The following is a 57,671-nucleotide window of genomic DNA, read 5'->3' as shown; positions in this document are numbered from 1 at the left end:
CGTTGAATTCTTCATAGAATCCTCTAATGTTTTCAACCACCGCACCACTCTGATCGTGTTCAAGCATGCTTTGGAGGATGTGAACATCCAAGGTGGTGCTCACCCACGTGTTTGTGACAGGTTCGACTGGACTTGAACTCTCAGAAGGTTCATTTTGTTCGTTGTTTTCATGTGGGGCTTGGCAAGATGTTGTCCAAAGCGCAGCAAGTCCCAGAAAGACTGCGACACCTTTTGGCGGAGTCTTCTTTGTCATCGTAACCATCCTGGTTCTAACTTCGTGCAAGATTTTGTGTCGGATGTCCTGGCCGTCAACGCGAATGCTCTTTTTCAGCGTTCTATCCGAACCAAGGAGAGTCGGGGCTACGATGGTTTATCTGCGGCCCGTACGCCTTCGTAGAGACTGTCAATGTTCCCACTGTCATACCTTAGCTGAGGCTCCAGGTCATCGTAGATGTCGTTGAATTCCCCAGAGAATTCATCGGAAAATTCAGTTCCCGAGAATCCGCCCGGCGCCCAGTCGACTTCACTTACTTTAAGGTATTCATCTATGGCTTCTCTGATTTCGGCCGTTGTTGGAATATTTTCTTCATCCGCGCTGGGCTGCCCTCCAATGTCGAAGTAGAACCCAGTTCCGCGCTGGTCAATTAGTCCAGCGCGTTCCAAGACATTTCGCGGACTGGCTCCATTTACCGAACGATCGTCCTCGATATCTGGGAATTCGCCACCCTCTCGTTCCATGATCTCCTCGAGGAGGCGCATGCTCGTATAGAGCTTGATCTCGGTTTTCGTTGTCTCAGATGATCCATGGGTTACGATATTCCTATAGTCGTCGTATGCGCTGGCAATGATCTCGGGTGTCAAGCTCTGGGACACGCTTTGTAGCGCAAGCCCAACATTTGGAACCAAGCTCAAGGCGTTGCTTCCCGCGTTAGCAACTGCTGTAGCGATCTTTTGCTGGCGTGCCAGCTCTTCTTCAGAATCAAGGTTTCTATTGACTGCCTCATTGTGAAGTGCGGCATCAACAAGAGATTGGAGAATTCCTGCATCCGTGCCTGTCAGTGCAGCCTGGCCGTCTCGCAAAAAGAGTTCAGTCTGGGCCGCCAAATAACCATCTGTTGCGATGTGAGCACGAGTGGCTGTATCTTCGTTTCCCATGATGTATTCAAGATAGATAAGGCGTTCTGAGGGGGACATTTTAAGAGTGCCATTATTATCGTTCCAAGGGCTTCCTGGCCCCCTCTCCCAGTCAAAATCTGCTTCCCCTTCTTCAAAGCCCTCCTCGCTGGCGAAGCTGCTGATATAGATCTCGAAAAGATCGGTGAGACCATCAGCTAGCTCGCCATTGACTGCAGTGAAGGACGCATTCGGAACCTTCGTTCCGTCTTCAAGCTCGATGTCGATGCCGGTGTCTGAAAGGGTGTCGTGCGCCTCCTTTGAAGTGAGCGCCTCCATGAGTCCATCCATGGCCTCAGCCGCCTTGAGTTGCTCAGCTTCATCGTCGCTCCACGCTGTATCCTCAATCCATGAGATTAGACTCCGGGCTGCTGAGCCATCATCGTCATCGCTCCATTCATGGGAGAAGAGCGCTGCGATGAGGGCTCCCTCATCAGTGTGGATGCCTCCATAGGAGAACTCAATCGGGTGTCGATATTCTTCTCCGTCTGGATACTCTCCAGTGAGGATTGTGTAGTTGGCATCCGTGTTCTGCGTGGCGATCTCCAGCATCGTGCGCAGGGTTTCTTCGTCGGTTCCCCCGGTGCCCCAACTCTCGACAGCGCCCGCGACGGTGCCGATCATGATGGCTGACAGTTCCGTGCCGCCCTGGATCGGATGACCGGTTTCTTCTTGGGTCATTTGATTGGCACCTTCGAAGAGCTCTGTGAGCGCTTCGAAGTCCCCGGCCCAGTCACCCGAGTACCCGCCGGGCGACGCCATAGGACTGTGGACTTTCGGTCCCTCGGCCGCGATTTGGACTTCTCTAGGCAAGTTGTCATAGCTGCCGCCCATTCGTTCATCGGAGGCGGCCAGAAGAGAACTACCGATGATGGCTTCCAACTGTTCCCGCTGTTCTTCTGACAGGTGTTTACTGTCTCGGATAGCCTCGATTGAGTTGAAAAACTCCCCTTGCTCTATCTGGCCACCCCAACCATTCGAATGGCCCCAGCCGCTTGACTCCACAGCATCCGCGTCATCCAGGTGATCGTTTAGGCCATTCAGAATTTCTAGCTCACGTGCGGTGAGTTGGCCCCCGTTTTCCTGCTTACGTGCGATGTAGGCCATGAAGACGTTCATCAGCGCCAGGCTCTCATCGAGTTGCTCCAGAGCTGATTCATCACCTTCCGCAGCAAGCTGGATGGTTCTGCCAATATCAGAGCCGTCCATGCCAGGGGTGACAGCGAAATACTGCTCATCCCCCGTGATGACGTACATGAGTCCGCCAGGGACACTGCCGATGTGCCCCGCTTCTGTGAGGGTCCGGATGTGCTCGGGAGTGGGGCCGTCCGCGAGCATGTCGGACACCTCGGCTGCCTTGCCCTCCAGTGTTCCCCATGCGTCGTCGGCGTACCCCTGATACTCATCGACCAAGTCCTCCTTATCGGCCGTAGTCTCCGCTGCCGATACTTTGGACGCAAGTTCCCCCTCGAGTTCCTCGATCCTGTTGTTGTAGGCCTGAACTGCAACGGAGTACCTTTTAATCACGCCCACTGCATGGATGCAGGCCGCCAGAGCACTACCCCAGGCGTCTTCGTTCTCCTCCGCCGTGCTTCTGATGTTTTCTGATATCAGCTCGGAGAACTCTGTCGCGGTCGTATTGGCTACGGCGTTGTAGCTGGCTGAACGGCCACAGATGTTCGAGTACATCTCGTTGAACCTGTCGATTTGGTTCTGAAGCACCGACACGCTGACATCGCACTCCTTGGGCGAGATCTGGTAGCTGCCATCGGTCATGAGCATGTCCTTCTACGGTGGGAATAGGGGGAGAGGAGCTAAAGCTGATGCTCGTTGATCGCGCGCGTGAGGATCGGCGCACTCGACGTCGCACGATATTCTCCAGAGGCCTCAGCGTCGGTTCGCGCGCCTTCTGACGCTCCTGCCTGAATGTTGGTGGCGAGGGTGCGAGCGTGCTCCTGGACATCCTGCATGTGTATTTCTTGCGTGGATCCGAAGGAGTCCCACTCCGTCACCCCTGGCGAAAGGCGCATGACCGCCGAGGCAGCTGAGACGGCGTCAGCCCAGTCCTCTGCGAGGTCACGGAGCCGGGATGCCGCGGTGAGGGATGCGTCCCCGCCCGCATAAGCCAGGGAGGGGTTCATACCTACTGCCATGATCTCTCCTGTGTCCTTCTCTGCCAACAGCCATGGGATGCCAGCAAGCTTGGGCGTCGTCGACGCTGCGAAGGGCTGCTGGGTTCACGCACACCGGAAGGGAAACGGTGTGCGATGTGCTGAATGCCGGATGTCGGCGACACTATAGCTGTCTGTAGGCGAGGTGAGACGACCTCTAAGCCAGGAGAAGCGGGACGGCTCTGGCCAGATCTGGACATCGCTCATCACGCTTCATCGTGGATGAAGTCGTGCAAGGTGCCACTGGTTCACGCAATCAGACGTTGGATACGTTGTCTGACCTGTTGAGAGTTGGGATTTGCTGCTCTATGAGCTAGGTCAACCGCTCAGGGTTCAGCATGCACAGACGCCGGAGGGCGTCGGACCGTCCCTGGTCCGACGCCCTCCCGTGCGTCTGGGGCCCTGACCCCGGTGCCCTACTCGTCGTCCTCGTCGTCGTCGCGGCGGCGCTTCTTCTTGCCGTCGCGGCCCGGGCGCAGCAGCGCCTCGGCCAGGGCGAGCACCGTCTCCTCCAGGGAGGCGAGGCGCTTGGTCATGTCGTCGTGCGAGTTCTCGACCGCCTCGGTGACGGTCTCCTCGAACTCGTGCCGGTCCGGGCGCTGCTTCAGCTCCCGCAGGACCGGTTCGACGGCGGAGGTGACGTGCGCGTCGATCTCGTCGAGCTTGCTCGTGTGGTCCAGCTGCGGCCGGTCGACGAGCTCGGTCAGGCGGCGGTGCAGCTCGCTGACCTCCATCGACTGCGGCAGCTGGTTGAGCCGCTGGTTGAGCGCCTCCAGCCGGTCGTCGATGGCCTCCATCCGGCCGTCGACACCCTCGAAGTGCCCGCTCACGCCTTCGAACTGGCCCTCGACGCCGTTCATCCGGCCGTTCAGGCCGTCGATCCGTCCGTCGATGCCGTCGATCTTGCCCTCGATGCCCTCGAAGCTCCCCTCGAAGTGCCCCTCGAAGGTGTCGAACCGGTCGGTGAGGCGGCCGAGCTCGTGGTCGACCTTGCCGGTGATCTGCGACAGGTGGTTGTCCACCTTGCCCGTGAGGATCTCGTGCTGGCGCTCCAGCCGCTCGTCGAGCGCGGTGCGGTGCTCGCGGGTCTGTTCGGTGAGCGTTTCGGCGAGGGTCTGGTGGCGCTCGGCGGTCTCGGCGGCCGCCCGGGTGGTCGACTCCTCGACGAACGTCCGCAGCTCGGCCAGGTCGGCGGCGACCTTCTCGGCGTCCTCGGCGACCTGGGCCCTGAGGGCGTCCGTGCGCTCGTGGACGGACTCGCGCAGTTGCTCGGCGGCGGCCTCGTCCCGCTCGCGGTCCTCGGTGCGGCCGAGGTCGATCTGCTCGCTGAGCTCGGTCAGGCGCTGGCGCAGGTGCGCACGGAGGTCGGTGAGGGAGGACTCGTGGTTCTCCCGCAGCTTGGCGACCGCCCCGGTCACGTCCGCGACGGCGGCGTTGGCCTCGGCGTGGTTCTCCTCGGCCTGCGTGCTCAGGTAGCCGACGCTCTCGGAGAACTTGGCGGTCAGCGCGTCGTGCCGCTCCTGGGCGGCGGTCGCGAGGGCGCTCAGGTCGTCGGCGAGGGCGGAGGTGCGCTCGCCCAGCTCGCCGGTGTTCTCCTGGAGCTTCGACAGCAGCGCCTCGTGCTTCTCCGCGGCCGACGAGCGCAGCTCCTCGGTGGACTCCGACACCTTGGCGGCGACGGTCTCGCCCAGGGCCTCGCGGGCTTCGGTGAGGGCCGTGGAGATCGCCTCGCGGCTGGCGGCCACGGCCTCGGACAGCTCCGTGCGGCTCTCGCCCAGCGCCGAGGAGAGGGCCTCGTGCCGCTCGGCGAGGGAGGCCTCGACGGCGTCGGTCTTCTCGGTGAGCGCGGCCAGCGCGGTGTCCAGGGCGTCCAGGCGGGCCTCGAACCTCTCGGTGAGGCCGGTGAGCTTCTCGCCGAGCTCGTCCACCTTCTCCGCCGTGCGGTTGCCCGTCTCGCCCATCCGCTGGAGGCGGGTGAGCGCGGTGTCCAGGTGTCCGGCGATGCGCTGGGTGTCGGCGCGCAGGGACGGCATGTCCGCCAGCGGCTTGACCTGCTGCCCGACCAGCTCGATGTGCTCGGCGAGGGTCTCGGCCCACTCCGGCGGGCGCTCCAGGAAGCCGTCGATCCGACCGTTGACCGCGGTGACCGACTCGGCGAGGGCGGTGAGCTCCTGATCACGCAGTTCGCGCAGCAGCCACTCCATGCCCTCCAGGCGCTGGCGCATCTCCTCGGTCACCGCGCCCTGGGACTTCTGCTCGGAGACGTGCTCCTGTGCGGCCTGGGAGAGCAGGTCACGCATCCGGTCGGAGATCCCGGCCTGACCTCCCCCGTTGAGGAAGTTGTGATTGGTCTGTTCCACCGAGGTGCTCCTTTGGGTTCTGGCGCTCCCGTCCGGGCCCGGAGGAAGGGACGGTGGTTCCGGGCGGTCGGGTTCTCGATGGTCCCCGGGGGCGATGCGCCCCGCGGCGAAACCGCCTTAACGTGACTCAAGCGTGACTGAGCGTATGCGGTCGAGGCATGCCGTCAGGGCTGCTCGAACCGCGCGCGGATCAGTCAACCAAGGCCTTCCGGGGATGTCCATGAGAAGGGAAAGCATTCAGCGGTCGTCAGTGTAACGACCCGAACCCCCGTCGCCCCAGGGATCGGCCAAAGATCCGCGTGCGGGAGGTAACGATCTGGTGCGCGCGCTGTGGCCGGAGTGCGACGCGGTGTCCGGCGAGGCCCCGGCTCAGGCGTGTGCGGGCTCCGGGATCTCCCGGCACAGGAGGCTGTACGGGCGGTCTCCGATCCTGGTCAGGACGACGGTGACCGCCTCGGAGCCCGAGGCGCGCAGGTCCCTGCGCAACTTCTCGGTGTCCACCGCGGACCCGCGTTTCTTGATCGTTACCGTTCCCGCGTCCCGCGCGCGCAGCGCGGAGCGCAGCTTCTTGAGGGAGAACGGCATGACGTCCGTGATCTCCAGGACCCGCCAGAGCGGCGAGGGTTCGGACCGCTCGGAGGTGAAGTAGGCGATCCGCTCGTCGAGCAGGGCGCCGTCCACGCGCGCGGCCGCCTCGGCGACGAGGTGGGAGCGCACCACGGCGGCGTCCGGGTCGTACAGGTAGCGCCGCGCGGGGGCGACGGGTGCGGGGCCCAGGCCCGGGACCTCGTCCAGGTGCGCGATCGCGCCCTCCGTGGCCAGCAGCCCGGGCCGCTCGTGCAGCACGGTCGCCCGGCGCCGGGGCCCGTCTGCGAGCTCGCCGAACCACAGCGCCGTCTCCTTGAGTTCGCCGTCCACCGAGATCCATTCGGCGGCGGCGTCGTCGGGCAGCACCTCGTGCGGGATGCCGGGCGCGGCCTTGAGGCAGGCGGCGGACGAGCCCCGGGCGAGGCCGGTCGCCACGTCCCACGGCGGGGAGTAGGCCGCCGGGTCGAACACCCGGCCCCGACCGCTGCGCCGCGCGGGGTCGCAGAACAGCAGCGGGTAGGCGCCGGGTGCGACCTCGGTCACGTCCCCCTCGCGCACCCGGGCCCGGTCCGCCAGATCGAGGGCGTCGATGTTGGCGCGCGCCACGGCCACGGTCAGCGGGTCGGCGTCCACGCCCTCGACCGACACCCCCCGTTCGGCCAGCGCGAGCAGGTCCGCGCCGATCCCGCAGCACAGGTCGCCCGCGGGGCGCCCGTCCGCGACGGCGGCGGTGCGGGCGGCGCGGTAGTCGGCCACCACGCGCCGGGTCGACTGCTCCAGACCGTCGGGCGTGAAGTACATCTCCTGGGCCAGGCCGCCGAACTTGGCCTTGCCGCGCTCGCGCAGATCCACCTGGGTGAGAATCGCGTTGACCAGGTCCGATACGGGAAGATCGGGGGCGAGCGCGGCCACCCGGGGGTCGTCGCGCAGGTGCGAGGCGGCGGACAGCCGGTCCGCCTTCGGGTCCACGCCCGCAAGCACCTCCTGGCCCGCGTCGGTGAGCAGAGCCGCGAAGGCGGGCACGCGCATGGGTCCTCCATCGTTCGACGGTGTGGGCGGCGCGGATCCGGGTACGCTCCCGGCGCCCCCGACGCGCCCGCTCCGGGCAGGTGGCGGCCCTGACCAGCGGTCCACGCCACATTTCCATTCTGGCACTCGCACGGGTAGAGTGCTAACCGCGACGAGGCCGGTCTGGCACCCGCGACGACAGGCCGCCGCGGTCGCCCCTTTTTCGTAGCCGGTCCGCGCTCGCGCGCGGGCCGAAGTACAGGACACCGAAACCTTGAAGGGGAGGTCACACCGTGTCGACCGCCACCAAGACCGTGCTGAAGCCGCTTGAGGACCGCGTCGTGGTCAAGACCCTGGAGGCCGAGCAGACCACCGCCTCCGGTCTGGTCATCCCGGACACCGCCAAGGAGAAGCCCCAGGAGGGCGAGATCCTCGCCGTGGGCCCGGGCCGTCTCGACGACAACGGCAAGCGCGTCCCGCTGGACGTGAAGGTCGGCGACGTCGTTCTCTACAGCAAGTACGGCGGCACCGAGGTCAAGTACGACGGTGACGAGTACCTGGTCCTCTCCGCCCGCGACCTCCTCGCGGTCGTCGAGAAGTAGGTCTCGACCGGGGCCCGCCCAGGGCCCCGGGCAGGCAGTTCTCCGCATCCCGCACCGGTCGGCGTTTCGCCGGGCGGGCGGGATGTTCGTTTGTGACCACAAGAGGAAGCACTCAGCATGCCGAAGATCCTGGAGTTCGAGGACGACGCCCGCCGCGCCCTCGAGCGGGGCGTCGACCGCCTCGCCAACGCCGTCAAGGTGACGCTGGGCCCGCGCGGCCGCAACGTCGTCATCGACAAGAAGTTCGGCGCTCCCACCATCACCAACGACGGTGTCACCGTCGCCCGTGAGGTCGAGCTGGACGACCCCTACGAGAACCTGGGCGCCCAGCTCGTCAAGGAGGTCGCCACCAAGACCAACGACGCCGCCGGCGACGGCACCACGACCGCCACGGTCCTGGCCCAGGCGCTGGTCCGCGAGGGCCTGCGCAGCGTGGCCGCCGGTTCCTCCCCGATGTCCCTGAAGAAGGGCATCGACGCCGCCGCCGCGAAGGTGTCGGAGATCCTGCTCGACCGCGCCCGCCCGGTCGAGGAGCGCGGCGACATCGCCTACGTCGCCACCAACTCCGCCCAGGACGCGCAGATCGGCGACCTCATCGCCGAGGCGTTCGACAAGGTCGGCAAGGACGGCGTCATCACGGTGGAGGAGGCCCCGACCTTCGGTCTGGACCTCGACTTCACCGAGGGCCTCCAGTTCGACAAGGGCTACGTCTCGCCCTACTTCGTCACCGACGTCGACCGCCAGGAGGCGGTCCTGGAGGACGCGCGGATCCTCATCCACCAGGGCAAGATCAGCAACCTCAACGAGCTGCTGCCCCTGCTGGAGAAGGTCGTCCAGGACAAGAAGCCGCTGCTCATCATCGCCGAGGACATCGAGGGCGACGCCCTGGGCGCCCTGGTGCTCAACAAGATGCGCGGCATGCTCAGCGTCGCCGCCGTCAAGGCCCCCGGCTTCGGCGAGCGCCGCAAGGCCATGCTCCAGGACATCGCCGTCCTGACCGGCGGCCAGGTCATCGCCGAGGAGGTCGGCCTGACCCTGGACAACGCCGACCTGGACGTCCTGGGCTCCGCCCGCCGCGTCACCGTCACCAAGGACGCCACCACCCTCGTGGACGGCGCCGGTGAGCACAGCGAGGTCGAGGACCGCGTCCGCCAGATCCGCAAGGAGATCGAGGCGAGCGACTCCGACTGGGACCGCGAGAAGCTCCAGGAGCGCCTGGCCAAGCTCGCGGGCGGCGTCTCGGTCCTGCGCGTCGGCGCGGCCACCGAGGTCGAGCTCAAGGAGAAGAAGCACCGCCTGGAGGACGCCATCTCGGCGACCCGCGCGGCCATCGAGGAGGGCATCGTCGCCGGCGGCGGCGCCTCCCTGGTGCACGCCTCCGCGGCCCTGGACGACCTGGGCCTGAGCGGTGACGAGGCCACCGGTGTGGCGATCGTCCGCCGCGCCCTGGTCGAGCCCGCCCGGTGGATCGCGGAGAACGCGGGCGCCGAGGGCTACGTGGTGACCCACCGCGTCTCGGAGATGGAGGTCGGCCACGGCTTCAACGCCGCGACCGGCGTCTACGGCGACCTGACCGCCGAGGGCATCATCGACCCGGTCAAGGTCACCCGCTCCGCCGTCCAGAACGCCGCGTCCATCGCGGGCATGCTCCTGACCACCGAGGCGCTGGTCGTGGACAAGCCCGAGGAGGACGAGGACGCGGACGGCCACGGCCACGGGCACGCCCACTAGGAGCGGTGATCCCCGGGGGCGTCGGTCCCCGGAGGGCTCCTTCGGGGGCGGGGCGCGTCGTCGCTCCGCCCCCGTCCACTACCACGGTATTCCCGCTTCTCTCGCCGAATTGTGTGGCGTTTTCGGGCGTTTTTCCCAAAACGTGACCATTCTGTAGTTGTCGATTGGAGCGGTTGGGTCCCGGGTTGGGGGCATCATTCGTAACGTGACGGATGCAGGCGCCCGGGGGGGCGTGACCGCGCGGCGACCGGGAACGCACCGGGATGGAACACACCTGGACGCGGACCCCGCGACGCGAGACACGGGTTTGAACCATCTGGGGTCACTCGCGGTCCAGGGGGACGACGGGGCCATGGATTCGCTGCTGCGCGAGGTGCGGCCCATGGTGGTCCGGTACTGTCGTGCCCGCCTGGCACGGGTCTCCGGGCTGGCCCACTACTCCGACGACGTGGCGCAGGAGGTGTGCATCGCCCTGCTCACGGCGATCCCCCGCTACCAGGACCGGGGACGCCCCTTCGCGTCCCTCGTGTTCGGCATCGCGGCGCACAAGGTCGCCGACACCCTGCGGGGCGCGGGACGGGTGGACGTGGTGCCCACCGACACCGTCCCGGAACCGGCCGACGACGGGCCGGGACCCGAGGAGGCCGCGGTCCGCGTGATCGAGGCCCAGCGGGCGCGGGAGCTGCTGGACGAGCTCCCGGAGAGACAACGGAAATTGCTGGTCATGAGGGTGATCGCCGGCCTGACGGCGGATGAGACGGGACATGTACTTGGGATGTCGGCGGGAGCGGTACGGGTTGCCCAGCACCGAGCTATTGCTCGGCTTCGGCAGGTGGCCCTGGCGAACAGACTCCTCCCGTGAGCACGGCCGCCGACCGCGCTCACGCCCGGTCTGCCCGAACCGCCCGAGACCGCCGCACGGATACTGCCTCCACCCCGCGCCCAGGCGACGGCGCCCGCACTGAGTGAGTCCGGACGCCCGGAGGAACACACGAGCGCCGGGCGGATCTGGAGCGCGGCTTTCGTGGCATTCTCCGGCCCGTCTCAAACGGTGAGACTGGTCACTTTCGGGCCGTGGTGACGGGGCAAACGCTCCTTTCCTCATGAGGCGGCCGAGGCCACGGCCTAGGATGAGGTGACACGCGGGGGCGAATCCGCGCAGGTGTGCCGGGACAGCGGAGGTTGTGTCATGAGTGACGAGTACAGCGACTACGGGGACAAACTGCTGCCCCCCGGACTCACCTACGACGACGTGCTCCTCGTCCCGGCCTACTCCGACCTCCAGCCCGGCGACGTGGACACCACCACCCGGCTCTCGCGCAACATCGAGCTGAGCATCCCGCTGCTGTCGGCGGCGATGGACACCGTCACCGAGGCGCGCATGGCCGTGGCCATGGCCCGCCAGGGCGGCGCGGGCGTCCTGCACCGCAACCTCTCCGCCGAGGACCAGGCCAGCCAGGTCGACCTGGTCAAGCGCTCCGAGGCGGGCATGGTGACCGACCCGGTCACGTGTCGCCCCGACGACACCCTCGCCGAGGTCGAGCGCCTGTGCGCCCACTACCGCATCTCCGGCGTCCCGGTCACGGACCCCGACGGCTCCCTCGTCGGCATCGTCACCAACCGGGACATGCGCTTCGAGAACGACCGCGCCCGCCTGGTCCGCGACGTCATGACCACGGGCGAGCTGGTCACCGCCCCCGTCGGGGTCTCCCGCGAGCAGGCCTTCGAGCTGCTCCGCAAGCACAAGGTCGAGAAGCTGCCGATCGTCGACGGCCAGAACCGCCTGCGCGGCCTGATCACCGTCAAGGACTTCATCAAGAGCGAGCAGTTCCCCGACGCCACCAAGGACGCCGACGGCCGCCTCGTCGTCGGCGGCGCCGTCGGCGTCGGCGCCGAGGCCGAGAAGCGGGCCAAGCTGCTGGTGGAGGCCGGGGTCGACTTCATCGTCGTCGACACGGCCCACGGCCACTCCGCCGGTCTGGCCGAGATGGTCGCCAAGCTCAAGGCCAACTCGCGCGCCGACGTCGTGGCGGGCAACGTCGCCACCCGCGCCGGGGCCCAGCTGCTCGTGGACGCGGGCGCCGACGCGGTCAAGGTCGGGGTCGGCCCGGGCTCCATCTGCACCACCCGCGTGGTGGCCGGTGTGGGCGCGCCGCAGCTCACCGCCGTCCTGGAGGCCGCCAAGGCGTGCGGCCCGGCGAACGTGCCGCTCATCGCCGACGGCGGGCTCCAGTACTCCGGCGAGATCGCCAAGGCGATCGTGGCCGGGGCCAGCACGGTCATGCTCGGCAGCCTCCTCGCCGGTGTCGCGGAGAGCCCGGGCGAACTGATCTTCATCAACGGCAAGCAGTTCAAGGCCTACCGGGGCATGGGCTCACTGGGCGCCATGCGCGGCCGGTCCTTCTCCAAGGACCGCTACGCGCAGGCGGAGGTCGCCGCCGAGGACAAGCTCATCCCCGAGGGCATCGAGGGCCAGGTGCCGTTCCGCGGCCCGCTCCAGGCGGTCGCCCACCAGCTCGTCGGCGGGCTGCACCAGTCGATGTGGTACGCGGGCACCCGCACCGTCGCCGAGCTGCGCGAGCGCGGCCAGCTCATGCGCATCACCAGCGCCGGTCTGCGGGAGAGCCACCCGCACGACATCACGATGACCGTCGAGGCGCCGAACTACAACGTGCGCTGACCGGATCCGGCTCCCCGCGCCCGGCGACACCCCCGGTGTCGCCGGGCGCGCGTGTTCGGGGCGCCCGGAGGCCGTCCGAGCCCACGACGCGGGGCGGACCCGGTGCGCTCCGGGGCGGGAGCGCACCGGATCCGGCCCTCTACCCGACCGCGATGAGGGTCCACACCTCGCTCGCCCGCGTTCCCGGTTCAGCCAGGATCAACGGGGCGCCGTTGCCCGTGGCGGAGTCGACCACCGCGAGGTTCATCTTGGGGTCGTAGTTCACGAAGCGGAGGTTCTGCCCGTCCTTGTCCAGGCGCCAGCCCTGGTGGGGGTGGCTCCGGCACGGCAGCTGCACGACGCGGGCTCCGTCCCCGGCGGGCGTGGAGACGGTCAGGCACTGCCCGCTGTTCACGTTCTCCAGGTGGTAGTGGTACCCGCCCATGTAGACGAAGGTCCACGCCTGGTCGTCGATGTCCAGGCAGTCCCACTGGATGACCGCCGCTCCCTTCTCCAGACTCGACCCGCCGACCCCCGCGCACCTGCCGCTGTTGACGTTGACGAGGCGGTACACGTTGGCCTCGGCGCTCGTGGCCGCGCGGTCGGCGGCCCGGCCACCGGACGCCTCCGCGTGCGCGCCGACCCCGCCGAGTCCCGCGTTGGCCATCAACACGGCGCCGAACACCGCCGCCGCGCGTCCCAGGATTCGCTTACCCCGCATGGAACTCCCTTTCGTCGACCCGAGGTCGAGACGATGAGTGATCAGTGAGAAACCTAGCGTGTTCAACGGCGTCGGGCGGGCACTTCAGGGGAGGGGGAGGCGGGGAGTGGGGAGCGGGAGGGCGACCCGCGGGCGAGTAGACTCTCCGCGGCAGTAAACGCGCCGGTCGAGCGTCCGGCGCAGCACTTTCGAGGGGGATCAAGCGTTGGCTCAGGTGGAGATCGGGCTGGGGAAGAACGGGCGCCGAGCCTACGAGCTCGACGAGATCGGGATCGTGCCCGCCCGACGCACGCGCGACCCCGAGGAGGTGTCCATCGCGTGGCAGATCGACGCCTACCGGTTCGAGACGCCGCTGATGGTCAGCCCCATGGACAGCGTCGCCTCCCCCAAGACGGTCGTGGCCATCGGCCGGCTGGGCGGGCTCGGCGTGCTCGACCTGGAGGGGCTGTGGACCCGCTACGAGGACCCGGAGCCGCTCCTGGCGGAGATCCGTGAACTCGACGACGTCGCCGCCACCCAGCGGCTCCAGGAGATCTACGCCGCGCCGATCCAGGAGGAGCTGATCGGCCGCCGGATCGAGGAGATCCGCGACGCGGGCGTCGTCACCGCCGCGCGGCTGTCCCCGCAGCGCACCGCCCAGTACCACAAGGCGGTCGTGGACGCCGGGGTGGACCTCTTCGTGATCCGCGGCACCACGGTCTCCGCCGAGCACGTGTCCGGCCGGGCCGAGCCGCTCAACCTCAAGCAGTTCATCTACGACCTCGACGTGCCGGTCGTGGTCGGCGGCTGCGCCACCTACACGGCCGCCCTGCACCTGATGCGGACCGGCGCGGCCGGTGTCCTGGTCGGGTTCGGCGGCGGTTCCGGGCACACCACGCGCTCCGTGCTGGGTGTGGCGGTCCCGATGGCCAGCGCCGTCGGCGACGTGGCCGCCGCCCGCCGCGACTACCTCGACGAGTCCGGCGGCCGCTACGTGCACGTCATCGCGGACGGCGGCATGACCGGCAGCGGTGACATCGCCAAGGCCCTGGCCTGCGGCGCGGACGCGGTCATGGTCGGCTCCCCGCTGGCGCGCGCGGCCGAGGCGCCCGGCGGCGGCTACCACTGGGGCAGCGAGGCGCACCACGGCGAGCTGCCGCGCGGCGAGCGGCTCCAGGTCGGCACGATCGGCGACCTGAAGTCGATCCTGCACGGCCCGGCCTCCACGAGCGACGGCTCCATGAACCTCATGGGGGCGCTGCGCCGGACGATGGCCACGGCGGGTTACACCGATCTCAAGGAGTTCCAGCGGGTCGAGGTCGTGGTCAACCCCCACCGCTGACCGCACGCGTCGGCTCCTCGCGGGGCGCTCCGCCATCGGGCGGGGCGCCCTTCCGCGTCGGATCCCCCCGTGACGGGACGGAGGCCGTGTGCGACCATGGTCCGGATTTGGGCGTCACATGACCCGACGACGACCGGACGTCGCCTCGACACTGGAGGACCGAATGGCTGACCACGAGCGCCGTGGTTCCGGGCGAAGCGGCCCGCTCGCGGCCGTCTGCGCGACCCTCGCCGGGTGCCTGCTGCTCACGGGCGGGGTCGTGTACGCGGTCGACCGGATCTCGTCGAACCTGGGCGGGTGGGACGCCTCCGCGCCGGTGGGGGAGATCACCGACGGGAGCATCGAGACGCCGCCCGCCGCCGACCTGACCGGTCCGCCGACCCCCGCGGACGTCGCCGCCGAGGACCGCGCGCGGGAGGCGGGAGCCGGGACCGAGGCCGAGAGCGGCGCCGACGAGCGGCAGAACCCGGGCGCGGGCGTCGCCCGCCCCACCGCGGAGTGGCTCGACGAGGTGTCGGAGGCGACGCGCATTCCGCGCCGCGCGCTGGAGGGGTACGCCAGCGCCCAGCTCGCGATGGACGAGCGGCAGCCGTCGTGCCGGTTGTCGTGGCCGACGCTGGCGGGGATCGGGTACGTCGAGTCGCGGCACGGCACCTACGGCGGGGGCGAGATCGGGCCGGACGGTTCCACGACCCCGGACATCGTCGGCATCCCGTTGGACGGCCGCAACAACACCCGGGTCATCGAGGACACCGACGGCGGTGAGCTGGACGGCGACGAGGTGTGGGACCGGGCGGTCGGCCCGATGCAGTTCATCCCCCGCACCTGGGCCCAGTGGGGCACGGCGCTGGAGGGCGGCGCCGCCGACCCGCAGAACATCGACGACGCCGCGCTGTCCGCCGCGCGCTACCTGTGCGAGGGGGGCCGCGACCTGACGGCGGCGGCGGACTGGGAGAGCGCGATGCTCGGGTACAACCAGTCCAGGGCCTACCTCGACGACGTGCTCGCCTACGCGCACGCCTACGCCGACGCCGCCTGACCGGCGCGGAGCCCCCGCCCCCGGGCCGCTGGGACCGGGGGCGCCGGGGCGGTCCGGGCGGGCGGGTCTAGGGTCGAGGCGTGAACACGCGTACGAGGCTGCTGCGCCGCATCCGGATCTGGATCGCCCTCTTCATCGTGGGTCTGGTGGTCAGCGGAGTGACCGCCTTCCCCCTGCCCGCCGAGATCCGCCTCCTCGCGTCCCTGCTGCACGGCCCGTTCGCCCCGGTCGCGGAGGCGCTGCCGGGGCTGGTCCACTGGGTGGAGCGGGTCCGGGAGGGGCTGGACGTCGTCGAGCGCGACCACCCGTTCGTGCTCTACGGAACCGACTGGCTGGCCTTCGCCCACCTGGTCATCGCGGTGGCGTTCTACGGTCCGTTCCGCGACCCGGTGCGCAACGTGTGGGTGGTCCAGTTCGGGATGATCGCGTGCGTGATGGTGATCCCGCTGGCGCTGGTCTGCGGGCCGATCCGGGGCATCCCGTTCTTCTGGCAGCTGATCGACATGTCCTTCGGGGTGTTCGGGATCGTGCCGCTGATCATCGTCCACCGGATGATCCGCCGCCTGGAGGCGCTGGGGCCGGAGGCGGAGGGGACGGCGTCGGCCCATCCCGCTCCAGCCGCGCCAGCGGTGTCCGACTGATGTCCGGGAGCTGGGCGTGTCGGAGGCGGCCCGGACGGGGAGACGCGCGGGCAGGACCGACCACGTCTCCCGCATCTCCTCGTGTCGTGGATCACTCCCGCGTGGGAGCGGTCTCACGCCAGGGCGGCGGATGTGTTTTCCGAATGTGTCAACGGGCCAATTGAGCAAGATTTGAGCCTTGTGGAAGATGTTTCCCGAACAACCGATCGGCTCCTTTCCTCCGATCGGAGAATGCCCGGGCGACATGCCGTGACGTGCGCATACATGGATGGTCGAGGCGCGTCCGATTAGCCTGGTAGCCTCTGGCCGGTCCGATGGACAGGGGCTCCCGGCGGGTATCCGCCTGGGAGGAGCACCATCGAGACGGAGGACGACGGATGGCGACCACGTGGTTGGGACCGGACGCGCGCACCGAGGCGCTCGCGTCCATGGCCGGCGAGGAACTCGACGTCCTCGTCGTCGGAGGAGGCATCGTCGGGGCGGGCGTCGCACTGGACGCGGTGTCGCGTGGACTGTCCACCGGGCTGATCGAGGCACGCGACTTCGCCTCGGGCACCTCCAGCAGATCCAGCAAGCTCATCCACGGCGGACTCCGCTATCTGGAGCAGTTGGACTTCGAACTGGTCCGTGAGGCGCTCACCGAACGGGGACTGCTGCTCACGACGATCGCCCCGCACCTGGTCCGCCCGGTTCCCTTTCTTTTCCCTTTCTCCCACCCCTGGGAACGGTTCTACATCGGCGCCGGGGTCACCCTTTATGACGCCCTCGCCCTGACGTCGAGAAACAATCGCGGACTGCCCGCGCACCGACACCTGACCAGATCCGGTGCGCTCCGGGTCTTCCCCGCGCTCAAACGGGACGCCCTGGCCGGTGCGGTCCAGTACTGGGACGCCCAGGTCGACGACGCCCGCTTCGTCACCACCGTGCTGCGCACCGCCGCCGGGCTCGGCGCGCGGATCGCCTCGCGCGTCCAGGCGGTCGGCTTCCTCAGGGAGGGGGAGCACGTGGTCGGCGCCCGCGCCGCCGACCTGGAGACCGGGAACGAGATGAGCGTCCGCGCCCGTCAGGTGGTCAACGCCGCCGGGGTGTGGACCGACGACATCCAGGAGATGGTCGGCGGTCGCGGCCAGATCCACGTGCGCGCCTCCAAGGGCGTCCACCTGGTCGTGCCGCGCGACCGCATCCAGGCGTCCTCGGGGATGATCCTGCGCACCGAGAAGAGCGTCCTGTTCGTCATCCCCTGGGGACGGCACTGGATCATCGGCACGACCGACACCGCGTGGGACCTCGACAAGGAGAACCCGGCCGCGAGCCGCACCGATATCGACTACGTCCTCGACCACGTCAACCAGGTCCTGCGCACCCCGCTGGGCAGGGACGACGTCGAGGGGGTCTACGCGGGGCTGCGCCCGCTGCTGTCCGGGGAGTCCGACCAGACCTCCCAGCTGTCCCGCGAGCACACGGTCGCCCACCCGGTGCCCGGCCTGGTCCTCATCGCGGGCGGCAAGTACACCACCTACCGCGTCATGGCCAAGGACGCGGTGGACGCGGTCGCGCACGGGCTCGGCGGCGGGGTCCCCGAGTCGGTGACCGACCGGCTGCCGCTCGTCGGCGCCGACGGGTACGCCGCCCTGCGCAACCAGCGCCAGGTGCTCGCGCGCGACTCCGGCCTGCACGTCTCGCGCGTCGCCCACCTGCTGCGCCGCTACGGGTCCTCCGTCCACGACCTGCTGACGCTGATCCGGGAGCGCCCCGACCTGGGCCGACCGCTCGCCGCCGCCGAGGACTACCTGCGCGCCGAGGTCGTCTACGCGGCCCTGGCGGAGGGCGCCCGCCACCTGGAGGACGTCCTGAGCCGGCGGACCCGGATCTCCTTCGAGACCTGGGACCGGGGGATCGCCGCCGCCGAGGAGGCCGCCGAACTGCTCGCGGTGCCGCTCGAATGGAACGAGGAGCAGGTCAAGCGGGAGGTCGAGTACTACCGCAAGGGGATCGAGGCCGAGCGCGCGGCCCAGGAGCAGGACACCGACCAGGAGGCCGACGCCATCCAGCACGGGGCGCCGGAGATCGTCCCGGAGGCCAGGATCGGACGGCCCGGCGGGGCCTGATCCCGCGCGGCGACGGGTCGTGAGCAGCGGCGGCGACCGGAGCCGTCGCCGCGGCCAGTGTGGTCTGGGACACACGGTTGGCGTTAGGGTGCGGTACCGACACACCCTCACCCGGCCGCGAAGGACCCCTCATGATCACGGTGCTTCTCGTCGAGGACGATGTCCGGCTCGCCGACGCCCTCGCGGGCGCCCTGGAGGGCCACGGGTACGCGGTCGAACAGGCCCGTACCGCCGGGGCCGCGCTCGCCGCCCCGCCCGTCGACATCGTCCTGCTGGACCTCGGCCTGCCCGACATGGACGGCGTCGACCTGTGCCGCCGCCTGCGCGAACGCCCCGACGGCGGCGACGCCGCCATCATCATGGTCACCGCCCGGGGCGACCGCCGCGAACGGGTGCGCGGCCTGCGCTCGGGCGCCGACGACTACGTGGTCAAGCCCCTCGCGCTGGAGGAGCTGTGCGCCCGGATGGAGGCGGTCCTGCGGCGCACGACCCGCCGGGGCGGACCCGTCCTCACGGCGGGACCGGTCGCCGTCGACCCGGCCACGCGCACCGCCACGTGCGCGGGCGTCCCGGTCGACCTCACCCGCAAGGAGTTCGACCTGCTCGCCGTCCTCGTCCGGGAGGCGGGGACGGTCGTGTCGCGTGAGCAGCTGCTGCTGCGGGTGTGGCAGACCGCCTGGCAGGGCACGCGCCGGACCCTGGAGGTGCACGTGGGGACCCTGCGCTCCAAGCTCGGCGCGCCGGGGCTCATCGAGACCGTGCGCGGCGTCGGGTACCGCCTGGTCTCCGACGCGCGGCCCGTGGCGGCCGACCGCGTCACGCCCTCGGCCCGCCAGGGGGCGGAGGCCGTGCCGGGGACGGCCCGTGTGTCGGGTGCGTGAGCGGTGCGCCGACGCGTCGTGATCGTGTACGTCACCCTGCTGGTCGCCGGATGCCTGGGACTGGCCCTGCCGCTGTGCGGGAGCATCGCCGCGCGCGGGACCTCCGCCATGCTCCTCGACCGCATCAACGACACCGCGCGCTTCGCCGGGCTGGCCGAGCCGGGCGTGATCACCGGGTCGGCCGGGAGCCTGACCGGTGAACTGGTCGCCTACGACCGGCTGTACGGGATCAGGGCACTCGTGGTCGACCGGGACGGCACCGTGGTCGCCGCGTCGCGGGAGGACCTCACCCTGGCCGACCTCGACCCCTCCGCCGAGGACGACGCCGTGCTCCCGCCCGAGGTGCGCACCGCGCTGGCCGGCAACCGGATGGGCGCCGGCGCCGTGGTCTGGCCCTGGCAGCAGGGGCCGCTGCTCGTCGCCGAGCCCGTCGGCGGCGCGGGCGAGGTCGTCGGAGCCGCGGTGACCGCCTCGCCGACGGCGGCGCTGCGGCGGGCGACGCTCGTCCAGTGGAGTGTGGCCCTGGCCGCGGTCACCGCGCTGATGATCGCGGGCATCGCCGCCGCCGGACCGCTCACCCGGTGGGTGCTGCGCCCCATCGACGACCTGGACGGGGCGACCAGGGCGGTGAGCGGGGGCAGCCTGGACACGCGGGTGCGCACGGCGGCGGGGCCGCCCGAGCTGCGCCGGTTGGCGGAGTCGTTCAACCAGATGGCCGACACCATCACGACGATGATCGAGCGGCAGCGCATGTTCGTCGCCTACGCCGGGCACCAGGTGCGCAACCCGCTCGCGGCGCTGCGGCTGCGGGTGGACTCCCTCGCGCGGCACCTGCCGCCGGAGGGCCGACAGGGCCACCGGCTGGCCCTGGACGAGGTGGACCGCCTGGCCCGGGTCTGCGACAGCCTGCTCACGCTGGCCCGGACCGAGGACGCCGACCACTCGACGGTGTGGGAGGACGTCGCCGCGGTCGCGGAGGACCGGGTGGCGGCGTGGTCGCCGATCGCCGAGCGGGCCGGGGCCGTCCTGGTGGCGGAGGCGGAGCGGGGCGTGCGGGTCAGGTGCGTGGAGGGCACGCTCGACCAGACGCTGGACGCGCTGATCGACAACGCCCTGAAGTTCGGCGGGGAGGGTGTGCGGATCGCGGTGCGGGTGCGGGGTCCGTTCGCCGACGCGGACGGCGCGGGCGCGGGGCACGTGGACGTGCACGTGGTCGACGACGGGCCGGGGCTGTCCGAGGAACAGCTGGTCAACGCCGCCCGCCCGTTCTGGCGGGACGGGCACGACGGGGGCGGCGGCAGCGGGCTGGGACTGTCGATCGTCGTCACGCTGCTGGAGCTCCAGGGCGCCCGGCTCACCCTCCGGCCGCGCGACCCGCACGGGATCGACGCCCGGGTGCGGCTCCCGGTCGACGGGACGGCGGACGGGACGGCCGGGGGAGCGGCCGACGGCGTCGTCGACGGAGCCGAGATCCCGGAGGCGGCGGGTCAGCCGCCCGAGGTGTCGTAGGCGTACTTGATCGAGCGGTAGTAGGCCGCCGCCCCCGGGTGCAGCGGCACCGGCAGCGTGGCGATCGCCGAGCGCGGGTTCAGGTGCAGCGCTACCGGATGGACCCCGACCAGGTCGGGGCGCGACTCGAACAGCAGCCGCGTCAGCTCCCCGGCCACCTCGTCCGGCATCCGGTCGTTGACCACGAGCAGGCTCGGCACGCCGATCGTGCGCACGGCCGGGACGTCCTCGTAGGTTCCGGCGGGCACGGGCATCTCCGAGAAGAACTCGCCGTACTCCTCGACCAGTGGGGGGACGAACCCGGCCAGGTCGATCAGCCGGATCGGCGTGCGCGTGGCGAGGTCGGCCACGGCCCGGGTGGGCAGGCCGCCCGACCAGAAGAACGCGTCCACCCGCCCCTCCTCCAGGGCGCGCGCGGACTCGCCGATCGACAGGCGGAGCGGGACCACGCCCGCGGCTCCCGCCGCCCGTTCCTCGTCGGTGATCTCGTCCAGACCCGCCAGCGCCAGGAGCCGCTCGGCCATCATCTCGGTGCCGGACCCGCTCGCGCCCAGGGACACGGTGCCGCCCTGTAGGTCGGCGATCTCCGCGTGGGACGCGTCGGCGCGGACCACCAGGTGGGTGTGGTTGTCGTACAGGCGCGCGATCGCCGAGACGGGCATCGGCGCGTCGAACGGGGGCTCCCCGGCCACGGCCAGCGCCGCCACGTCGGCGAGGGAGAAGGCGGCGTCCACGGATCCGGCCGCGACCAGTCGGTTGTTCTCCACGCTCGCGGCGGTGGGGACCGCGACGATCTCGGTGGAGTCCGGGCGGGCGACGACGGCGTTCGCCAGACCGGAGCCGTAGTCGAAGTAGACGCCGCCCTCGCCGCCGGTGCCGACCGACAGCCGAAGCGGATTCTCGTGCGGCGGAAGTGAACCCGTGAGGAGGACGCCGAGGAGCGCACCCGTCACCGCTGCCCGCATCATCGACCACGAATCGTGACATCCCGCCCGCGCCATGGTCAGACGATAGCAACACGGGCGGAACCTCAGCTGAACCTCAAAACCCGGCGCGGACACTGTCCGCGACGGATCGGTTCCCACTAGGTTTCTCCGTGGAGCGGCCCCGTCGGAACCCCCCGTGTTTCCCCGCTCCGCACCGCCCCCCAAGGATTCCGAGAGGACTCGACCATGCGACGCGCCCTGCCGTCTCTGGCCGCCCTGCCCGCCAGCGTTCTCCTGCTGACGAGCTGTGCCCAGCCCGCCGACCAAGCCGTCGAGGAGCAGACGCCGATCGGCGAAGGCGCCGTCCGGGAACAGCTCAGCATCGTCACCGGCGGCACCACCGGTGTGTACTTCCAGATCGGCGGTGTCCTCAGCACGATCATCGGGGACGACCTCGAAGGCCAGAGCGCCTCCGCCGAGACCACCGGCGCCTCGGTGGAGAACCTGCGCCTCCTGGGCAACGGCGAGGCCGACATCGCCATCGTCCAGGGCGACGCCGCCGGTCAGGCGTTCGAGGGCGTCGCGGAGTTCGAGAACAGCGGGGTCGAGTCCTACGCGCTCGGCGTGCTCTACCCGAACGTCTTCCACACGGTGACCCTGGCCGGGACCGCCGAGGAGGAGGGGCTGGAGTGCTTCCGCGACGTGCTCGGCACCCGCTACTCGGTGGGCGCCCCCGGCAGCGGCAACGCGGCCACCACCAGCGCCGTGTTCGAGGCCCTGGAGATGTCCATGGGCGACATCGAGATCGAGCAGCTCGGGTACGCCGAGACCGACACCGCGCTGCGCAACGACCAGCTCGACGCGGGGTCGTGGGTCGTCGGTGAGGGCCACGCCGGGCTCGCCGAGCTCGCCACCACCGAGGACGTCGCCCTCGTCGGCATGTGCGACGACGAGCGCTCCGCCATCACCGCCGGGTCCAGCAGCTACACCGAGCACACCATCCCGGGCGGCACCTACGAGGGCGTCGACGAGGACGTCGAGACCATCGCCGTGTGGAACTCGCTGGTGGTCAGCGGCGACTTCAACGAGGACCAGGCCTACGACATCACCGCCGCGCTGTTCGCGAACGTCGACGCCGTCCTGGACGCCTACGCCCCGGCCGAGGAGTACCTGGTCCCCGAGGCCATCCTGAACAGCCCCGTCCCGGTTCACCCCGGCGCCGCCCGCTTCTACGAGGAGCAGGGCGTGGAGCTGCCCGACGAGCTGGTGGCGGACACCGGCGCGGACACGCAGGGCTAGGACACCTCCGGTGGCCGTCCGATCCGACCCGACCGACCGGCCATCCGCGGGCGCCGAGGACACCCGGCGCCCGCGGGCCGCGGCCCTGTGGGGCGGCGCGCTCGCCGTCGCCGCCGCGGCCGCCGCCCTGCTGTGGCCCGTGTGGCCCGCGCTCCGCGTGACCGACGACGGAACCGTGATCGGCCACCTCCCGCTCGCCGAGGGCGAGACCCTCACCGTCGCCTACGTCCACTCCATCGACGGCCTGCCGATCGAGGAGGACCTGACCGTGCGCGACGGTCGCCTCGTCGCCGAGTCCACCCGCAGCGTCCAGTACGGCGCGGGCATGGGCCAGATCCCCGGGGAGGGGGAGGCCCACGCCGACGGCGAGTGGTGGGTGGTCGACGCGATGGACCGTGACGTCGGCGCCGAGATGGTGCTGCGCCCCGGCTCCGCGGCGGTCGACCACCGCCTGCGCACACCCGACGCCGAGGTACGGCTCTCCCCGTGCCTGACCGCGCACCGCGTGGTCGTCACCCCCGTGCGGGTGTCCACCCTCCAGTCGCTCCTCGGCCGCGTCCCGCGGCCCGAGTGCTGACATCCCCCGAGCCCTTCCCCTGAGAACCCGAGGAAAGACCATGGATGAGACCCCGACGGCGGTGCGTCCGCAGGGCGCCCCCGACGACGCAGGGGAAGGGACCGGGTTCGGCGCCCGGGCCGGAGGCACCGGCAGGGCCGCCGACGTCCTCCCGGACGTGGACGGCCGGGACCGCGGCGACGGGCCGATGTGGCGGACGGTCGTCGCCGAACGCTGGGGCGGGGGCCGCACGGCGACCGCGGTCGGCGCGGTGGTGGCCCTCCTCGCGGTCGGCCTGACCCTCTTCCAGCTCTACGTCGCGCTCTTCGCCGGGCTGGACGCGCGCCAGCAGCGGATCACCCACCTGCTGTTCGTCCTGGTGATGGTCTTCCTGACCATGCGCCCCTTCGACCTGGACGCGACGTCCCGGTTCTCGGCGGTCCGGCTCGTCCGGGCACTGGCGCCCCGCCGCGGGGCCGGTGCGGGCGACGCCCGGGACGGCCAGGACCCGCGCGACGGGGCCGCCCGGCGGGTGCTGACCGGGGTCGGCGGGGCGCTCGACCTGATGCTGCTCGTCGCGGCCGTGGTGGCCAGCGTGTACCCGATCGTGTACCAGGACGAGCTGAACGCGCGCGCGGGCGCCTACACCGAACTGGACTGGATCCTGGGCCTGGTCCTCATGGTCGTGCTGCTGGAGGCCACGCGCCGGGCGGTCGGGATGATCATGGTCGTGCTGGTCGTCGCGTTCGTCTACTACGCGTGGATCGGCCCGCTCATCCCCGGCCAGTTCGGGCACACCGGCGCGACCATCCAGCGCATCTCCACGCACGCCTACCTGGGCGACGGGATCTACGGCCTCACCCTCGGCGTGGTCGTGACCTTCGTGTTCGTGTTCATCCTCTTCGGCGCGCTGCTGAGCAAGACCGGCGGCGGCAACTTCTTCGTCGGGCTGGCCTACGTGGTCACCGGACGGATGACCGGCGGACCCGCCAAGGGCGCGGTGCTGGCCAGCGCGCTCATGGGCTCGGTGTCCGGGAGCGCGATCGCCAACGTGGTCACGTCCGGCCCGTTCACCATCCCGCTGATGCGCAAGGTCGGCTACCGCAGGGAGGACGCGGCCGGCGTCGAGGCCGCGGCGTCGACCGGCGGGCAGATCCTGCCGCCCATCATGGGCGCGGGCGCGTTCATCATGGCCGAGCGCACCGGGATCGCCTACGCCGACATCGTCAAGGTCGCGATCATCCCGGCGCTCATGTACTTCGGCGTGATGTTCCTGTTCGTGGACATCCTCGCGCGCAAGTACGGCATCGGCGCGGCCCGGAGCGAGGACCTGCCCAGACTCCGCCTGGTCATGGCGGCGGGCTGGCACTTCCTCCTGCCGTTGCTGCTGCTCATCGTCCTGCTGCTCCAGTACGTGCCGCCGACGCAGGCGGGCCTGTACGCGTGCGGCGCCCTGCTGGTCGTGGCGATGCTGCGGGCGAGCAGCCGCCTGTCGCCGAGCGACTTCCTCGACGTGTTCGTCACCGCGGCGCGCAACACGATCCCGGTGTCGGTGGCGTGCGCGGTGGCGGGGATCATCGTCGGGATGGTCGGCCTGACCGGGCTGGGCCTGACGCTGTCGAACGTGCTCGTGACGGTGTTCGCTGGAAACCTCCTGCTCACGCTGGTGATGGTCGCGGTGGCGTCCCTGATCATGGGCTTCGGACTGCCGGTGACCGCCTCCTACGTGGTCATCTCGGTCCTGGCGGTGCCCGCCCTGGGCGAGCTCGGGCTGGCCGTGCTGGTGGCGCACATGATCGTGTACTGGTACAGCCAGGACTCCAACGTGACGCCCCCGGTGGCGCTGGCGGCGTTCGCCGCGGCGGGGATCGCGGGCGCCAAACCGATGAGGGCGGGCGCGGCGGCGTGGAAGTTCGCCAAGGGGCTCTACCTGATCCCGGTCATGATGGCCTACTCCGCGCTGCTGGCGGTGGACGGCCCCGTCACGGACCTGGTGGTCGCGGTGCTGAGCGGGTGCGTGGCGCTCGCGGCGTCGGCGATCGCCATCGAGGGCCACTTCCTGCGGCGCACGACGCTCGTGGAACGGGTCGGGCTGGCCCTGGCCGCGGCGCTGGTCCTGGTCGCGCCGGAGTGGACCGCGCTCGCCGAGAGCGTGGTGGGGGCGGCGGTGGACGCCGGGTGGTTCGTGCTGGTCGGTTCGGTCCTGGGCGTGGTGCTCGTCGCCGCGCAGGTGCTCGGCCGCCGTCGCGGCCCGGGCGAGCCGTCCTCCGCGCGGGACGCGGTGCGGGCGCGCCGGGACGGCGGGGCGTCGGAAGACGACCAGGGGCACAGCGCCCCCTAGGATCAACACACATGTGGCGATTCCGACGGACTCCTGGACGGGTGCCGACCGGCACGGGCATCGAGACGGCGCTGGTGTCGGCCGCGTTCGGCACCGACCCCGTCCTGCGGTCCGGGTGCGAGGCGGTGCGCGAGGGCGGCGTCGCGGCGGGGCTGACCCTGCTCGGTGAGGACCGCGACGACGCCGAGGTCCGCGTCCACCGCGCCGAGGCGCTCGGCCGCGCCGCCGTCGGCCGGGTCGGCGAGGTCGCCGCCCTGGCCGAGAGCGACGCCGACGAGGCCGACGTCATGCTCTGGCTCGGGTACACCCTGCTGGCGCGCGCCGCCGCCCAGCCCGCCGGGGGAGCGGACACCGGCCGGGCCGACCGCAAGGCCCTGGAGGCGGCGCTCGTCGAGGCCCGCGCCCCACTGGAGGCCGCCGCGCACCTGCGTCCCGACGACGCCGCGCCCTGGGTCGCCCTCCAGACCGTCGCCATGGGGCTGGGCGCGGACCGCGAGGAGAAGGACCGGCTCTGGGGCGAGGTGACCGACCGGTCGCCGCACCTGTTCCCCGCCCACCTGGTCCGGGTCCGCACCGTGTCACCGACCCGGGGCGGGTCGACCGAGGAGATGTTCGCGGTGGCGGGCGCGGCGGCCGACGGCGCCCCCGAGGGCAGCCCGCTGCCCGCCGTCCTGGCCCTCGCCCACGCCGAGTTCCTGCGCGCCGAGCACAAGCGGAGGCTCGCCGAAGGCTCCTTCGACCACATCGCGCGCATGTCCCTGGGCCGCCTGCACGGCGAACCCGTGCGGGAGCTGTTCGACGCGGCCCGCGCGTGGGTGACGGCGGCCGTTCCGCACGAGCGCGACGTCCAGGCCCACCACCTGTTCGGCTGGGCCTTCCACCGGGCCGACGTGGCCGAGGCGGCGCGGTGGCACCTCGGAGCGGTCGGCCGGTACTACTGCGACCTGCCGTGGTCGTTCTTCGGCGACCCCCGGGCCGGGGTCGCGCACGCGATGGCGCGGGTCGGAGTGGACCCGCGCACAGCCCCCGAACACGGGCCGGTCTGACCGCTCCGCCGGAAAAGCGGTGGTCCGGACGGTGGCGCCTCGTCCACAATGCACGGGTGCTACTGACGATCACGACCACGGCGACACCGGCGACGGACCTCGGCTTTCTGCTGCACAAGCATCCCGACAGGGCGCAGAGCTTCGAGCAGTCCTTCGGCACGGCGCACGTCTTCTACCCCGAGGCGACCGACGAGCGGTGCACCGCGGCGCTCATGCTGGAGGTGGACCCGCGGTCGCTGCTGCGCTCGCGCACGTCGGTGAACACCCCCGACTTCGCGCTCGCGCAGTACGTCAACGACCGCCCCTTCGCGACGTCGTCGCTGTTCACCGTGGCACTGGGTCGGGTCTTCGGCAGCGCGCTCAAGGGGCGGTGCGACGCCCGGCCCGAGCTGGCGCGCACGCCCATCCCCCTCACGCTCAGCCTGCCCGCCGTGCCCTGCCGGGGCGGGGCCGACCGTGCCCGTGCCCTCTTCGCACCGCTGGGCTGGCGGGTCGAGGCCGAACCCGTGCCGCTCGACCCCGGCCTGCCCGGCTGGGGCGACTCGCACTACCTGTCGCTCACCCTGACCGGCACGATGCCGTTGTCCGAGGCGCTCAGCCACCTGTACGTGCTGCTGCCCGCGATGGACGGCGCGAAGCACTACTGGGTGGACGAGACCGAGGTCGACAAGCTCCTGCGCGCGGGCGGCGCCGTCGACGAGGACGGCGGCGGCCGACCCGGCTGGCTGGCCGGACACCCCGAGCGCGGCTGGATCACCCGCCGCTACCTCAACCGGCGCGACCGGTACGTGCGCACCGCCCTGGCGCGGCTGGCCGAGGCCGACGACCGCACCGGGGACGAGGAGGCCGACGACCCGGCGGTCGAGGACGCCGTAGCGGTCCCGGCGCCCGAGGAGCGCGGACCCTCCCTCGCCGAACAGCGCGCGGGCGCCGTCCTGGCGGTCCTGTCGGCCGAGCGCGCCACCAGCGTCATCGACCTGGGGTGCGGGCCCGGCGCGCTGCTCGACCGTCTGGTCCGGGACCACACCCTGGAGCGGATCACCGGCGTGGACGTGAGCACCGTCAGCCTCGAACGCGCGCACCGCAGGGTGTGCCGGGGGTGCCACCCGGACGGGCGCGGTCGCCACCGCCCCCTGTTCGCCGCCGGCGACGGGGCCCGGGAGGACGGTCGTCCCGCTCGGCCCGAGCTGCTCGTCGGCTCGGTCGTGTACCGGGACGCGCGGTTCGCGGGCCACGACGCCGCCGTGCTCATGGAGGTCGTCGAGCACCTCGACCCGTCGCGCCTGCCCGCCATGGAGGAGAGCGTGTTCGGGGCGGCCCAGCCCAGGGTCGTGGTGGTCACCACGCCCAACGCCGAGTACAACAGGCACTACGAGGGGCTGCCCGAGGGCGCCCTCCGCCACGACGACCACCGCTTCGAGTGGACCCGCGCCGAGTTCACCGCGTGGGCCGAGGGCGTCGCGGAGCGGCGCGGCTACCGGGTCCGCTTCCTGCCGGTGGGCCCCGAACACCCCGAGACCGGCGCCCCGACCCAGATGGGAGTCTTCACACGATGAGCGAGATCGAGACCACGGCGGCCGCGGAGCCACGGGTGCTCGGCGTCCCCGAGATGGGGCTCGTCGTGCTCGTCGGGGTGTCCGGCTCGGGCAAGTCGACCTTCGCCGCCCGCCACTTCCTCCCGACGCAGGTGGTCAGCTCCGACCACTGCCGCGGCGTGGTCAGCGACGATCCCAACGACCAGGGCGCGAGCGCCGACGCCTTCGCCCTGCTGCACACGATCGTCGACATCCGCCTGCGCCGGGGCCTGCTGACCGTCGTGGACGCGACCAACGTCCAGCGCGGGGCGCGCGAACAGCTCGTGCGCATCGCCAAGGACAACAACGTGCTGTCCACCGCGATCGTGCTCGACGTGACCGAGTCGGTGGCGGTCCGACGCAACCGCGAGCGCCCCGACCGGGACTTCGGCGACCACGTCATCCGACGGCAGCGCCGCGACCTGAAGTCGGGTCTCAAGCGGCTGACCCGCGAGGGCTTCCACAAGGTGCACGTGCTGCGCGGCCCGGAGGAGATCGACGCGGCCACCGTCGAACTGGAGCGCGCCTGGCCGGACCGCACGGAGCTGACCGGGCCGTTCGACATCGTCGGCGACGTGCACGGCTGCCGCGCCGAGCTGGAGGAGCTGCTCGGCGACCTCGGTTACGCGATCGCGCGCGACGACGAGGGCCGACCGGTCGGCGCCCGCCACCCGCAGGGCCGCACCGCCGTGTTCGTGGGCGACCTGGTCGACCGGGGGCCCGACAGCCCCGGTGTGCTGCGGCTGGTCATGGGCATGGTCGCCGGCGGCGACGCGCTGTGCGTGCCGGGCAACCACGAGAACAAGCTCGTGCGCGTGCTCAAGGGCGCCAGGGCGCGGCTCACGCACGGCCTGGCGGAGACCATGGAGCAGCTCGGCCGCGAGAGCGAGGAGTTCCGCGCGCGCGTGCTGGAGTTCTGCGACGGGCTGGTCAGCCACCTCGTCCTGGACGGGGGGAAGCTGGTCGTCGCGCACGCCGGTCTGAAGGAGGAGTACCACGGCCGCGCCTCCGGCCGCGTGCGGTCCTTCGCCCTGTACGGCGACACGACGGGGGAGACCGACGAGTACGGGCTCCCCGTCCGCCTGCCGTGGGCGCGCGACTACCGGGGCCGGGCCGCGGTGGTGTACGGGCACGTCCCCACGCACAAGGCGGAGTGGCTCAACAACACCATCTGCCTGGACACCGGCTGCGTGTTCGGCGGACGGCTCACCGCGCTGCGCTACCCGGAGCGCGAGCTGGTCGAGGTGGCGGCGCACCGCACGTGGTACGAGCCCGCCAAGCCGCTCGCGCCCGAGGCCCCCGCACGCGCCGAGGAGCGGCCGAGCGGGGTCATGGACATCGTCGACGTGGGTGTCGGCGACGCCCACCGCGGCCTGCACGTGGACACCGAGCACGGCGCCGTGCGCGCCGACCACGGCAGCGCCCTGGCGGCGCTGGAGGTGATGAGCCGGTTCGCGGTCGACCCGCGCTGGCTGATGTACCTGCCGCCGACCATGGCCCCGGCGCCCACGGCGGCCGACCCCGACCTGCTGGAGCACCCGGCCGAGGCGTTCGCCTCCTACCGGAACTCGGGGGTCGGCCAGGTGGTGTGCGAGGAGAAGCACATGGGGTCGCGCGCGATCGCGGTGGTGTGCCGTGACGAGGCCGTGGCCGCCTCCCGGTTCGTGCCGGGAGAGCTGGGGACGGTCTACACGCGGACCGGGCGCCCCTTCTTCTCCGACCCCGCGCTCCAGGCGGAGGTGGTCGACCAGCTGCGCGAGGCGGTCGGCGCCGCCGGACTGTGGGACCGGCTCGGCACGGACTGGATCGCCCTGGACGGGGAGATGCTGCCGTGGTCGGCCAAGGCCCGCTCGCTGATCCGCGAGCAGTACGCGTCGGTGGGCGCCGCCGCGCGCGCCGCCCTGCCCGCCGCCGGAGCCGCGCTGACCGCCGCCGCCGGGCGCGGGGTGGACGTGGGCGGCCTGCTCGCCACCGTGGCGCGCCGCACCGATCAGATGGAGGAGTTCAGCCGGGTGTACCGGCGCTACTCCTGGGACACCGACGGTGTCGCGGGGCTCCAGTACGCGCCGTTCATGGTGCTGGCCTCCGAGGGCCGGGAGTACTCGGGCGCCGACCACCTGTGGCACATGGGCGTCGCCGAACAGCTCGCCGAGGCGAGCGGCCTGGTGCGCTCCACGCGCTACCTGGTCGTGGACACCACCGACCCGGACGCGTGCGACGCGGCCGCCGAGTGGTGGCGCGGGCTGGTGTCGGCGGGCGGCGAGGGCATGGTGGTCAAGCCGGTGCTCGGCGCGCGGGCGCGGGCACGCAAGGGCCTGGCCCAGCCGGGGCTGAAGGTGCGCGGGCCGGACTACCTGCGGATCATCTACGGACCCGACTACACCGAGCCGGAGCGGCTGAGGGCGCTGAAGGAGCGCCGTTCGCTGGGCCGCAAGACGGGACTGGCGATGCGCGAGCACAAGCTGGGGTTGGAGGCGCTGGCGCGGCACGCCCGGGGCGAACCGCTGTGGCGGGTGCACGAGGCGGTGTTCGCGGTGCTGGCCCTGGAGTCGGAGCCGGTCGACCCGCGGCTGTGACGCCGGGCCGCCGCTGAGGGGCGGTCGAAGGAACACGGCCCCGTCCGCTTCGTCGGGCGGGGCCTTCGCGTGTCCGGGAACGCTCTCGGTTCGGAGGATCACACGACAGATGGCATCCTGATTTGTCGTCATATCCCACCAAACCGGGTCGTGTGTCGCCTCCTTTTCACATCCGCTCTTCCGGGCGGTCACGCACGGGGGTGATGATGTGCACGCCCACAAGGCAGACAACCCCCATACACCCCCACACCGGAAATCGGAGCAGGCGTGTTCCCCACCTCCCTCAGAACGCCGTCCAGACGTGTGCTCGCGTCGGCCTCCGCCACCGCGGCCCTCCTCCTGACCGCCACCCTCGGCACGGCCGCCCCCGCCGTCGCCGCGCCCACCACGCCGGTCATCAGCGAGGTCTACGGCGGTGGCGGCAACAGCGGCGCCGAGTTGCGCCACGACTTCGTCGAACTCGGCAACCCCACCGACGCCGCCGTCGCCCTCGACGGCTGGAGCGTGCAGTACCTCCCCGCCCAGCCGAGCTCCGGCACCCGCGTCCAGGTCACCGAGCTGGCCGGATCCATCGACGCCGGCGGCCACTACCTGGTCCGCCAGGGCCAGGGCGCGGGCGGCGACACCGACCTGCCCGCCCCCGACGCCGACGGCGGCACCGCCATGTCCGCGCGGTCGGGGGCGATCCTCCTCGTCCAGGGCGCCGACCCCGTCGCCTGCCGGACGGCCGTCGAGTGCGCCGGGGAGGAGGGGATCGTCGACATCGTCGGCTACGGCGACGCCGTCATCCACGAGGGCGCTCCCGCCGCCCGGCTGAGCAACACGACCTCCGCCGCGCGCGACGACGCCTTCACCGACACCGGCGACAACTCCGTCGACCTCACCGTCGGCGGCCCGACCCCCGTCAACGCGGCCGGGGAGACCGTCGGCGACGACCCGGGCGGCCCGGTCGACCCCGGCGACCTGCGCGTCCACGACATCCAGGGCACCACGCGCACCTCCCCGTTCGTGGGGCGCGACGTCAGCGGCGTGCCGGGCGTCGTCACGGCGGTCAACGCCTTCGGCTCCGCCCGGGGCTTCTGGTTCCAGGACCCCGAGGGCGACGGCGACCCGCGCACCAGCGAGGGGCTCTTCGTGTTCACCGGCTCCACCACCCCCGACGTGGCCGTCGGCGACGAGGTGCTGGTCGGGGGCCGCGTCACCGAGTACCTGCCCCGGACGGACGCGCACACGATCACCCAGCTCTCCGGGGCGCGGTGGACCGTCGAGTCGTCCGGCAACCCCCTGCCCGGGTCGGTCCTCCTGGACGCCGACGCGGTCCCGGAGACGTACGCGCCCGACCACGGCGGCGACATCTCCGACCTCGACCTGGCTCCCGACACCTACGCCCTCGACTTCTGGGCCGCCCACGAGCACATGCGCGTCCGGGTGGAGGACGCCCCCGTCATCGACGCGACCGACCCCTACTCGGCGCTGTGGGTGACCACGGATCCCGACGACGGCGACGCCACCGTCAACGGCGGCACCCTCTACGGCTCCTACGACGACCCCAACTCCGGTCGGATCAAGATCGAGTCGCTGCTCGACCGCGACACCCGCCCCTTCCCCCAGGCCAACGTGGGCGACACGCTCACGGGCGTCACCGAGGGGCCGCTGTACTACAGCCGGTTCGGCGGATTCGTCATTCGCGCCACCACCCTGGGCGAGATCGTCGCGGGCGACCTGGAGCGCGAACCCGTCCGCGAGGCCGCGCCGTACGAGACCACCATCGCCACGTACAACGTCGAGAACCTCGACGGCGCGGACGAGCAGGCGAAGTTCGACGAGCTCGCGCGGGGCATCGTCGAGTACCTGGACTCCCCGGACATCATCGGACTGGAGGAGATCCAGGACGACAACGGCCCGGTCAGCGACGGCGCCGTCGACGCCGACCTCACGCTCCGCCGGCTCACGCGCGCCATCCACGAGCAGGGCGGCCCCCGCTACACCTGGCGCCAGATCGACCCCGTCGACGGCCAGGACGGCGGCCAGCCGGGCGGCAACATCCGCAACGTCTTCCTCTTCAACCCCCGCCACGTCCGCTTCGTCGACGCCCCCGGCGGCGACGCCACCACCCCCGTCGAGGTCGTGGAGGGTCGGCGGGGCCCCGAGCTCAGCGTCTCCCCGGGCCGGATCGCCCCGCAGGACGAGGCGTGGGACTCCAGCCGCAAGCCGCTCGTCGGCCAGTTCCGGGTGCGCGGGCACGACCTGTTCGTGGTCACCAACCACTTCAACTCCAAGGGCGGCGACCAGTCCCTGCACGGGGTCGTGCAGCCGCCCGAGCGGTCGAGCGAGGTCCAGCGCAACGCGCAGGCGCGCCTGGTCAGGGAGTTCACGGACGAGCTGTTCGCGATGGACCCGGACGCCAACGTCGTGGTGATGGGCGACCTGAACGACTTCCCGTTCTCGCCCACGCTCGACATCCTCACCGGGGACGGGCCGCTCGCCAACCCGATGACGGACCTGCCCGAGAACGAGCGGTACAACTACGTCTTCGACGGCAACTCCCAGGCGCTCGACCACATCCTGGTCAACGCCGCCCTGGCCGACCGGATGGACTACCAGGTCGTGCGGATCAACTCCGAGTTCCACGACCAGGTCAGCGACCACGACCCGCAGGTGCTGTGGTTCGACCTCCGGGGAGGCCGCCGGTAGCGGCGGAGGTGTGCCCGGGCGCCGCCTATCCTGGGTGGCGCCCGCGGCGCGGCGGGCACACCTCGACCCTGGGGAAGTGAGAGATGAACGTACTCCTCACCGGCGGCGCCGGATACATCGGCACCCACACCGCCGTCGAGCTGCTCGACGCCGGACACGACGTCGTGGTCCTCGACTCCCTGGTGAACAGCCACGAGGAGGCCCTGCGGCGCGTCGAGCGGATCACCGGCCGCGCCCTCACGTTCCACCGGGGCGACTGCACCGACCCGGCCGTCCTGCGCCGCGTCCTCGGCGGGCACGACGTCGACGCCGTCATCCACCTGGCCGGGCTCAAGGCCGTCGGCGAGTCCGTCGAGCAGCCGCTGCGCTACTACCGCAACAACCTCGACGCCCTGCTCGCCCTGGCCGAGACGATGGACGAGCACGGCGTCCGCGACCTCGTGTTCAGCTCCTCGGCCACGGTCTACGGCGACCCCGAGCGGATCCCGATCACCGAGGAAGGGGCGCTCAGCGTCACCAACCCCTACGGCGCCACCAAGCTCTTCGCCGAACAGGTCCTGCGCGACCTGGCCGCCGCCGACCCCCGGTGGCGGATCACCGCGCTGCGGTACTTCAACCCGATCGGCGCCCACCCCAGCGGCCTGATCGGGGAGGACCCGCAGGGCGTGCCCAACAACCTCTTCCCGTACCTGGCGCAGGTCGCCGCCGGACGCCGCGACCGCCTCCGGGTGTTCGGCGACGACTACGACACCCCGGACGGCACCGGCGTGCGCGACTACCTGCACGTCGTGGACCTGGCCCGCGGCCACCTCGCCGCCCTCGCCCACCTGGCGGACGCCCAGGGATGGCGCACGTACAACCTGGGCACCGGCCGCGGCACGTCGGTCCTGGAGAGCGTCCGCGCCTTCGAGCGCGTGACCGGTGTCACGATCCCCCACGAGGTGGTCGGCCGCCGCCCCGGCGACATCGCCGTGTGCTACGCCGATCCGTCGGCCGCCGCGCGCGACCTGGACTGGAAGGCCGTGCACACGGTCGAGGACGCGTGCGCCGACGCCTGGCGCTGGCAGTCCGCCAACCCGGGCGGGTTCCGTGCCGACGCGGCCCCGCGCTGAGCGGCACAGCACACCCGGTCGGAGCTTCCCACCAAGCCGAACGCGTGGAACACGCCCTAGACTGGGCGTATATCCCTGTACTTCTGCGGAAGGTCCTCCGTCGTGTCCGTTGGTGCTGACAGCACGTTCGACACCGTCCTCGTCGTGGACTTCGGCGCGCAGTACGCGCAGCTGATCGCACGGCGTGTGCGGGAATGCCACGTGCACAGCGAGATCGTGCCCTCGACCATGCCGGTCGAGGAGATGCTCGCGAAGAACCCCAAGGCCATCATCCTGTCCGGTGGCCCGTCGTCGGTCTACGCGGAGGGCGCGCCCAACGTGGGCGCCGAGCTCTTCGAGACCGGAGTGCCCACCTTCGGCATCTGCTACGGCTTCCAGGCCATGACGCGGGCGCTGGGCGGCACGGTCGACCGCACCGACCTGAGTGAGTTCGGCCGCACCGAGCTGTCGGCCAGCACCGACTCCCTGCTCTTCGATGGCATGCCCGAGGACCTCCTGGTGTGGATGTCGCACGGCGACTCCGTCGTCCGCGCCCCCGAGGGCTTCCGGACCACCGCGAGCACCGCCGGGGCGCCGGTCGCCGCCTTCGAGGACACCGAGCGCCGCCTGTTCGGCGTGCAGTTCCACCCCGAGGTGATGCACACCGAGCACGGCCAGGACGTCCTGCGCCGGTTCCTGTACGAGGGCGCGGGCTGCCGCCCCACGTGGACGATGTTCAACATCGTCGAGGAGCAGCTGGAGCGGATCCGCGAGGAGATCGGCGACAAGCGCGTCATCTGCGCCCTGAGCGGCGGCGTGGACTCCGCCGTGGCGGGCGCCCTGGTGCAGCGCGCCGTCGGCGACCAGCTCACCTGCGTGTTCGTCGACCACGGGCTGTTGCGCAAGGGTGAGGCCGAGCAGGTCGAGAAGGACTTCGTCGCGATCACCGGCGCGAGCCTGAAGGTGGTCGACGCCGAGGAGCGCTTCCTGGCGGCGCTGTCCGGGGTCACCGACCCGGAGGAGAAGCGCAAGATCATCGGCCGCGAGTTCATCCGCGTCTTCGAGCAGGCCGCGCGTGAGGTCGTCGCCGAGTCCGGCGAGCACGGCGCCGAGGTCGAGTTCCTCGTCCAGGGCACGCTCTACCCGGACGTCGTCGAGTCCGGCGGCGGCACCGGCACCGCGAACATCAAGTCGCACCACAACGTCGGCGGCCTTCCCGACGACCTCCAGTTCACCCTGGTCGAGCCGCTGCGCGAGCTGTTCAAGGACGAGGTGCGCAAGGTCGGCGAGGAGCTGGGCCTGCCCCCCGAGATGGTGTGGCGCCAGCCGTTCCCCGGCCCCGGCCTCGGCATCCGGATCATCGGCGAGGTGACCCGTGAACGGCTGGAGATCCTGCGCGAGGCCGACGCGATCGCCCGCGAGGAGCTCACCCGCGCCGGGCTGGACCGCGACATCTGGCAGTGCCCGGTCGTGCTCCTGGCCGACGTCCGCTCGGTCGGCGTCCAGGGCGACGGCCGCACCTACGGCCACCCCGTGGTGCTGCGGCCGGTCAGCAGCGAGGACGCGATGACCGCCGACTGGTCGCGCGTGCCCTACGACGTGCTCGCCCGCATCTCCAACCGCATCACCAACGAGGTGCGCGAGATCAACCGGGTGACCCTGGACGTGACCAGCAAGCCCCCGGGCACCATCGAGTGGGAGTAGCGCTCCCAGAGCAAGCACGACGGGCCCGGTACGCGCTGAGCGTGTACCGGGCCCGTCCCGTCGTGCGTCGCGGTGTCAGTCCATCAGGTGTCCGATGGAGATCACCGTGCGGTCCTCGCCGGTCCGGTGCGTCAACTGGACCGCGGTCGGCTCCTCGTCCTCGGCGACGATGAACGCCAGCTCACCGCCGACGGTGGCCCCGGGCGGGACGCCGTCCTCGTCCCACAGGCTGACCGTCGCGCTCTCCTCCTGCGTCGGCCGCTGCGCCGAGTAGGGGCCCTCGCCGCCGCCCGCGACCTGGATGAACTGCTGGTCGAACGCGAAGCTCAGCCGCACGTCGCTGCGGTTGGTCATCTCCACCTGGACGAAGCAGTAGTCCCCCCCTTGCACCGGAACGGACCGGGGATGGTACTCGGCGGGCTCACGGTCGCAGTCCACGCCCAGGACCTCGTACTCGACCATGCCGTCGGCGGAGCGGATCGGCACGGTGACGGGCTCCTCGGCCCCGGGCCCGTCCCCCTTGTCCTCGGACCGGTCCTCGCCGTCGGCGGGCGGTTGCTCGTCCGGGGCGCCCTGGCCCTGGTCGGCGCCGGCCTCGGCGTTCGACCAGGGGGCGGTCCCCTTGATCGTGGACACCACCGCCAGGAGCGCCGCGATGACGATGAGGAGCGCCGCTCCGCCCACGGCCAGGCCCACGACGAGCCCCCTGCGGCGGCTCGGCGCGGCGGGCCGGTGCGGGGGCGGCGGCACCGGCGGGACGTAGGGCTGCGGACCGGGCCGCGGGCCCTGCTGGTCGGCGGTCGGCACCATCGGGATCGGCCCGGTGGACGCCGGGTGCGGCTGTACGGGGCGGTGCGGCGGGTTCGGGCCGCCCTGCTGGGGCGCGTTCCCCTGGAGCGGACCCGAGGGGTGCGCGGCGGGCCGACCGGGCGGAGGAGCCTGCGGTCGGGGGAAGTTGCCGGTCTGGGGCGGCATGGGAGCGGACTGGTAGTGGCCGGGCGGCGGGGGCCGCATGCCCGTCATGGTCTGCTGGGCGTGGCCCATCCCCGGACGGGGGCCGCCGGGCGGCACGGGGGGCAGGTTCGGCCGCCACGACTGGTGCAGGGCGTGCGAGACCATGTCGTTCGGGTTGGAGCTGTCCTCGCCGCCGGCGAGCTCCAGGAGCAGGTCCTGGGCGGTCGGGCGGCGGCCCGGCTCCTTGGCCAGGGCACGCAGGACGAGCCGGTCGAGCGGGCTGTCCAGCCTCCCGATCTGGGGCTCGGCGAAGAGCACGCGCTTGCCCAGCGTCATGGCGTCGCCGTTGCCGAACGGGTGGGCGCCGTTGCCCGCGAAGGCCACCAGACAGCCCCAGGCGAAGATGTCCGCCGCGGTGGTGACCTGTTCCTCCAGCAGCTGCTCGGGCGCCATCCAGCCGGGGCTGCCCATGACGATGCCGGTCTGGGTGTGGTTGGTCGCGGTGTTCATCGCGCGCGCGATGCCGAAGTCGATCACGCGCGGCCCGGAGAGCGACAGCAGGACGTTCGCCGGTTTGAGGTCGCGGTGCACGAGCCCGGTGCGGTGGATGGCCGCCAGCGCGGCGGCGACGCCCAGGGCGAAGCCGTGCAGGGTCGAGGAGTCCAGCGGCCCGTTCTCGGCGATGTGCTCGGCGAGCGCGGTCCCGGCGATGTACTCGGTGACCATGTAGGGGCGGTTCTCGAACGTCCCGTGGTCGAGGACCTTGGCGGTGCAGAAGGAGGCGACCTTGCGGGCGTTCTCCATCTCGTCGCGGAACCGCGCCCGCGTCGCCTCGTCGAAGGCGAGCTCGGGGCGGATGACCTTGATCGCTACCTGGTGGTTACGGTCCGGGGCGCTGCCGAGGTAGACGGTGCCCATACCGCCGCTCCCCAGTTTCCCGGACAGCACGTAGGGGCCGATGGTGGCCGGATCTCCGGCTGCCAGCGGTTCCAGGTTCTTCGGGAGCCCATCCGACGGCAAGCGACCCTCCCCGACGGTGTCCAAACTCCGCCTCGCCCCAAGGTAGCGGTGTTTGTGCCCTGATTCCCACTCGCGCGCCGTTTCGGATCGTTCGGGGGAAGGGCGGTGACTGACATGACAGTGATGACTGATCCCCGATCGGGGTCCCCGGTTCGCGCCGACGGGTGTGATCCCGTCGGCGACGGGCGCGAAACACACCGGTTCCCCCGGCGGGGCAGGTGTTCACGCAAGGTAGGGGGTTCCTTTACGATTGGGGACTCGTGACCTTTAGTACCACCGTAACCGTGCGGGTCCCCGCGAAGGTGAACCTCCAGTTGGCGGTGGGACCCAGACGTGAGGACGGGTTCCACGCCCTCGTCAACGTGTTCCACGCCGTCTCACTGTTCGACGAGGTTACCGTCAAGGAAGCCCCTCCGCGTCAGGAGCCGGAACTCGTGACGCTCACGGCGTCCGGTGGGACGCGCGTCGACCTGGACGGGGTTCCGCTCGACGCCACGAATCTCGCCGCCCGCGCGGCCGCCCTGCTGGCGGAGGAGACCGGCAAGGGGTTCCCCGTCGAGATCCACCTGGACAAGCGCATCCCGGTGGCCGGGGGAATGGCGGGCGGCAGCGCCGACGCGGCCGCGACCCTCGTCGCCTGCGACCGGTTGTGGGGATGCGGTCTGCCCGAATCCGACCTTCTGGACCTGGCCGCGCGCCTGGGCAGCGACGTCCCCTTCCCCCTGCTGGGCCGTACGGCCGTGGGGACGGGGCGGGGCGAGCTCCTGGAGCCCCTCGCGGCGCCCGGACGGTACCGGTGGGTGTTCGCGCTCTCCTCGCGCGGCCTGTCCACCGCCCGTGTGTTCGCCGAGTACGACCGGCTGCGGCCGGACGCGCCCGCGCCGCTGCCCTCGCCCGTGATGGCGGAGGCGCTGGCGGCGGGGGACGCCGCCTCGCTGGGCGCGGCGCTCACCAACGACCTGGAGCGGGCGGCCCTGTCGCTGCGCCCGGACCTCGCGCGCGTCCTGGCGGCGGGCCGGGAGGCGGGAGCGCTCGGCGCCCTGGTGTCCGGGTCCGGGCCGACCTGCGCGTTCCTGGTGGGTGACGAGGGCGGCGCCGCGACGCCCGGGGTCGAGGCCGCCGTGGTGCGCGCGCTGGAGGCCGCGGGCGTGGACTCGTGCGTGCCCGCCGGGTCCGGGGACGTCCCCGGAACGACCGTGGTGTGACGCACATCACCTCATGATCGGGTGCCCCGGGTCTCGCTCCGCCCTTGACCTCAACCTTCGTTGAGGTTGAAGACTGGGGCGCATGACGACCGCAGCCACCCTCTCCCGCTACGCCGACCTGCCCGCCCTCATCGGCCTCATGGAGGGCGACGAGAAGCACAAGGGCGCCGCCAACTCCACGCTCGACGTCCTGTGGGTGCTCTACGACCGGGTCCTGGCCGTCACCCCCGAGACCGCCGAGGATCCCGCCCGCGACCGCTTCCTGCTGTCCAAGGGACACGGACCGACCGCCTACTACGCCGTGCTCGCCGCCAAGGGCTTCCTCGACGTGCCCACCCTGCGCGGTTGGAGGGCCTTCGACTCGCCGCTCGGCCACCATCCCGACCGCGTGCTCGTCCCCGGCGCGGAGATCGGCAGCGGCTCGCTCGGGCACGGGCTGCCGCTCGCACTCGGGACCGCCCTCGGGCTGCGCGCGCGAGGCGTCCGGCGGGCCGACGGCAGACCGCCCCGGGTGGTGGTGCTCGTCGGCGACGGCGAACTCGACGAGGGCAGCAACCACGAGGCGATCGCCGTGGCCGGCCGGATGCGGCTGGAGTCGCTCACCACGGTGGTGGTCGACAACGCCTCGTCCGCCCACGGGTGGCCCGGCGGCATCGGCGCCAGGTTCGAGGCCGAGGGATGGGTGTCCCGCGAGGTCGACGGGCGCGACCACGACGCCATGCACACGGCGTTGACCGCGCCGCACCCCTTCCGGCCGCTGGCCGTCGTCGTCCGCGTCCGCCCCGAGAACCGTTAGGAGCACGGCCATGCGAGAGACCTTCGTCGCGACCGTCAACGCCGCCCTCGACGAGGACCCGCGCACCGCGCTCGTCCTCGCCGAGATCTCCGCCGGGCACTTCCGGCGGGCCGCCGTCCGGCATCCGGGCCGCGTGATCAACGTCGGCATCCGTGAACAGGCCATGATCGGCGTGGCGGGCGGCCTCGCCCTCACCGGCATGCGCCCGATCGTGCACACCTACGCGCCCTTCCTCGTCGAGCGGCCGTTCGAGCAGATCAAGCTGGACTTCGGACACCAGGACACGGGCGCCGTCCTGGTGAGCATCGGGGGGTCCTACGACGCGGCCGTCGAGGGCCGCACCCACCAGGCGCCCGGGGACGTGGCGCTCCTGGACACCCTGCCCGGCTGGACCGTGTATGTGCCGGGCCACCCCGACGAGGTCCGCGACGCGCTCGGCGCCGCCCTCCCCGGGGACCACCGTGTGTACGTGCGGCTGTCCGGAACGGGCAACCGGGCGGCGTGGCCGGTGTCGGACCGGTTGGCGGTCGTGCGCCGGGGGTCCGGCCGTTCGGCGGGCGTGGTGGTGGCGGTCGGACCCATGCTCGACCGCGTCCTGGAGGCCACCGCCGACCTCGACGTCACGGTCGCCTACACCGCCACCGTGCGCCCCTTCGACCGCGAGGGGCTGAGCACCCTCGTCGCCGCGGCGGGCAACGCCGACGTCCTGGTGGTCGAGCCCTACCTGCGGGGCACGTCCGCCCACGAGGTGGCCGCCGCCCTCGCCGACCGCCGCCACCGCCAGCTGGCGCTGGGCGTCGCGCGGGACGCGGAGGTGCGCGCCTACGGGACTCCGGCGGAGCACGCGCGGGTCCACGGACTCGACACGGAGGGGATCGCCCGGGCCGCCCGGGAGTTCTTCCTCGTCTGAGCCAGGGCCCCGGGACACCGCGTGGTGATGTCCCGGGGTCCGCCTTTGCCTGCCCGGGCGTTTCGCGGCCACGGGGCCCGGGGGATGCCTCCCACTGGACGACGGACGGGTGAGCGGGGAGGCCTCGATGGACGCGCCCAGGGCGGAACTGCGGACCGTGGCGGGGGAGTCGGAGCTGCGGTTCGAGCGGCGGCTCGCGCACCCCGTCCCGGAGGTGTGGCGGGCGCTCACCGACCCGAACGAGCTCGAACACTGGTTCCCCGCCACGGTGGAGGCCGACCTCCGCGTGGGCGGGTACGTCCGCTTCACGTTCGCCGACGCGCCCGAGGCCGCCGGTGACGGCGGCGAGGGCGAGGTCACCGAGTACGACCCGCCGCGCGTGTTCGGCTTCCGCTGGGGCGGGGACACGCTCAGGTTCGAGCTGGGCCCCGACGGGCCCGGGTCCCGGCTCGTGTTCACCCAGGGCATCGGCGGCGGCGCGCTGGGCCGCCTGACGGCCGCCCGCGACGCGCACGGGTGGGACGTGTGCCTGGCCGCGCTGGAGGCGCGGCTGGCGCGCGGGGACTTCCAGGAGCCCCAGGACGTCCTGGGCCCGGTGGAGCGCTACGTGGACGCGTTCGGACTCGGCGAGGGGGAGGTCGAGTCGGCCGACGAGGGTCTCGTGGTCCGGTTCGCGCGCGACCTCATGTGGCGGTCGCTCGACGCGGTCTGGGAGGTCGCCACCGAGGGCGCCGAACCCCGTGTCGGCGCGGCGCCGCCGACGCGCCTCGCCAACGGGTACGTCCCCACGGGCCTGGTCACCGGCTGCGCACCGCCCCGGGCGCTGGAGTACGCGTGGCTGTACGAGGGGGAGCTGGCGGGGACGGTGCTGTGGGAGTTCGCCCACGAGCCGGAGCTGGGCACGCGCGTCGAGCTGACCCAGACGGTGCCGGACGGCCTGTCCGGTCTGCTGCCCGTGATGATGGCCGCCTGGCAGACCCACCTGGAGCTGTTCTTCGCGGCGGTCAACGGAGACGTGCGCTGCCCGTGGCCGGAGGACCGCACCGAGGACCTGCGGCGGCGCTACGACGAACGGCTGACCTGACCGCCGTCGAAGGGGTGGGGCACCGCGCCGCCGTGCACCGGACACGGTTCGGGTGGGTCGGGGAATCCCAGGACGGTCGTACGGGTTCTCGGTTGAGGGCGTGACACAGGCCCTGTCCCGAGGGTGCGGGACAGGGCCTAGTGTGGGCTCTCGGACGTTTGCGGGGGCGGCTACGCGAGTCGGGGAGGGTCGGCGCGATGTCAGCGCACGACCCCCGGCCAACCGTGGACGACAGGGCTCAGGCCCCAACCCCCGAGGCAGTGTCTTCGCAGGACAGAGAGGAAGTTTGACCAGGTGAACACCAATGCGCTAGGGACGGACGGCCGTTGACGAATCTGGTCAATCTTCAGGACGTGTCCCTGGCCTACGGGCCGCTCGTACTCCTCGACAAGGTGTCGCTGGGCGTGGACGAGGGTGAGCGCATCGGCGTCGTCGGCCGCAACGGCGGCGGCAAGTCCACGCTGATCTCGGTGCTCTCCGGACGTACCGAACCCGACTCCGGCCGGGTCGTGCACAACCGCGGCCTGCGGATCGGGTTCCTCCACCAGCGGGACGACTTCCCCGACACCACCGTCGGCGCCTTCGTGCTGGGCGACCGGGCCGAGCACGAGTGGGCCGGTGACGCCCGCGTCCGCGACATCCTGCGCGGCCTCCTCGGCGGCTGGGACCTGGACGCCGACATGTCCGGGCTGTCCGGCGGCGAGCGCCGTCGGTCCGCCCTGGCGCGGCTGCTCGTGGGCGACCACGACCTCATCGTCCTCGACGAGCCCACCAACCACCTGGACATCGAGGGCATCGCCTGGCTCGCCCAGCACCTGAGCGGTCGCCCGGAGTCCCTCGTGGTCGTCACCCACGACCGCTGGTTCCTCGACGCCGTCACCACCCGCACGTGGGAGGTCGGGCGCGGCGCGGTCGAGCGGTACGAGGGCGGGTACGCCGCCTACGTCCTGGCCAAGGCCGAACGCGAACGCCTGGCCGCCGTCGCCGAGGAGCGCCGCCAGAACCTCATGCGCAAGGAGCTGGCCTGGCTGCGCCGGGGCGCCCCCGCGCGCACCTCCAAGCCCAAGTTCCGCATCGAGGCCGCCAACCAGCTCATCGCCGACGTCCCGCCGGTCCGCGACACCGTCGAACTCGTCCGGTTCGCCAGCTCGCGCCTGGGCAAGACCGTCGTCGACCTCAAGGACGTGTCGGCCTCCGTGCCCGACCGCGTCCTCCTGGACCACCTGACCTGGCAGCTCGGACCCGGCGACCGGGTCGGCCTGGTCGGCGTCAACGGCGCGGGCAAGTCCACCCTGCTCCGGATCCTGGGCGGCGAGCGCGCGCCCGACTCCGGTTCGGTGCGCACCGGCAAGACCGTCCGGCTCGCCCACCTGTCCCAGAACATCGTCGAACTCGACCCCGACGCGCGCCCGCTCCAGGCCGTCATGGACGTGCGCGAACACGTCACCATCGGCAAGCGCGACTACACCGCGAGCCAGATGCTGGAGCGCTTCGGGTTCCGCGGCGAACGCCAGTGGACCCCGATCGGCGACCTGTCCGGCGGTGAGCGCCGCCGCCTCCAGCTGCTGCGCCTGCTCATGGACGAGCCCAACGTGCTCCTGCTGGACGAGCCCACCAACGACCTGGACATCGAGACCCTCACCGAGCTGGAGGACCTCCTCGACGGCTGGCCGGGGTCGCTGGTGCTGGTCAGCCACGACCGGTACTTCCTGGAGCGGATCACCGACCGCGTGCTCGCCCTCATGGGCGACGGCACCCTGGCCTTCCTGCCCGGCGGCGTCGACGAGTACCTGGAGCGCCGCGCCGCCACGGCGGAGCGGCCCCCGGTTCCGGCCGGATCCGCCGAGGCCGCCGCGCCCAGGGAGGAGCCCGCGGTCTCCCCGGCCGCGCGGCGCGCCGCGCAGAAGGAGATGCAGCGGGTCGAGCGGCGGATGGACCGCGTCTCCAAGCGCGAGGCCGAGCTGCACGAGCTCATGGCCGCCGCCGCGGAGGACTACACCCGGCTGGCCGAGCTGGACGCCGAGGCCAAGGCCCTGGCGGCCGAGCGCGACGAGCTGGAGGAGGTCTGGCTGGCCCAGGCCGAACTGGTCGGGGACTGACGTCCGCGGGGCGGGGCGGCGACGCCCCGCCCCGGCGTCAACCGACCAGTTCCCCGAAGGCGGCGGCGATCTCCTGGGCCCCCGCCCGGTTGGTGTGGATGTCCGGCCCGCGGTCGAGGTCGCACATCCAGGTCAGGTCGCAGATCCGCTGCACGTTGGCCGGCATGCCGGTCGCGCTGTCGGCCGGGACGCTGAAGTCCGTGGACGCGAAGACCCCCTCGACGTCGGCGACCTCGATGCCGGCGTCGGCGTAGGAGTCGCGCAGGGACGCGTTCATCCGCTCCAGGACGTCGGTGGCGTACCCGACCAGGTCGTCGTCAGGAGCGGCCGCGGCGTCGCCGTCACCGCCGTCATCCTCGTCGACACCCGCCTCCTCGGGGGACGGCGACGCCTCGGCGTCCTCCCCGCCCTCCAGCAGCAGGGCGGCGAGGAACGGGTTGTAGTAGGTCATCGCGATGATCCGCGTGTCCGGTCCCGCGGCCGCGCGCAGGCGGTCGGCGATCTCGGGGACCTCCGACTCGATCCGCTCCAGCCCGTCGTCCACGCACGCCGTGTCGAGGGCGGGCCCGTCCGGGTTCTCCAGGTCGCTCACGCAGCCGGTGAAGTTGTTGCCCCCGACGGTGAGGGTGACCAGCTCGACGTTCCCCTCGTTCTCGGCGAGGAACTCCTCGGCCGCCTCCAGCTGGGACCGGCCCTCGTACCGTTGGTCGCAGCGGGGCAGGCCGCCCTCGACGAACGTCGTGGTGTCCTCGCCGCCGCAGCCCATCCGCTCGTGGCCGAGGGTCGAGTCCGCGTCGTACAGCTGCCGGTACAGCACGTCGGTGTAACTGTCGGCGGTCTCCCCGGGGACGCCGTTCTCGTCGGGCTGCACGCCCACGGTCAGGGAGTCGCCCAAGGACAGGTAGTAACGCTGCTCGACACCCGTGTCCTCGTCCCCGCCACCGCCGCAGCCCGTGGCGACCACGGCCGCGGCGGCTGTGGCCGCGATCCAGCGGAATCTCACTGTGCTCTCTCCAACCCATGCCTGGAATGTGGTTCGCGCCCAGACAGCGGTCTCCCGGTGAGAGACGGATACCGCCCGGTAACTAGCCTTGCGGACCGGAGGGCTCCCTGTCGAGGGGAGCGAGAAGGCTTCTCAGTAACGATGCGAGCTGGGCGCGGTCCTCGTCGGCCATCGGGGCCAGGAGCGACTCCTCGTAACGGACGAGGGAGGCGAGGGCCGCGTCGATGCGCTCGGTGCCCTTCTCCGTGAGCCGGACCAGGACGCCGCGCTTGTCGGCGGGGTCGGGCCTGCGGCGCACGAGGCCCGCCGCCGCCAGCCGGTCGACCCGGTTGGTCATGGTGCCCGAGGTCACGAGGGTGGCGCGCAGCAGGCGGCCGGGGCTGAGCTCGTAGGGCGGGCCGGAGCGGCGGAGTTCGGCGAGGACGTCGAACTCCCAGGTCTCCAGGGAGTGTTCGGTGAAGACGGTGCGCCGGGCCCGGTCCAGGTGGCGTGCGAGCCGGGAGACCCGGCTGAACACCTCCAGCGGCGTCACGTCCACGTCCGGGCGTTCGGCTCGCCACGCCTCGATCAGCCCATCCACCTCATCGCGCATGGGACCAGCATATCTCTTGACATCAAGATAGTGGGGCGGGTAAGGGCCCACCCGCCCCACACGTACGCGTCAGCCCGATCGGCGTCCGCGGGTGTTTAGCCCGGGCTTGGCCTCCAGCCGGGCGAGCCCGTTCCAGGCCAGGTTGACCAGGTGCGCCGCGACCACCTCGCGCTTGGGCTTGCGCACCTCCAGCCACCACTGGCCGGTCAGCGCCCACATGCCCACCAGCGCCTGGGCGTACATGGGCGCGAGCGCCGGGTCGTACCCGCGTTCGGCGAACTCGTCGACCATGATGTGCTCGACCTGGCTGGCGATGTCGTTGATCAGGCTGGCGAAGCTGCCCGTGCCGGAGGCCACGTGCGAGTCCCGGGTCAGCACCCGGAAGCCCACGGTGTTCTCCTCCACGTAGCGCAGCAGCGCCAGCGCCGCCCGCTCGATCTTGTCGCGTGCGTGGTCGGCGGTTAGGGCCTCGCCCATCATGTCCAGGAGGGTGCGCATCTCCCGGTCGACGACGACCGCGTAGATGCCCTCCTTGCCGCCGAAGTGCTCGTAGACCACGGGCTTGGACACACCGGCCCGCGCGGCGATCTCCTCGACGGAGGTCGCGTCGAACCCCCGTTCGGCGAACAGCTCCCGGCCGATCTCCACAAGCTGTTGCCGACGCTCCTTGCCCGTCATGCGCTTGCGGCGCACGCGGGTCCCCTGCTGGCTGTCGGCTGCTCCCATGATGGCTACTGATCCTAGAGGCTGACCCGCTTGGCGGCGAGCCGTTCCGCGTTCGGCCAGCGCACCTTGGTCGCCCAGCCGAACCGCTCGAAGATCCAGATGATCCGGGCGGAGATGTCGATCTGCCCCTTGAGGACGCCGTGGCGGGCGCACGTGGGGTCGGCGTGGTGCAGGTTGTGCCAGGACTCGCCGAAGGACGGGATGGCCAGCCACCACACGTTGCGGGAGCGGTCGCGGACCTCGAAGTTCTCCTCGCCGATGGTGTGGCAGATGGAGTTGATCGACCAGGTGACGTGGTGCAGCAGGGCGACGCGCACCAGGCTCGCCCAGAAGAACGCGGTGACCGCGCCCCACCAGGACATGGTGACCAGACCGCCGATGACGGCCGGGGCGGCCAGCGAGAAGAGGACGATCGGGACGAAGAGCCGGTCGACGAGGACGACGTCCCTGTCCTTGAGCAGGTCGGGGGTGAAGCGGCGGGGCGAGGTCTTCTTCTCGTCCAGGTACATCCACGCCATGTGCGCGTAGTACAGGCCCTTGGCCACGGACCTCCAGTCGTCGCCGAAGCGCCACGGGGAGTGCGGGTCGCCCTCGGCGTCCGCGTACTTGTGGTGGCGGCGGTGGTCGGCCACCCACTTGATGACGCTGCCCTCGATGGCGAGGCTGCCCGCGACCGCCAGCGCGATCCGCAGGGGGCGGTTGGCCCGGAACGAACCGTGCGTGAAGTGGCGGTGGAAACCGACCGTGATCCCCAGTCCGCTGACCAGGTAGAAGACCGCGGCGATGGCGACGTCGACGAGGGTCAGCCCCCAGCCCCAGAAGAACGGCACCGCCGCCAGCAGGGCGATCAGCGGGATGAACACGAAGGCGAACACGGTGTAGCGCTCGGCCTTGCCGCGCGGCTCCGGTTCGATCTCCGGGATCGCCTCGCGTTTGGCGGTCGTGCTGATGGGCGCCTCGGGGGCTGCGGTCATGTCTGCACACCTCGTCACGGGAGTGTCGTCGAGGTCAGGACGGCGTCCGCAGGGTGCGGGGCACCCGTGTCGACGGCCCAACCTATTCCTACGTAACCGTAACCTACGAACCCGTAGGTTTGGCAAGCCCCCCGAGAATGGCGCTATGTTGGTGCCGAGCGTCTGGGTGTGCCGCGATCACGCCCGGTGCGTTCCCGGATGATGTAATCGGCAGCATGTGGGGTTTTGGTCCCCATCGTCCAGGTTCGAGCCCTGGTCCGGGAGCAGTCGATCCCCGCGCCCCCGCCCGCCTCCGCGACGGCGGCGTGCGGTCCCGAACGCGCATCGCGGCGCGTCTCACACCTTCCCCCGGTCGCCCGTCGTCGGCGGCGTCCCCGTGCCGAGCGCGCAGCTCCTCCGTGCCACACCCCAGCGAAGCGGCCGTGACGCGCATGTATCCTTCCCATGTCGGCCGCTGGATCATCCGACGGCCGCCCGTGCGGCTCGCGGGCCGGGCCGCCGAGGGGTGAGCCGACAGTTCAACCACCAGCTATTCACGAGGGGTCTCCTTCAGTGAGCGTGAACCGCCCGGCTGCCGTCATCGTCCTCGCGGCGGGCGAGGGCACCCGAATGAAGTCCAAACTTCCCAAGGTTCTGCACGAGATCAACGGCCGCAGCATGCTCGGACACGTGCTCGCCGCCGCCCGCGAACTCACCCCCGAGCACACCGTGGTCGTCGTCGGCCACGCCCGTGAGCGGGTCGCCGAACACCTGGGACAGGCCGCCCCGGAGGCGACCACCGCCGTCCAGGAGGAGCAGAACGGCACCGGTCACGCGGTCCGGATGGCGATCGAGGACCTCGCGCGCAGAAGCGTCACCCTCACCGGGACGGTCGTCCTCACCTGCGGAGACACCCCGCTGCTGCGCGGATCGACGCTCGCCGAGCTCGTCGCCGTGCACGAGAAGGAGGGCAACGCCGTCACCGCCCTCTCCGCGCGCGTCCCCGACCCCGCGGGGTACGGGCGCATCGTCCGCGACGCCGACGGCGCGTTCACCGGCATCGTCGAGCACGCCGACGCGACCCCGGACCAGCGCGCGATCGACGAGATCAACTCCGGCATGTACGCCTTCGACGGCGCCCTGCTGTCCGCCGTCGTCCAGCGTCTGTCCACCGACAACGCCAAGGGCGAGGAGTACATCACCGACGCCGTCGCCCTGCTGCGCGGGGACGGGCGCCGGGTCGGCGCCTGGACCGCCGAGGACTGGCACGAGGTCCAGGGCGTCAACGACCGGGTCCAGCTCTCCGAGGCGCGCCGCATCCTCAACCGGCGCCTCGTCGAGGAGCACATGCGCTCCGGCGTGACGGTCGTCGACCCCCCCACCACCTGGCTCGACGTCCAGGTCCGGATCGGCCGCGACGCGGTGCTGGAGCCGAACACCCGGCTGACCGGCGCCACCGTGGTCGGCGAGGACGCCGTCGTCGGCCCGGGCGCCACGCTGCGGGACACGGTCGTCGGCGAGGGCGCGCACGTCCGCGAGACCACCGCCGACCGGGCCGAGATCGGCTCCGGGGCCGACGTCGGCCCCTACACCTACCTCCGGCCGGGCACCCGCCTGGCCGAGCGGACCAAGGTCGGCGCCTTCGTCGAGGTGAAGAACTCGACCGTCGGCGCCGGGTCCAAGGTCCCGCACCTGACCTACGTCGGGGACGCCGACATCGGCGAGGGCAGCAACATCGGCTGCTCGACGGTGTTCGTCAACTACGACGGGGTCAACAAGGCCCGGAGCACCATCGGCGACCACGTGCGCATCGGCAGCGACAACACCATCGTCGCGCCCGTGACCGTGGGAGACGGGGCCTACTCCGGGGCCGGGGCCGTGGTCCGGGACGATGTTCCGCCCGGCGCCCTGGCGGTCTCCGAGGGGCACCGCCAGCGCAACGTCGAGGGGTGGACCCAGCGCAAGCGCCCTGGCACCGCCTCCGCCGAGGCCGCGGAGCGAGCCGAGCGGCGCAGAGCAGACAATTCCGATAAGCAGTGACCGTGGGGGAGAAGTACGTGAGCGGGATGAAGGCCACCGGGCAGAAACAGTTGATGCTCTTCTCGGGGCGCACCCACCCCGAACTGGCCCAGGAGGTGGCGAAGGAGCTGGGGATCGACGTGGTCCCCACCCGGTTCGACACCTTCGCCAACAGTGAGATCTTCGTCCGCTACCTCGAGTCCGTCCGCGGCTGCGACGCGTTCGTCCTCCAGTGCCACTCGGCGCCGGTCAACGAGTCCATCATGGAGCAGCTGATCATGGTGGACGCGCTCAAGCGCGCGTCCGCCAAGCGGATCACCGTGGTGACGCCGTTCCTCGGGTACGCCCGCCAGGACAAGAAGCACCGGGGCCGCGAGCCCATCTCCGCGCGCCTGATGACGGACCTGTTCCGTACCGCGGGCGCCAACCGGATGATGGCGGTCGACCTGCACACGGACCAGATCCAGGGCTTCTTCGACGGCCCGGTGGACCACCTGTTCGCCCTGCCGATCCTGGCCGACTACGTGGCCGACCGGGTCGAGCACACCGAGATCACCGTGGTCTCCCCGGACGCGGGCCGCGTGCGCACCGCCGACCGTTGGGCCGACCGCCTCGGCGCGCCGCTGGCGATCATCCACAAGCGCCGCGACCCGGACGTCGCCAACCAGGTGCGCGTCCACGAGGTCGTCGGCCAGGTCGAGGGCCGCACGTGCGTGCTGGTCGACGACATGATCGACACCGGCGGCACGATCGTGAAGGCCTCCGAGGCCCTGTTCGAGAACGGCGCCGAGAAGGTCATCGTGGCGGCCACGCACGGCGTGCTGTCCGGCCCGGCGGCCGAGCGCCTGCAGAACTCGCGGATCTCCGAGGTCATCATCACCAACTCGCTGCCGGTGCCGGAGGAGCGCTCCTTCGACAAGCTCACGCAGCTCTCGATCGCTCCGCTGGTCGCCCGCGCGATCAGCGAGGTGTTCACCGACGGCTCGGTGACCAGCCTCTTCGAGTAGCGGCGGGTCTACTCGCTCACCCGACCACACCGCTGGCGGGCGCCCCGTGAATGGGGGGTGACCGCCAGCGGGCCGTGTACGGAGTCGTCGGTGAAGCCAGTAGACTTGACCGAGTGTCCCCGTGCCCAGCGGAGCCCCTTCGGCTGCGCCGGATCGCGCGGGCAGGGGTGCGCGACGAGTGTTCCCGGGCCGGGCGGGTCCGGTGGCGTCTCGCCGGGCACGCCTGGAACCACGGCGGCCGTGTCCCCACGTGGGTGACCCCGCCGCTTTCCCCGCCCAGTGCGGGAATCGTCGTACTACTGGAGTCGTGTTCCCCGTGCTGCGGGGTTGAACCCGAGGAGTTTTGTCGTGTCCGAGGTACGAATCGCTGCCGAGCCCCGCACGGAATTCGGCAAGGGCGCCGCTCGGCGCGCCCGCCGCGCGGGTAAGGTGCCGGCCGTCCTCTACGGCCACGGCACCGAGCCCCGCCACCTCAACCTGCCGGGGCACGAGCTCATGCTCGCCCTGAAGACCCCCAACGTCCTCATTCGCCTCGACGGGCTCGACAAGGACAACCTCGCTCTGCCCAAGAGCGTCCAGCGCGACGCCATCAAGGGCTTCCTGGAGCACGTCGACCTGCTGGTCGTCGCCAAGGGCGAGAAGGTCCAGGTCGACATCCACGTCGAGCTGACCGGTGAGGTCAAGGCCCCGGGCGTGCTCAACCAGGAGCTCGTCGAGGTGACGGTCGAGGCCGAGGCCACCCACATCCCCGAGGGCGTGACCTTCGACGTGGACGGCCTGGAGATCGGCACCACCCCGACCGCCGGTGACCTGAAGCTGCCCGCGGGCACCACGCTGGTCACGGACCCCGAGGCGATCCTGCTCACCGTCTCCGCTCCGCGGGTCGAGGAGGAGGCGCCCGTCGCCGAGGCCGCCGAGCCCGCCGCCGAGGAGCCCGCCGCCGAGTAGGGCGGTCCCCCCCCGCACAGTCATCGCACCGAACGCGCGGTTCCCGACGGGGGGCCGCGCGTTCGGCGTGCGGATAGGGTCGTGCAGCATGGACCTGTGGCGCATGCTGGGAATCAGGAAGAACGAGGACATGGCTGAGGCTGAGCGCTGGCTGGTCGTCGGGCTGGGCAACCCCGGCCCCAAGTACGCCGCGAACCGGCACAACGCCGGGTTCATGGTGGTGGACGCGTTGGCGTCGGCCAACGACGAGCGCTGGAAGGCGCACAAGGCGCACGCCGAGGTCGTGGAGACCCGGATCGAGGGCGCCTCGGTGGTGCTGGCCAAGCCGCGGTCCTTCATGAACGTCTCCGGCGGCCCGGTCGCGGGGCTGGCGAAGTTCTACAAGGTGCCGGTCGAGCGCGTCATCGTGGTCCACGACGAGCTGGACATCGACTTCTCCGCGCTCAAGCTCAAGCGCGGCGGCGGGTCCGGCGGCCACAACGGGCTCAAGTCGGTGACCGGCTCCCTGTCCAGCCCCGACTACGTGCGGGTCCGCTTCGGCGTGGGCCGCCCGCCCGGCCGGATGGACGCCGCCGCCTACGTGCTGCGCGACTTCTCCTCCACCGAGCGCGGGGAGCTCGACCTCAACGTGGAGCGCGCCGCCGACGCCGTCCGCACGATCATCAAGGACGGCCTGGAGCGGGCGCAGAACATCTTCCACACCGCGGTGTGACGCCTTCGGCGCGGTGCTGTCCCAGGTCGCCCGACCAGCACCGCCACGCGGCCGCGGCGCCCTGACCGGGTCGCCTCTCGCTGGACGGGTCGTCACCACGTGGTTTCGGCCAGCTGAAGAAGTTTCGGTCTCGACATAGACACGTTCTTGGGACGACCTGATCCAGCTTCCCCAACAAGCCGACACGAGACGCGACTTCTCCACTACTTTTGGTTACTGTTCGGGTCGTCAGTCGTTGATGTCCGACCACACCCCACCCCGCCCCATCGGGCTTCGTGGTGCCAGGTGTGATTACTCAGTGTGAGGATTCAGGAACACGTCGTACCCTTGGGGGGAAGTGTGGTCACAACCAGCGGAGTGCGGACCGCTCAGGACCAACGCGTGCGGCCGGTCGGCGCGCAGGAGTGCGTCACCGAGTCCCGCCGTGGGTCGTGGACGCGGCCGTACGTGGCCGGGCTCGTCGCCCTCGACCTGCTCGCCGCCGCCGTCGCGGCGTTCGGCGGAACGCTCGTCCGGTTCCACGACGCCCTCGGGACCGCCGAGGCGGCCCCCTATCTGCACCTCTCGCTGCTGCTCCCGGTGGTGTGGGTCGCCTTCGTGTGGCTGGGCGGTGGGTACGAGCGGCGGTTCCTGGGGGTCGGCACCGAGGAGTACCGCCGGGTGGCCGTGGCGGGGGTCTTCCTGACCGCCTCGGTCGCCATCGGGGCCTACGCCGTCGCCTTCGACCTCTCCCGCGGCTACGCGCTCGCCGTGCCCCCGCTCATCGTCACCACGACCCTGGCGCTGCACTACGCCCGGCGCAAGGCCCTGCACCGGCGCCGCCGCTCCGGGAAGTGCATGAGCGGCGTCGTCGTGGTCGGCTACCGCTGCGCCGCCCGGGACCTCATCCGCCGCTTCCGTGGGGAGATCTACCACGGCATGCGGGTCGTCGGCGTGTGCCTGCCGGCCGGTGAGACCGCCCCGGACGGTCGCGGGGAGGGCGCCGTCGAGGGCTGCCCGGTGCTGGGCGACTTCACCGAGGTGGCTCAGGCCGCCTCCCTGGTCGGCGCCGACACCGTGGCGGTGCTCGCCTGCCCGGAGATGGACGGCGTCGAGCTGCGACGGCTGGCGTGGGAGCTGGAGAAGACCGGGACCGACCTCATCGTCGCCTCCGCGCTCATGGAGGTCGCCGGTCCGCGCACCTCCATCCGCCCCGTGGCCGGGCTGCCCCTCCTGCACGTGGAGCACCCCGAACTCGCGGGCGGGCGCCGCCTGCTCAAGGGCGTCTTCGACCGGTGCGCCGCGGCCCTCGCCCTGGCCCTGCTGTCCCCGTTGTTCCTGGTGCTGACGGTGCTCATCCGCGCCAAGGGCGCCGGGCCCGCCCTGTTCACCCAGACCCGCGTCGGCAGGGGTGGGGCCGAGTTCACCGTGTACAAGTTTCGTACCATGGTCGTCGGGGCCGACACGCTGAAGGAGATGCTCAGGCCCCGCAACGAGCACGACGGGGTGCTGTTCAAGATGCGTCGCGACCCCAGGGTGACGTCCGTGGGGGCATGGCTGCGCCGGTACTCGCTCGACGAGCTACCCCAGCTCGTCAACGTGGTCCGGGGGGAGATGTCGCTTGTCGGTCCCAGGCCGCCGCTGCCGGAGGAGGTCGCCCAGTACGGGCACGACGTCCGCCGCCGGCTCGTGGTCAAACCGGGGATGACGGGCCTGTGGCAGGTCAGCGGCCGGTCCGACCTCTCCTGGGAGGAGTCGGTCCGACTGGACCTGAGGTACGTGGAAAACTGGTCGCTGACGTTGGACATCCAGATCCTGTGGAAGACGTGGTCAGCGGTGATCCGTGGGGCGGGAGCTTACTAGCCGGTGAAGAGCATCAGAAACGATCATGAGGTGGCCAGGGACCTGGCGACCGAGGCGGGTCAGCTGCTGCTGCGCCTGCGCGCCAGGCACGGGTTCGCCGAGCCCGAGGTGCTGCGCACCCTGGGGGACAGGACCTCCCACGAGTTCCTCTTCTCCGCCCTCGGCCGACTGCGCCCCAGCGACGCCGTGCTCTCCGAGGAGGGCGCCGACGACCTGTCGCGGCTGCGGGCGCGGCGCGTGTGGATCATCGACCCCCTCGACGGCACCCGGGAGTTCGCCGAGGCGGGCCGCACCGACTGGGCCGTGCACGTGGCGCTGTGGGAGAACGGCGACCTCGTCGCGGGCGCGGTCTCCCTCCCCGCGCAGGGCACCACCGTCTCCACGGTCGACCCGCCGTGGCTCCCGGACGAGCGCCCCGGCGACCAGCGCCTGCGCATCACCGCGAGCCGGACGCGGCCGCCCGCGTTCGTGCAGCGGATGGCCAACCAGCTCGGCGCGGAGGTCATCCCCATGGGCTCGGCGGGGGCGAAGATCTGCGCGGTGATGCTCGGGCTCGCCGACATCTACGTGCACGCCGGCGGCCAGTACGAGTGGGACAGCGCCGCGCCCGTCGCGGTCGCGCGCGCCGCAGGACTGCACACCTCACGGATCGACGGGTCGCCTCTGCGCTACAACGTGGCCGACCCGCTACTCCCCGATGTCCTTGTATGTCGATCGGAATTGTCGGGTATGTTGTTGGCAAGCATCCGCGACGGTGCGGACCTGGACAGCGCGGGGCCGCACGCGGGGGGCTGACCGAAGGGGCCCTCCGCCGTCGGCCGTGTCGGTATCACAAAGGCGGATTCATGGGTCAGTCCAGTCAGCAGGCGCCCGGGCGCTACCAGCTCTCCCAGCTCGACGTGCTCGAGGCCGAGGCGATCTTCATCATGCGCGAGGTGGCCGCGGAGTTCGAGCGGCCCGTGCTGCTCTTCTCCGGGGGCAAGGACTCCATCGTCATGCTCCGTCTCGCGGAGAAGGCCTTCTGGCCCGGCGCCATCCCCTTCCCCGTGATGCACGTGGACACCGGCCACAACTTCGACGAGGTGATCGAGTTCCGCGACCGCCGCGTCGCCGAGGCGGGCGTCCGCCTGGTCGTCGCCTCGGTCCAGGAGCAGATCGACGCGGGCAAGGTCAGCGAGCCGACCGGGCGCTGGGCCAGCCGCAACCGACTCCAGACCGCCGCGCTGCTGGAGGCCATCGAGGACAACGGCTTCGACGCGGCCTTCGGCGGCGCCCGCCGCGACGAGGAGAAGGCCCGGGCCAAGGAGCGGGTCTTCTCCTTCCGCGACGAGTTCGGCCAGTGGGACCCCAAGAACCAGCGCCCCGAGCTGTGGAGCGTGTTCAACACCCGCATCGACCGCGGCGAGCACATCCGCGTGTTCCCGATCTCCAACTGGACCGAGTTGGACGTGTGGAGCTACATCAAGCGCGAGCGGCTGGAGCTGCCCTCCATCTACTTCGCGCACGAGCGCCGGGTCTTCGAGCGTGACGGCATCCTCCTGGCCGACTCGCCCATCATCCAGCGCGACGAGACCGAGAACGTCTTCACCGAGACCGTGCGCTACCGCACCGTCGGCGACCTGACCTGCACCGGAGCGGTCAAGTCCACGGCGGTGGAGCTGGACGACATCATCGCCGAGATCGCCGCGACCCGGGTCACCGAGCGCGGACAGACCCGGGCGGACGACCGTGCCAGCGAGGCGGCCATGGAGGACCGCAAGCGCGAGGGCTACTTCTAGCCACCGGCCCCAGCTCCCACCACTTCGACCCTGGACCAGGCAAGCATGAGCAAAGACATCCTGCGGTTCGCCACGGCGGGCTCCGTCGACGACGGTAAGAGCACCCTGATCGGCCGACTGCTGTACGACTCCAAGTCGATCTTCGAGGACCAGCTCGACGCGGTCGAGCGCACCAGCGCCGCGCGCGGCGAGGAGCAGACCAACCTGGCGCTGCTCACCGACGGCCTGCGCGCCGAGCGGGAGCAGGGCATCACCATCGACGTGGCCTACCGCTACTTCGCCACGCCCAGGCGCACCTTCATCATCGCGGACACCCCGGGCCACATCCAGTACACCCGGAACATGGTCACCGGCGCCTCCACCGCCGACCTGGCGATCATCCTCGTGGACGCGCGCAAGGGCCTGCAGGAGCAGAGCCGCCGCCACGCCTTCCTCACCTCCCTGCTCCAGGTCCCGCACCTGGTGCTGGCGGTCAACAAGATGGACCTGGTGGACTACTCCCAGGAGCGCTTCGAGCAGATCAAGTCGGAGTTCGCCGACTTCGCCAGCAAGCTCGACGTGTGCGACCTCACCTTCATCCCCCTGTCGGCCCTGCACGGCGACAACGTGGTGAGCCGCTCGGAGAACATGCCGTGGTACAGCGGTCCCTCCCTGCTGCACCACCTGGAGAACGTGCACATCGCCTCGGACCGCAACCTCATCGACGCGCGCTTCCCCGTGCAGTACGTCATCCGGCCGCACAAGTCGGACGACCCCGAGCTGCACGACTACCGCGGCTACGCGGGCCAGCTCGCGGGCGGCGTGCTCAAGCCGGGTGACGAGGTGACCCACCTGCCCTCCGGGCTGAGCTCGCGGATCTCGCGGATCATGACCGCCGACGGCGAGGTGGCCGAGGCGTACTCGCCCATGTCGGTCACCCTCCTGCTGGAGGACGAGATCGACATCTCGCGGGGCGACATGATCTGCCGGCCCAACAACGCGCCGAAGGCGTCCCAGGACATCGAGGCGATGGTGTGCTGGATGACGGACGCGCGCAAGCTCACGCCGCGCTCCAAGCTCATCGTCAAGCACACGACGCGCACGGCGAAGGTGATGGTGAAGGACCTGCGCTACCGGCTCGACGTGAACACGCTGCACCGGGACGAGGACGCCGACCACCTGGCGCTGAACGAGATCGGCCGGGTGCGGCTGCGCTCCACGCAGCCGCTGTTCGTGGACGAGTACGCCAAGAACCGCCAGACGGGCGGGTTCATCCTCATCGACGAGGCCACCAACGCCACCGTCGGCGCGGGCATGGTCGTCAAGGCGGACTAGACGCACCCCGTCCCTCCGGACGGTCTCGGTCAGGGGCCCGTCGCTCACGCGGCGGGCCCCTCGTCGTGTGCGCCCCCAGTTCCGGGCGGCGCCCCTCCATGTGTCCCGCGATCCGCGCCCACGGGGCCCAATTCTCACTCAAGGCGTCCGGTCGGACACGGAATAAATGTGTCAGAAAAAGTGGTCCATATGACGGCGAATCTAATATGAAATCCTAGCTCGGTTCGTTCAAAAACATGCTCTCAGCATGGCGAAAGCCGAACTGGTATTGTCGCTCGCTGTCACGAAGTTCGCAGCCTACCACCGCTGTGGCCTGGTGTCTTCTGATTTTCCATGGGTGGAAGCAATGGAGTACCCGGCGTTGTCGCTCGGTTACGATATCCACTCCAG

Annotated in this window: 44 protein-coding genes (2 of these 44 running past the window's edge); 33 read left to right on the top strand and 11 right to left on the bottom strand. The window is 71.2% G+C overall.

Features of this window, described 5'->3' with window-relative positions; translation table 11 throughout:
* From AB0I72_RS01880 to AB0I72_RS01865, 4 genes are all read right to left on the bottom strand, one after another.
* Nucleotides 1-253, bottom strand: partial view of a hypothetical protein gene (locus tag AB0I72_RS01880; protein WP_358561659.1) — the beginning only. Its footprint begins 314 nt before the window's first position; the window shows 253 of its 567 coding nt (coding positions 1-253); it begins with the start codon at nucleotides 251-253; the stop codon falls past the left edge of the window.
* Nucleotides 254-360: 107 nt separating this feature from the next.
* Nucleotides 361-2,949 (bottom strand): hypothetical protein, encoded by a 2,589-nt coding sequence (locus AB0I72_RS01875; protein WP_358561656.1) that lies wholly within the window; start codon nucleotides 2,947-2,949, stop codon nucleotides 361-363.
* A gap of 811 nt (nucleotides 2,950-3,760) precedes the next feature.
* Nucleotides 3,761-5,704, bottom strand: a complete 1,944-nt coding sequence (locus AB0I72_RS01870; protein ID WP_358561653.1) for a hypothetical protein — start codon at nucleotides 5,702-5,704, stop codon at nucleotides 3,761-3,763.
* Nucleotides 5,705-6,073: 369 nt separating this feature from the next.
* Nucleotides 6,074-7,321 (bottom strand): SAM-dependent methyltransferase, encoded by a 1,248-nt coding sequence (locus AB0I72_RS01865; protein ID WP_358561650.1) that lies wholly within the window; start codon nucleotides 7,319-7,321, stop codon nucleotides 6,074-6,076.
* A gap of 272 nt (nucleotides 7,322-7,593) precedes the next feature.
* Here AB0I72_RS01865 and groES point away from each other — a divergent pair, with 272 nt between their 5' ends.
* From groES to guaB, 4 genes are all read left to right on the top strand, one after another.
* Nucleotides 7,594-7,902 (top strand): co-chaperone GroES, encoded by a 309-nt coding sequence (groES, locus tag AB0I72_RS01860; RefSeq protein ID WP_075927702.1) that lies wholly within the window; start codon nucleotides 7,594-7,596, stop codon nucleotides 7,900-7,902.
* A 117-nt stretch (nucleotides 7,903-8,019) separates the two neighbouring features.
* Nucleotides 8,020-9,633 carry a chaperonin GroEL gene (groL, locus tag AB0I72_RS01855; protein WP_358561647.1) on the top strand — a complete coding sequence of 538 codons (1,614 nt, stop codon included), beginning with the start codon at nucleotides 8,020-8,022 and terminating at the stop codon, nucleotides 9,631-9,633.
* Between the two features lie 274 nt (nucleotides 9,634-9,907).
* Complete coding sequence (locus AB0I72_RS01850) at nucleotides 9,908-10,495, top strand: sigma-70 family RNA polymerase sigma factor (RefSeq protein ID WP_358562793.1); 588 nt, start codon at nucleotides 9,908-9,910, stop codon at nucleotides 10,493-10,495.
* 327 nt (nucleotides 10,496-10,822) lie between these two features.
* Entirely contained in the window at nucleotides 10,823-12,313 is a 1,491-nt protein-coding gene (guaB, locus tag AB0I72_RS01845; RefSeq protein WP_358561644.1) for an IMP dehydrogenase, read from the top strand.
* A 139-nt stretch (nucleotides 12,314-12,452) separates the two neighbouring features.
* Here the strand turns inward: guaB and AB0I72_RS01840 are convergent, their stop codons facing one another.
* On the bottom strand, nucleotides 12,453-13,013 hold the full coding sequence (locus AB0I72_RS01840; protein WP_358561641.1) for an RICIN domain-containing protein: 561 nt from the start codon (nucleotides 13,011-13,013) through the stop codon (nucleotides 12,453-12,455).
* 214 nt (nucleotides 13,014-13,227) lie between these two features.
* Here AB0I72_RS01840 and AB0I72_RS01835 point away from each other — a divergent pair, with 214 nt between their 5' ends.
* The 6 genes from AB0I72_RS01835 (at nucleotide 13,228) to AB0I72_RS01810 (ending at nucleotide 20,512) form a co-directional block, all read left to right on the top strand.
* Nucleotides 13,228-14,334 (top strand): GuaB3 family IMP dehydrogenase-related protein, encoded by a 1,107-nt coding sequence (locus AB0I72_RS01835; RefSeq protein ID WP_358562791.1) that lies wholly within the window; start codon nucleotides 13,228-13,230, stop codon nucleotides 14,332-14,334.
* Between the two features lie 163 nt (nucleotides 14,335-14,497).
* The gene (locus AB0I72_RS01830; RefSeq protein ID WP_358561638.1) at nucleotides 14,498-15,373 is read left to right on the top strand and encodes a murein transglycosylase; all 876 of its coding nucleotides are present in this window, start codon (nucleotides 14,498-14,500) and stop codon (nucleotides 15,371-15,373) included.
* Between the two features lie 80 nt (nucleotides 15,374-15,453).
* Nucleotides 15,454-16,014, top strand: coding sequence for a hypothetical protein (locus AB0I72_RS01825; RefSeq protein WP_358561635.1), 561 nt, complete (start codon nucleotides 15,454-15,456; stop codon nucleotides 16,012-16,014).
* Nucleotides 16,015-16,391: 377 nt separating this feature from the next.
* A complete protein-coding gene (locus tag AB0I72_RS01820; protein ID WP_358561632.1) occupies nucleotides 16,392-18,122 on the top strand; it encodes a glycerol-3-phosphate dehydrogenase/oxidase in 1,731 nt (576 codons plus the stop codon).
* A gap of 131 nt (nucleotides 18,123-18,253) precedes the next feature.
* Nucleotides 18,254-19,003 carry a response regulator transcription factor gene (locus tag AB0I72_RS01815; RefSeq protein WP_358561629.1) on the top strand — a complete coding sequence of 250 codons (750 nt, stop codon included), beginning with the start codon at nucleotides 18,254-18,256 and terminating at the stop codon, nucleotides 19,001-19,003.
* 3 nt (nucleotides 19,004-19,006) lie between these two features.
* Complete coding sequence (locus AB0I72_RS01810; protein ID WP_358561626.1) at nucleotides 19,007-20,512, top strand: HAMP domain-containing sensor histidine kinase; 1,506 nt, start codon at nucleotides 19,007-19,009, stop codon at nucleotides 20,510-20,512.
* On the opposite strand, the gene AB0I72_RS01805 is transcribed toward AB0I72_RS01810, so the two are convergent.
* Nucleotides 20,491-21,465 carry a TAXI family TRAP transporter solute-binding subunit gene (locus tag AB0I72_RS01805; RefSeq protein ID WP_358561624.1) on the bottom strand — a complete coding sequence of 325 codons (975 nt, stop codon included), beginning with the start codon at nucleotides 21,463-21,465 and terminating at the stop codon, nucleotides 20,491-20,493. The genes AB0I72_RS01810 and AB0I72_RS01805 overlap by 22 nt on opposite strands.
* Nucleotides 21,466-21,684: 219 nt before the next feature.
* On the opposite strand from AB0I72_RS01805, the gene AB0I72_RS01800 reads away from it, so the two are divergent.
* The 9 genes from AB0I72_RS01800 to guaA all read left to right on the top strand — a co-directional run bounded on the left by AB0I72_RS01800 (nucleotide 21,685) and on the right by guaA (nucleotide 36,319).
* Nucleotides 21,685-22,737 (top strand): TAXI family TRAP transporter solute-binding subunit, encoded by a 1,053-nt coding sequence (locus tag AB0I72_RS01800; protein ID WP_358561621.1) that lies wholly within the window; start codon nucleotides 21,685-21,687, stop codon nucleotides 22,735-22,737.
* A 10-nt stretch (nucleotides 22,738-22,747) separates the two neighbouring features.
* Complete coding sequence (locus tag AB0I72_RS01795) at nucleotides 22,748-23,314, top strand: DUF1850 domain-containing protein (RefSeq protein ID WP_358561618.1); 567 nt, start codon at nucleotides 22,748-22,750, stop codon at nucleotides 23,312-23,314.
* Nucleotides 23,315-23,354: 40 nt separating this feature from the next.
* The gene (locus AB0I72_RS01790; RefSeq protein ID WP_358561615.1) at nucleotides 23,355-25,634 is read left to right on the top strand and encodes a TRAP transporter fused permease subunit; all 2,280 of its coding nucleotides are present in this window, start codon (nucleotides 23,355-23,357) and stop codon (nucleotides 25,632-25,634) included.
* 41 nt (nucleotides 25,635-25,675) lie between these two features.
* Nucleotides 25,676-26,680 (top strand): hypothetical protein, encoded by a 1,005-nt coding sequence (locus AB0I72_RS01785; protein ID WP_358561613.1) that lies wholly within the window; start codon nucleotides 25,676-25,678, stop codon nucleotides 26,678-26,680.
* 56 nt (nucleotides 26,681-26,736) lie between these two features.
* Nucleotides 26,737-28,236, top strand: a complete 1,500-nt coding sequence (locus tag AB0I72_RS01780; RefSeq protein WP_358561610.1) for a 3' terminal RNA ribose 2'-O-methyltransferase Hen1 — start codon at nucleotides 26,737-26,739, stop codon at nucleotides 28,234-28,236.
* Nucleotides 28,233-30,830 carry a polynucleotide kinase-phosphatase gene (locus AB0I72_RS01775; protein ID WP_358561607.1) on the top strand — a complete coding sequence of 866 codons (2,598 nt, stop codon included), beginning with the start codon at nucleotides 28,233-28,235 and terminating at the stop codon, nucleotides 30,828-30,830. Before AB0I72_RS01780 ends, AB0I72_RS01775 begins: the two co-directional genes overlap by 4 nt.
* Nucleotides 30,831-31,097: 267 nt before the next feature.
* Entirely contained in the window at nucleotides 31,098-33,524 is a 2,427-nt protein-coding gene (locus AB0I72_RS01770) for an endonuclease/exonuclease/phosphatase family protein (protein WP_358561604.1), read from the top strand.
* 83 nt (nucleotides 33,525-33,607) lie between these two features.
* Nucleotides 33,608-34,636 carry a UDP-glucose 4-epimerase GalE gene (gene galE, locus AB0I72_RS01765; RefSeq protein WP_358561601.1) on the top strand — a complete coding sequence of 343 codons (1,029 nt, stop codon included), beginning with the start codon at nucleotides 33,608-33,610 and terminating at the stop codon, nucleotides 34,634-34,636.
* Nucleotides 34,637-34,738: 102 nt separating this feature from the next.
* Nucleotides 34,739-36,319, top strand: coding sequence for a glutamine-hydrolyzing GMP synthase (guaA, locus tag AB0I72_RS01760; protein WP_358561597.1), 1,581 nt, complete (start codon nucleotides 34,739-34,741; stop codon nucleotides 36,317-36,319).
* A gap of 75 nt (nucleotides 36,320-36,394) precedes the next feature.
* Here the strand turns inward: guaA and AB0I72_RS01755 are convergent, their stop codons facing one another.
* Nucleotides 36,395-38,293 carry a protein kinase gene (locus AB0I72_RS01755; protein ID WP_358561594.1) on the bottom strand — a complete coding sequence of 633 codons (1,899 nt, stop codon included), beginning with the start codon at nucleotides 38,291-38,293 and terminating at the stop codon, nucleotides 36,395-36,397.
* Nucleotides 38,294-38,553: 260 nt separating this feature from the next.
* Here AB0I72_RS01755 and AB0I72_RS01750 point away from each other — a divergent pair, with 260 nt between their 5' ends.
* The 5 genes from AB0I72_RS01750 to AB0I72_RS01730 all read left to right on the top strand — a co-directional run bounded on the left by AB0I72_RS01750 (nucleotide 38,554) and on the right by AB0I72_RS01730 (nucleotide 44,387).
* Complete coding sequence (locus tag AB0I72_RS01750) at nucleotides 38,554-39,498, top strand: 4-(cytidine 5'-diphospho)-2-C-methyl-D-erythritol kinase (RefSeq protein ID WP_358561591.1); 945 nt, start codon at nucleotides 38,554-38,556, stop codon at nucleotides 39,496-39,498.
* 82 nt (nucleotides 39,499-39,580) lie between these two features.
* On the top strand, nucleotides 39,581-40,294 hold the full coding sequence (locus AB0I72_RS01745; RefSeq protein ID WP_358561588.1) for a thiamine pyrophosphate-dependent enzyme: 714 nt from the start codon (nucleotides 39,581-39,583) through the stop codon (nucleotides 40,292-40,294).
* Nucleotides 40,295-40,304: 10 nt separating this feature from the next.
* Nucleotides 40,305-41,204 carry a transketolase C-terminal domain-containing protein gene (locus AB0I72_RS01740; protein WP_358561585.1) on the top strand — a complete coding sequence of 300 codons (900 nt, stop codon included), beginning with the start codon at nucleotides 40,305-40,307 and terminating at the stop codon, nucleotides 41,202-41,204.
* Nucleotides 41,205-41,331: 127 nt separating this feature from the next.
* Nucleotides 41,332-42,288, top strand: coding sequence for an SRPBCC family protein (locus tag AB0I72_RS01735; protein WP_358561582.1), 957 nt, complete (start codon nucleotides 41,332-41,334; stop codon nucleotides 42,286-42,288).
* Nucleotides 42,289-42,614: 326 nt separating this feature from the next.
* Nucleotides 42,615-44,387, top strand: a complete 1,773-nt coding sequence (locus AB0I72_RS01730; protein WP_358561579.1) for an ABC-F family ATP-binding cassette domain-containing protein — start codon at nucleotides 42,615-42,617, stop codon at nucleotides 44,385-44,387.
* A gap of 37 nt (nucleotides 44,388-44,424) precedes the next feature.
* Here the strand turns inward: AB0I72_RS01730 and AB0I72_RS01725 are convergent, their stop codons facing one another.
* The 4 genes from AB0I72_RS01725 to AB0I72_RS01710 all read right to left on the bottom strand — a co-directional run bounded on the left by AB0I72_RS01725 (nucleotide 44,425) and on the right by AB0I72_RS01710 (nucleotide 47,682).
* Nucleotides 44,425-45,390: a GDSL-type esterase/lipase family protein gene (locus AB0I72_RS01725; protein WP_358561576.1), complete on the bottom strand. Its 966-nt coding sequence runs from the start codon at nucleotides 45,388-45,390 to the stop codon at nucleotides 44,425-44,427.
* 82 nt (nucleotides 45,391-45,472) lie between these two features.
* Entirely contained in the window at nucleotides 45,473-45,982 is a 510-nt protein-coding gene (locus AB0I72_RS01720; protein ID WP_358561574.1) for a MarR family transcriptional regulator, read from the bottom strand.
* 69 nt (nucleotides 45,983-46,051) lie between these two features.
* A complete protein-coding gene (locus tag AB0I72_RS01715) occupies nucleotides 46,052-46,708 on the bottom strand; it encodes a TetR/AcrR family transcriptional regulator (RefSeq protein ID WP_358561572.1) in 657 nt (218 codons plus the stop codon).
* 14 nt (nucleotides 46,709-46,722) lie between these two features.
* Nucleotides 46,723-47,682 carry a fatty acid desaturase gene (locus AB0I72_RS01710; RefSeq protein WP_358561569.1) on the bottom strand — a complete coding sequence of 320 codons (960 nt, stop codon included), beginning with the start codon at nucleotides 47,680-47,682 and terminating at the stop codon, nucleotides 46,723-46,725.
* 552 nt (nucleotides 47,683-48,234) lie between these two features.
* Between AB0I72_RS01710 and glmU the strand changes: the two genes are divergently transcribed.
* The 9 genes from glmU to AB0I72_RS01665 form a co-directional block, all read left to right on the top strand.
* Complete coding sequence (glmU, locus tag AB0I72_RS01705) at nucleotides 48,235-49,701, top strand: bifunctional UDP-N-acetylglucosamine diphosphorylase/glucosamine-1-phosphate N-acetyltransferase GlmU (protein ID WP_358561567.1); 1,467 nt, start codon at nucleotides 48,235-48,237, stop codon at nucleotides 49,699-49,701.
* A 17-nt stretch (nucleotides 49,702-49,718) separates the two neighbouring features.
* A complete protein-coding gene (locus AB0I72_RS01700) occupies nucleotides 49,719-50,687 on the top strand; it encodes a ribose-phosphate diphosphokinase (protein ID WP_358561564.1) in 969 nt (322 codons plus the stop codon).
* A 348-nt stretch (nucleotides 50,688-51,035) separates the two neighbouring features.
* Entirely contained in the window at nucleotides 51,036-51,635 is a 600-nt protein-coding gene (locus AB0I72_RS01695) for a 50S ribosomal protein L25/general stress protein Ctc (RefSeq protein ID WP_358561561.1), read from the top strand.
* 88 nt (nucleotides 51,636-51,723) lie between these two features.
* Complete coding sequence (gene pth / locus AB0I72_RS01690) at nucleotides 51,724-52,347, top strand: aminoacyl-tRNA hydrolase (protein WP_358561558.1); 624 nt, start codon at nucleotides 51,724-51,726, stop codon at nucleotides 52,345-52,347.
* 381 nt (nucleotides 52,348-52,728) lie between these two features.
* Nucleotides 52,729-54,189 (top strand): sugar transferase, encoded by a 1,461-nt coding sequence (locus AB0I72_RS01685; RefSeq protein ID WP_358562789.1) that lies wholly within the window; start codon nucleotides 52,729-52,731, stop codon nucleotides 54,187-54,189.
* A 3-nt stretch (nucleotides 54,190-54,192) separates the two neighbouring features.
* Entirely contained in the window at nucleotides 54,193-54,984 is a 792-nt protein-coding gene (locus tag AB0I72_RS01680) for a 3'(2'),5'-bisphosphate nucleotidase CysQ (RefSeq protein ID WP_358561555.1), read from the top strand.
* 50 nt (nucleotides 54,985-55,034) lie between these two features.
* Entirely contained in the window at nucleotides 55,035-55,967 is a 933-nt protein-coding gene (gene cysD, locus AB0I72_RS01675; protein ID WP_358561552.1) for a sulfate adenylyltransferase subunit CysD, read from the top strand.
* 45 nt (nucleotides 55,968-56,012) lie between these two features.
* Nucleotides 56,013-57,281, top strand: coding sequence for a sulfate adenylyltransferase subunit CysN (cysN, locus tag AB0I72_RS01670; RefSeq protein ID WP_358561550.1), 1,269 nt, complete (start codon nucleotides 56,013-56,015; stop codon nucleotides 57,279-57,281).
* 247 nt (nucleotides 57,282-57,528) lie between these two features.
* On the top strand, nucleotides 57,529-57,671 hold the 5' portion of the coding sequence (locus AB0I72_RS01665; RefSeq protein WP_358561547.1) for a hypothetical protein. The gene runs 55 nt beyond the window's last position; only the first 143 of its 198 coding nucleotides appear in the window; it begins with the start codon at nucleotides 57,529-57,531; its stop codon lies beyond the right edge, outside the window.

Source organism: Nocardiopsis sp. NPDC049922 (assembly GCF_040660275.1).
Classification (GTDB): Bacteria; Actinomycetota; Actinomycetes; order Streptosporangiales; family Streptosporangiaceae; genus Nocardiopsis.
This window is presented reverse-complemented; position numbering and strand designations above follow the sequence as displayed.

Excerpts from the sequence above, each read along its gene's own strand:
- AB0I72_RS01875 (WP_358561656.1), bottom strand. The coding sequence starts at position 2,949 with ATGACCGATGGCAGCTACCAGATCTCGCCCAAGGAGTGCGATGTCAGC.
- AB0I72_RS01865 (WP_358561650.1), bottom strand. The coding sequence starts at position 7,321 with ATGCGCGTGCCCGCCTTCGCGGCTCTGCTCACCGACGCGGGCCAGGAG.
- groL (WP_358561647.1), top strand. The coding sequence starts at position 8,020 with ATGCCGAAGATCCTGGAGTTCGAGGACGACGCCCGCCGCGCCCTCGAG.
- guaB (WP_358561644.1), top strand. The coding sequence starts at position 10,823 with ATGAGTGACGAGTACAGCGACTACGGGGACAAACTGCTGCCCCCCGGA.
- AB0I72_RS01840 (WP_358561641.1), bottom strand. The coding sequence starts at position 13,013 with ATGCGGGGTAAGCGAATCCTGGGACGCGCGGCGGCGGTGTTCGGCGCC.
- AB0I72_RS01830 (WP_358561638.1), top strand. The coding sequence starts at position 14,498 with ATGGCTGACCACGAGCGCCGTGGTTCCGGGCGAAGCGGCCCGCTCGCG.
- AB0I72_RS01820 (WP_358561632.1), top strand. The coding sequence starts at position 16,392 with ATGGCGACCACGTGGTTGGGACCGGACGCGCGCACCGAGGCGCTCGCG.
- AB0I72_RS01815 (WP_358561629.1), top strand. The coding sequence starts at position 18,254 with ATGATCACGGTGCTTCTCGTCGAGGACGATGTCCGGCTCGCCGACGCC.
- AB0I72_RS01800 (WP_358561621.1), top strand. The coding sequence starts at position 21,685 with ATGCGACGCGCCCTGCCGTCTCTGGCCGCCCTGCCCGCCAGCGTTCTC.
- AB0I72_RS01790 (WP_358561615.1), top strand. The coding sequence starts at position 23,355 with ATGGATGAGACCCCGACGGCGGTGCGTCCGCAGGGCGCCCCCGACGAC.
- AB0I72_RS01775 (WP_358561607.1), top strand. The coding sequence starts at position 28,233 with ATGAGCGAGATCGAGACCACGGCGGCCGCGGAGCCACGGGTGCTCGGC.
- galE (WP_358561601.1), top strand. The coding sequence starts at position 33,608 with ATGAACGTACTCCTCACCGGCGGCGCCGGATACATCGGCACCCACACC.
- AB0I72_RS01745 (WP_358561588.1), top strand. The coding sequence starts at position 39,581 with ATGACGACCGCAGCCACCCTCTCCCGCTACGCCGACCTGCCCGCCCTC.
- AB0I72_RS01740 (WP_358561585.1), top strand. The coding sequence starts at position 40,305 with ATGCGAGAGACCTTCGTCGCGACCGTCAACGCCGCCCTCGACGAGGAC.
- AB0I72_RS01735 (WP_358561582.1), top strand. The coding sequence starts at position 41,332 with ATGGACGCGCCCAGGGCGGAACTGCGGACCGTGGCGGGGGAGTCGGAG.
- AB0I72_RS01720 (WP_358561574.1), bottom strand. The coding sequence starts at position 45,982 with ATGCGCGATGAGGTGGATGGGCTGATCGAGGCGTGGCGAGCCGAACGC.
- AB0I72_RS01715 (WP_358561572.1), bottom strand. The coding sequence starts at position 46,708 with ATGGGAGCAGCCGACAGCCAGCAGGGGACCCGCGTGCGCCGCAAGCGC.
- AB0I72_RS01710 (WP_358561569.1), bottom strand. The coding sequence starts at position 47,682 with ATGACCGCAGCCCCCGAGGCGCCCATCAGCACGACCGCCAAACGCGAG.
- pth (WP_358561558.1), top strand. The coding sequence starts at position 51,724 with ATGGACCTGTGGCGCATGCTGGGAATCAGGAAGAACGAGGACATGGCT.
- cysD (WP_358561552.1), top strand. The coding sequence starts at position 55,035 with ATGGGTCAGTCCAGTCAGCAGGCGCCCGGGCGCTACCAGCTCTCCCAG.
- cysN (WP_358561550.1), top strand. The coding sequence starts at position 56,013 with ATGAGCAAAGACATCCTGCGGTTCGCCACGGCGGGCTCCGTCGACGAC.